The sequence below is a fragment of the Chthoniobacterales bacterium genome (assembly GCA_036569045.1).
Taxonomy (GTDB): Bacteria; Verrucomicrobiota; Verrucomicrobiia; order Chthoniobacterales; family JAATET01; genus JAATET01.
This window is the reverse complement of record DATCRI010000010.1, coordinates 1-46,006: the sequence shown is the minus strand read 5'-3', so window position 1 is coordinate 46,006 and position 46,006 is coordinate 1. Positions and strand designations below refer to the sequence as shown.

Here is a 46,006-nt window from a genome sequence, read left to right as displayed (position 1 = left end):
AGCTGAGCGCGGGAACCGCCGCCAGCACCGCCAGCGTGAAGGCCGGCCCGGGGGCCGACCGCGCCAGCGCCGACTCCACCTTTTCCTGCACCGTGTCCCGCAGCAGCCCCCGCCCGCGGGACAGACGCTGGCGCACGGTCTCCTCGCTGAGGTCCAGCGCCGTCGCCACCTCGCGAATCGACCGATCCTGCCGGTAGTAAAGCACGAGCGGCTCGCGATAAATCTCCGCCAGCTGCTCCAGCGAGGCCCAGACCAGCGCCTCCTCCTCGCGGGCGTCGGCGACTTCATCCGGACCCGGCGCGCCGTCGGCGACATCCACGGCCAAGCCCTCGAACCGCGCCGCCCCGCGATGGAAGCGCGCCGCGAGATGGCGAATCGTCCCGCACAGCCACGCCCGAAAATTTCGCGGCGGCTCGAGCGCCATTTGCTTCCACGCCGCGAGGAAGGCCTCCTGCGCGATTTCCTCCGAGGCCGCGAACGACCCCGTCCGGGCGTAAGCCAGGGCACAGGCCATTTGCTGATGCTCGGCGACAAGGCTCGCAAACGCGTCGCGATCACCGCCCCGTGCCGCGCAAACCAACTGGGATTCTTCGATTGGATTCATCGTGATCCAGTGCCGTCCGCCGCGAAAAGGTGACGGAAAAATTTCTAAGGCTTCCCCGCGGTCGCAAGGATCGTCTGAAAATGCGGCGCCTGTTTTTCGCGCGAGACGGTCGAGATCTCGATGCGCTGGAAGCCGGCGCTCGTGAGCATTTCGTCGAGCTCCACCTCGGAGAAGCCGAGCCACTGGTGCGCGTAGAGCTCGCGGGCCTGCTCGTAGTTATGGCTTGCGAGATCGAGGATGAGGATGCGGCCGCCGGGCTTGAGAATGCGGAATGCCTCGGCCACGGCGCGCGGGGGGCGGGCGGCGTGATGCAGCGCCTGGCTGAACAGCGCGACGTCCACCTCGCCATCGGCAATCGGCGGCGCCTCGATGTCGCCGAGGCGGTATTCGAGATTGGCGAAGCCGTTGTCGCGGGCGAGCGCCGCGCCGAACTCGACCATTTTCTCGGAATTATCGACCGCGATCACGCGTTCGGCGTGCCGGGCGAGGAGTTGCGAGAGCGTGCCTTCGCCGGCGCCGAGGTCGGCGATGACCATGGGCGGCAGGAGCTGGAGCAGGCCGTGCGCGAGCGCCTGCCACGAGCGGCCGGGAATGTAGGTGCGGCCAAATTTGCCGGCGAGGCGGTTGAAGTATTCCGCGGCGCGGTCCTTGCGTTTTCGCAGGGTCAGGGCGAGGGCTGTCAGGTCGCGCTTCGACTCCGCGATCTCGTCGCCAGCGAGCGTCAGCAGCCCGGCAAGCGGCGAATCCGCGGCGAGGTCGGCGCGGTAGAAGATGTTCTTTCCGACCCGGCGATCGATGACGAGTCCCTCGCGCTTCAGGAGCGCAAGGCTGGCCGAGATGCGGCTCTGGCCCATCGCGAGAATTTCCTGCAGCTCGGCGACGGTCAGTTCCTCTTCCCGCAGCAGTCGGAGCAGGCGCAGACGTGTGGGGTCCGACAGAAGCCGAAAGGATTTTAGAATTGACGCCATTTGACTCATCAAAATATTAGCATAACTTCATACGTTTCTTCAACACTCCCATGCCCCGTCGTTATATTTTTTCCTCCGAATCCGTGGGTGAAGGCCATCCTGACAAGGTTGCCGACACCATTTCCGATGCCGTTCTCGACGCCTGCCTGGCGCAGGACCCCGCCAGCCGCGTGGCTTGCGAGACGTTCGTGAAGAGCAACGTCGTCGTGATCGGCGGCGAGATCACCACGAAGGCGAAGCTCGATTACGAAAAGATCATCCGCGACTCGATTCGCGAGATCGGCTACGTGAACGACGACGACGTTTTTCACGCCGACAAGGTGTTCATCACCAACCTCATGACCGCCCAATCGCCGGACATCGCGCAGGGCGTCGATTCCAAGAAGGCGAAGGGCAAGAAGACCGCCGAGCAGGGCGCGGGCGACCAGGGCCTGATGTTTGGCTACGCCTGCAACGAGACGCCCGAGCTGATGCCGGCGCCCGTGATGTTCGCCCATCGCCTCGGTCGGGAGCTCACCCGCATCCGCAAGAGCGGCAAGGTGAAGTGGCTGCGCCCCGACGCGAAGAGCCAGGTCTCCGTCGTCTACGAGGACGGCAAGCCGGTCGCGATCAAGAACGTCGTCATCTCCACGCAGCACGCCGAGGGCGTCGAGCACGCGGAGATCGAGAAATTCTGCATCGAGAAGGTCATCAAGAAGGTGCTCCCGAAGGCGATGCTCAAGGACACCGAGTTCCTCATCAACCCGACCGGCCGCTTCGTGATTGGCGGTCCGCAGGGCGACACCGGCCTCACCGGCCGCAAGATCATCGTCGATAGCTACGGCGGCAGCGGCCGTCATGGCGGCGGCGCGTTCTCGGGCAAGGACCCGTCGAAGGTCGACCGCAGCGCCGCCTACATGGGCCGCTACGTTGCGAAGAATGTCGTGGCTGCCGGGCTCGCCGCGAAGTGCGAGGTGCAGTTCGCCTACGCGATCGGCCACCCGCAGCCGGTGAGCGTTCACATCGACACCTTCGGCACGAACTCCGTGCCCGAGGAGAAGATCGAGGCCGCCGTGCTGAAGACCTTCAGTTTCAAGCCGGCCGACATCGTCAGCCAGCTCGACCTGCTCCGCCCGATCTACTCGAAGAGCACGAACTACGGCCACTTCGGCAAGGAAGACGTCGACCTGCCGTGGGAGAAAACCGACAAGGCCGCCGCGCTCAAGAAGGCCGCCGTCTGAAATTTCCACCACCAAGACACGAAGGCACCAAGGTCAGATATCCTTGGTGTCTTGGTGCCTCCGTGGTTCCAAACCCGCCACCCAAAAATTTGATATGAGCACGATCCTCGAAGCCAACAAAACAAACGACTACGCCGTCCGCGACATCAGCCTCGCTGAGTTCGGACGCAAGGAAATCCAGATCGCCGAGCACGAAATGCCCGGCCTCATGGCGACCCGCCGCAAATACGCCGCGGAGAAGCCGCTCGCCGGCGTCCGCATCATGGGCAGCCTGCACATGACCATCCAGACCGCCGTGCTCATCGAGACGCTCGTCGACCTCGGCGCGAACGTCCGCTGGTGCTCGTGCAACATCTTCTCCACGCAGGACCACGCCGCCGCCGCGATCGCCGCCGCCGGCATCCCTGTCTTTGCCTGTAAGGGCGAGACCCTCGAGGAATACTGGGACTGCACCCTCAAGGCGCTCACCTGGCCGGACGGCAAGGGCCCGCAGCTCATCGTCGATGACGGTGGCGACGCGACGCTCCTCATCCACAAGGGCGCCGAGCTCGAGGAAGGCGACACCTCCTGGGTGAACGGCGCGGCCGGCTCCCACGAAGAAGGCGTCATCAAGGCCCTCCTCAAGAAAGTCAACGCCGAGGATCCCCTCAAATGGACCGGCTACCTCAAGGACTGGAAGGGCGTCTCCGAAGAGACCACGACCGGCGTCCATCGCCTTTACGAAATGCACCAGGCCGGCAAGCTCCGCGTCCCGGCGATCAACGTGAATGACTCCGTCACGAAGTCGAAATTCGACAACCTCTACGGCTGCCGCGAGTCGCTCGTCGATGGCATCAAGCGCGCCACCGACGTGATGATCTCCGGCAAGGTCGGCGTGGTCTGCGGCTACGGCGACGTCGGCAAGGGTTGCGCCCAGGCCCTTCGCGCCCAGGGCGCCCAGGTCGTCGTCACCGAGATCGATCCCATCTGCGCGCTGCAGGCCGCGATGGAAGGCTTCCGCGTCCTCCCCATCGAGGACACCCTCGGCTGGGGCGACATCTACGTCACCACGACCGGCAACAAGGACATCATCCGCCTCGAGCACCTCACGAAGATGAAGGACCAGGCGATCGTTTGTAACATCGGCCACTTCGACAACGAGATCCAGGTCGACGCGCTCAACAACCTCGCCGGCGTGAAGAAAATCGAGATCAAGCCACAGGTCGACCAATACACGTTCGAAGACGGCCATCAGCTCTACATGCTGGCGGAAGGCCGCCTCGTGAACCTCGGCTGCGCCACCGGCCACCCGAGCTTCGTCATGTCGAACAGCTTCACGAACCAGACGCTCGCCCAGCTCGACCTCTGGAAGAACCGCGAGACGAACAAGGCCGGCGTGAAGGTCCTCAGCAAGCAGCTCGACGAGGAAGTCGCCCGCCTGCACCTCGAGAAGATCGGCGCGAAGCTCACCAAGCTCACGCCCGAGCAGGCCGCCTACATCGGCGTGAAGGTCGAAGGCCCCTACAAGCCCGACCACTACCGCTACTAAGCGGCAGCCGCGAAAGCATCCCAAACAAAAGGCCCGCCTCCCGGCGGGCCTTTTTGTTTCCAAGTCGAAGCTACTGCCCGATCCGCAGAGACTCGCGACGCAGCGGAATCACCAGATTCCCGGGATCGGCAATGAAGCTCACGCGCATCGGCGAGCTGAGGTTGGAATACCAGACCTTGCCGTGGTCGATGATCTGCGCCAGCACGAGGTAATCACCCGCGCCGGCGACCTTTTCGGCGGGAAATTTCAGCGAGAAGGAAACCTCCGTTCCGGTCTTCGCCGGGAAATCACCCTGCACGACCGAATCCGCCACCGTCGTCGCGGATGTGGGAACCACCGTCACGTGCGCGATCGCCGAAGGTGGCAGGGCGGTCGTATCCCGAAAGGTGAGCGTGCCGCTGAGAGTCTTCATCGGCGGGCCTTCCTCGGGCAGCCAGGCGCAGCCGGCGAGCAGGAGGGCAACGAGAGGCAGAAGGCGTTTCATGCCGGCAGCATAGCAGCTAATCGGCGGCGCGCACGCTCACCCTGCTGCCGTCGGAAATGGTATCCGGCGGGTGAAGGATCACGCGGTCGCCCGCCTTCAATCCCGCCGTCACCTCGGCGGAGACGCCGTTGTTGTGGGCAATCTCGACCTTCGCCAGCCTCGCGCGGCCGCCCTCCAGGAGGAACGTCATCCAGTCGTTGCCGCGACGAAAAAGCGCGCCGGTCGGTGCTTGCAGGACATCCTTGCCGGCCCAGGTCGTCACACGGGCCTCGACACGAAATCGGTCGCCGAAAACGCCCTCGGGAAGATTGTCGAAATCGACCCGCACGAGCGTGCGCTGCTCATCGACGCCGAGCGCAGAGACCTTCGTGTAACCGCCCGGCTCGACGAGCGTGACGTGGCCCGCCAGCGGCTGGCCGCCGCCCCATTGCTCGATGGAAACCTCGGCACCGGCGCGCACGTTCACGGCATCCGTCGACAGCATCTCGATCTCCGCCTCGAGGTCGCGCGGATCGCCGACCTCCATGATCGACTGTCCGGCGTTCACCATGCGGGCGCTTTCCTCGAAGACGTTCAACACGCGCCCCGTCACCGGCGCCCGGATCTCGACCGGCGCCACTCCAGCCGGCGTCGCCGATTTCATCTGCATGAGCGAAGCCTCGGCCTGCTCGCGCTCGAACTTTGCGACCTTCAACGAGAATTCCGCGGAGTCGAGATTGCGACGCAGCACGTCCACGCGATTCGCCGCGGTGTCCCATTGCGACTGGGCAATCGCGCCGGTGCGCCTGAGCTGTTCGTTGCGCTTGAGCTCCTTGCGCGCGAGATCGAGATCCGCCCGCACGCTCTCGACCTGGGCGGCGCGCTGCTCGATGGCCGCGTCGGCGGATTGCAACGCCGCCTCGGCCTGGGCGCGGGCGCGTGGATCGAGAAAGCTCGCCGGCGCCGGCGCAAGCGTGGCCAGCACGGTCTCGCCCTCGACGATTTCGGCCCCGGCCCGCAACGGCACGCGATTGAGGTAGGCCGGCACGGGCGACGAGATCACATACCGGTGGCGGATCCGCGTCTTGCCCTCCTCGAGCACGGTGACCTTGAGCGGCCCGCGCGTCACCTCGCCCGCATCGACCGGAATCGGCTGCGGCAGCAGGCCCCAGACGATGAAGCCGACCAGCGCAGCGCCGCCAATCCACGGCACGAAGCGACGGAGCGGAGATCTGGAACGGCGGCGCGTGTTCGAAGTTTCCATGAAGATGCTAATCGCGAGCCTTGAGAACGCCGAGGAGATCGAGATGGCGGATGCGCCGGCTCACCACGGCAAAGGAGACCAGCGCGGACGCGAGCACGATGAGAACCGCCGTGGAAAACGTGCGCGGCGTGAGCACGAGCGGCAGGCGCACGCTTTCCGTGCTCGCCGAGGAGACGATCCAGCTCGCAAGAGCCGCGCCGACGGCCAGGCCGATCGGGAGCGCCACGAGAGTGAGCATGGCGAGCTCGCCGATCAGCACCGCGGCGACTTCGCGATTCGAAAAGCCGATCACGCGCAACGTCGCCAGATCGCGACTGCGTTCCGAGAGCGCGATGCGTGCGCTGTTGTAGACCACGCCGAATGCCACAATGACCGAGAACGTAAAATAGAGTCCCTGGATCAGCGAGATGGATTCCGCCGTAGTCTTGCGGAAACTCTCGCGCACGGAGGTCTTGATGCCGAGGCTCGCGACCCGAGGCGCCTCCTTGATCGCCGCCATGAACGCGTCCCGCTGCGAAGCGTCGAGAGCCAGATGCGCGCCGCTCACCGTGCCGCCCTCGCGCATGAGCCCGCGGAGCGCGTCGATATCCATGTAGGCGCTGAGGCCGGAGTAGTCCGTGATGAGGCTCTGCACCGTCACGAGCGCGCGCGGTCGCCGGCCCTCCTGCACCTCGATCCAGATTTGGTCGCCGGGCTTCGCGCCGATCATCTCGGCGAGCTTGGCCGACATGATGAGGCCGTCCGGAGGCAGCGGAATCGGGCGTCCGAAGCGATCCAGCGCGCGGTTGAGTCGCGTATTTGGCGGCACGCCGGTCACCGCGGTGCGGTAGGATCGGTGGCCATTGCGCAGCCGCGCCGGCACCGCACGAAAGGGCTCCGCCGCAAAGACTCCGGGCAGATGATCAAGGGCCGTGAAGGCGGAGGCCGGGCCGGGTTCGATGAGGCTGACGGTTACGTCCTGGCGCTGGGCGAGGTCCCATTGAAAATCGAGCAGGTAGTGAATGCCGTCGCGCATCGCGCCAGGAACGATGGGGATGCCCGTCGCCAGCATGAGCCCGAGCGCGGTGAAGAACGCCTGCCACGGCTTGCGCTCGAGATTGCGCAATGCCATCCGAAACGACGGACTGAGGAAGCGCTGCAAGCCGAGTCGCTCGAAGGCAGATGGTCGAAACTCGGCGGGCGGTTCCGGTCGCATCGCCTCCGCGGGCGGCAATTTCACCGCCTGACGCACGGCGCCGAGCACGCCAACGAATGCGGCGCCCGCACTCACCAGGAACGCCGCGCCGATCGCGGGATAGGCGGGATGAAAGGTGAGCGAGGGGAACTGGAAAAACTTGTGGTAGAGCGTGACGACGTGATCGCCGAGCCAGAAGCCGGCGACGGTGCCGACCGCGAGGCCAACAATCACGATGACGAGCGCGAATTTCAGGTAGTGGCCGCCGACCTGCCACGACGAGTAGCCGAAGGCCTTGAGCTGCGCGATCTGCTCGCGTTGCAGCCGGATCAGTCGCGTGAGCACGGCGCTCGTCATGAACGCCGCGATGCTGAGGAACACGACGGGGAAGGCGAACGACAGGCCGGTGAGCACGGCGATCTCGTCGTCGAGCTGGCGGGCGGAGGGATGGTCGCGGCGGTCGTAGGCGACGAGGCCGCCGTAGGGCGCGAGGAGGCGATCCAGCGCGGCGATGACCGGCGCGGCGTCCTCGCCTGGTGCGACGTCGATGAGGACGTTGTTGAACGCGCCGTCGAGGTTGAACGCATCCGCGAGCTCACGTTCATTCATCCAGAAGACACCGAATCGCTTGTTGTCGGGCAGCGTGTCCCCGGGCCGCGCTTCGAAAACAAACTCGGGCGACAGCGCGATTCCCACGATCGTCAATCGCTCCTCCGCGCCGTAGAGGATCGCATCGATCGTGTCGCCGACGCTGAATCCATGGGCTTTCGCGAACGCTTCGCCCACGACGACCTCCTTCGCACGACCGCGTTCCGGCAGCCGCCCGCTGCGCAGAAAGAGTTGGTTGAGCTGGCTGGGGCGGTCGTCGGGAATCGAAAGAATCGTGCCGTCGGCCGGCTCGGTAAGTCCGGGAAGATTCAGCCGAATGCGGCCGGTTACGCGCGTCTCGACGGCGCCGACGCCGGGAATCTCCGCAAGACGCGTCCGCAGGCTGTTCGGCGCTCGCTTGAGATCGCTGAAGACATCGGCGAAGCGGAAGCGCTCGTAATAGGCGGAGCGCGTGGACTCCAGCGAGAGGATGAGGCTGCGCGCCATGATCATCATCGCGAGGCCGCAGGCCATGATGAGACCGACGGCGAGCATCTGCCCCTTCATCCGGCCGATGTCCCGCAGGAGCTTGAGATCGAGCGGGTGGACGCGCATCTACCAGGCGAGCGTGCTCACCGCATGGCGCTCGGCATTGCGGTCGATTCCCGAGATTTTTCCGTCGGAGAGATGGATCACGCGGTCGGCCATTTCGGAGATCACCGCATTGTGCGTGATGATGACGGTGAGCGTGCCGAGCTCGCGATTCACGCGCTCGACCGCCTCGAGAACATTGATGCCGGTGCGGACGTCGAGGGCGCCGGTGGGCTCGTCGCAGAGGAGGACCTCCGGCTGCTTCGCGATGGCGCGGGCGATGGCGACGCGCTGCTGCTGTCCGCCGGAAAGCTGCGAGGGAAAGTGATCCATGCGATCGGCGAGGCCGACGAGGGCCAGCGCGTCCTCGGGCGCCATGGGATTCGGCGCGATCTCGGTGATCAACGCCACGTTCTCCCGCGCCGTGAGGCTGGGGATGAGATTGTAGAATTGAAAAACAAAACCCACCGCATCGCGACGAAAGCGCGTGAGCTCCGCTTCGTCCGCACCGGCGAGATCGCGGCCGCGGTAGGTGAGGGTGCCGGAAGACGGCACATCGAGGCCGCCGAGGTTGTTGAGCAATGTGGACTTTCCGCTCCCGGATGCGCCGAGCAGGACAACGAGCTCACCCGCGAAGAGATCGAGATCGACGCCATCGAGCGCGCGCACTTCCACGTCGCCGGTGACGTAGATCTTGCGCAGACCCCGGGCGGCGAAAAGCGGCTCGGCCATGGATCAATGCCGCACGCCGGGCAGCGCGAGCAGACCGAGATCCAGCTCGGCGTGCGTGGATTCCAGCTCGCAAAGCACCCGGACGGAGCGAAGCAACTCGAAGGTCGCGCGATTCGATCGGGCGGCGGGATCATCCGAAGCGTCGATGTGATTGAGCACAATGCCCACGCACGGCAGGCCGCAGCGGTGGATGCTCTCGATCGTGAGCAACGTGTGGTTGAGAGCGCCGAGGCGGTTGCGCACGACGAGGATGACGGGCAGCGCGAGCTCGGTGGCAAGGTCGGCGATGAAATAATCGGGCGTGATCGGCACGAGCCAGCCGCCGGCGCCTTCGACGATGACCATCTCGTGCCGGGCCGCGAGGGCGCGATATGCCGACACCATTGTCGCGGGATCGATGGTCGTTTCCTGCGCGAAGGCGGCGGTGAGCGGCGACGCCGGCATGTCGAGATGCACCGGGCAAATGGCCGACCGCGGCTCGATGCCATCGGCCGCCTCGACCAGCGCATCGACATCCTCCCAGTCGCCGCAGGCCACGGGCTTGAACCCGACGGCGTCGATGCCGGCGGCGCGAAGGGCGCGGACGAGACGCACCGAAAAGAAGGTCTTGCCGACTTCGGTATCCGTGCCGGTGATGAAGAAGCTCACGGCCGGCCGGGTTGATCGCCGGCGCTCGTGACCTCGAGAAAGACCTTCTCCAGCGTGCGTTGCGGACGGCGCGTTTCCACGAGCGTGGCGCCGGCCTGCGTGACGAGCGCCTCGATTTGCGCGGCAAGTTCGGGCGTCGAGTTTTCGACGACGTATTGGGTCTGCGAATCTACCGAGACGAGCTCGTCGAGGTTGCCTTCGCGCAACAATCGGCCGCGGGCCATGATGCCAACGCGGTCGCAGACCTCCTGCACCTGCTCGAGCAGATGCGAGGTGAGCAGGACGGTCATGCCGCGCGATTTCAGGCTAAGAATGAGATCGCGAATCTGTCGCGAGCCGATCGGGTCGACGCCGGCGGTGGGCTCGTCGAGCACGACGAGGCGGGGGTCCTGAATGATGGCCTGGGCGAGACCGATGCGCTGGAGCATGCCCTTGGAATACCCGCCAACGCGGCGATTCCGGGCATCCTCGAGGCCAACCATCGCGAGCAATTCCTCGATGCGGTTCTTCAGTTTCGCGCCGCGCAGCCCGCAGAGCTTGCCGTAGAAACGCAGCGTCTCGGCGCCGGTGAGGAATTTGTAGAAATACGGATTCTCGGGCAGGAAGCCGACTTCGTTGCGGGCGGCGAAGGCGCGACTGTCGTTTCCGAAAACCTCCGCGGTGCCGGACGTCGGCGTGACGAGGCCGAGGAGCATCTTGAGCGTGGTGCTCTTGCCGGAGCCATTCGGGCCGAGCAAGCCGTAGACTTCGCCCTCATGAACGTCCAGCGAGAGGTCGCGCACGGCGACGAGCCGCTCGCGCCGCAGCGGCACGGGATAGACGCGGGTGAGATTGCGGAGGCGGACGGCGACGGGGGCGGCAGACATGGGATCAGCTGGTGATCGTGAATCCCCGCACGCCCTGCAGCGGCGGGATGGAGGAAACGTCCTCCTTCTGGATGTGGCCTGCAAGGGCGCTTTCGCGAATCGCGGTGAGGAAATCCTCGACCTCCTCCTTGTCGCCGCCGACCTGCAGCTCGACGCGGTCGTCCGGAAGATTGCGCACCCAGCCGACAACGTCGAAGCCCCTGGCGATCGTCTTCACCGTGAAGCGGAAGCCGACGCCCTGCACCCGGCCTTCGTAAAAAACCTGGCGGGCCGTGCTCATGGGCGGATCTGACCTGCGCCACGAATGAGGTAGCGGTAGGTGGTGAGCTCGGGCAGCGCCATGGGGCCGCGCGCGTGGAGCTTGTCGGTGCTGATACCGATCTCGGCGCCGAAACCGAATTCGCCGCCGTCGGTGAAACGCGTCGACGCGTTCCAATACACGGTCGCGGAGTCGACCTGGTTCAGGAAGCGCTCCGCGACAGCTTCGTCCGCCGTGACGATGGCGTCACTGTGGTGCGAGCCGTAGTGCTCGATGTGATCGATGGCGGCGGCGAGGCCAGGCACGATCTTCACGCTGAGAATGAGCGCCAGATACTCGGTTTTGAAATCCTCGTCGGTCGCCGGCACGAGCTGCGGGTAACCAAGCGCCTCGAGTTCCGAAAAAGCCTCGGCGTCGGCTCGCAGCTCGACGCCGTGGGCCCGCAAGGCCGGCGCGGCGTGAGCGAAAAATGCGGGCGCGATGTCGCGATGGACGAGCAGGCATTCCACGGAATTGCAGACTCCGGGGCGCTGGCATTTCGCATTGATGAGAATGCTTGTGGCCATTTCCACGTCGGCCGCGGGGTCGACGTAGAGGTGGCAGACACCGTCGTAGTGCTTGATGACCGGCATGCGGGCATTCGTGACGACAGCCTCGATGAGGGACTTGCCGCCGCGCGGGACGATGACGTCGAGAAATTCATCCATCTGCGCGAGGAGCTTCACGGCCTCGCGGTCGGTGACGGGAATGAGCTGCACCGCATCGGCGGGCAGCCCGGCGTGCGCGCCGCCGGCCTGGAGCGCCCCGGCGATGGCGAGATTCGAACGAAGGCTCTCGGAGCCACCGCGGAGGATGACCGCATTGCCGGTCTTGATGCAGAGCACGGCGGCGTCCGCGGTGACGTTCGGGCGGGATTCGTAAATGATGCCGACCACGCCGATGGGTTTGCGCACCTTGGAAATGCGAATGCCATTTGGCCGCGTCCATTCCGCGAGCAGCTCGTTCACGGGATCGGGCAGGTCCGCAACGTGGCGGACATCGGCCGCAATTTTCCGCAGGCGCTCGGGCGTGAGCGTAAGGCGATCGATCGCGGCCGGGGCGAGCCCGTGCGATGCGGCGCCGGCGACATCGGCGGCGTTGGCTTCGAGAATCTGCGCCTCGCGGGCAAGCAATTCATCGGCCATTCCGCAGAGGACGGCGTTCTTGGTTTCGGTGGTGAGGGTGGACAGGGAGCGCGACGCCTCGCGGGCGCGACGCCCGATGTCGCGGATCAAATCGGGCAACTGCATCAGACGGAAGCGGAAGAATACGTGAGGCCGAGCGCGTCCGCCACCGGTTTGATCGTGAGGCGGCCGTCCTGAATATTGATGCCATGCACCAGGCCGGGCTGCCGTTTGCAGGCCTCCGCGAGACCGAGGTCGGCGAGGGACTCCACATAGCGGTAGGTGGCGTTCGTGAGCGCCTGCGTGGCGGTGCGGGCGTAGGCGCCAGGCATGTTGGCGACGCAGTAATGCTGCACGCCTTCCTCGGTGAACACGGGGTCGTGGTGCGTGGTCGGCCGCGAGGTTTCCGCGCAGCCGCCCTGGTCGATCGCGATGTCGACGAGCACGCTGCCCGGCTTCATCCGGCGGAGCATTTCACGCGTGATGAGTTTCGGCGCCTTCGCCCCGGGGACGAGCACCGCGCCGATGAGCAGATCGAGGGCGGGAAGCAGATCCATGAGATTCGCCTCGCTGGAAAAAAGGGTGTTCGCGCCGGGCATCGTGATGTCGAGGAAGCGCATGCGCTCGAGATCGACCTCGAGAATCGTCACGTCGGCGCCGAGTCCGGCAGCCATGCGCGCGGCATTCACGCCGGCGGTGCCACCCCCGATCACGACGACCTTGCCGGGCAGCACGCCGGGCACGCCGCCGAGCAGCACGCCTTTGCCGCCCTGGTGCTTCGCGAGGAAATAGCCACCGACGAGAGTCGACATGCGGCCGGCGATCTCGCTCATCGGCTCGAGCAGCGGCAGACGGCGGTCCACCTCGACCGTCTCGTAGGCGACGCAGGTCGCCCCGGTCGCGAGAAGCGCCTCGGTCAGCGTCTTGTTCGCCGCGAGGTGCAGGTAGGTGAAAAGCAGCTGGCCGGGCCTCAGCAGCGGATATTCCGCCGCGAGCGGCTCTTTCACCTTCACGATGAGATCGGCCTGCGCAAAGACGTCCGCGTGCTGCGGCACGAGCCGCGCGCCAGCGGCCGTGTATTCCTCATCCGAAAAGCCGGAGCCGAGCCCGGCGCCGGCCTCGACCAGGATTTCGTGGCCACGTTTGGCGAGTTGATAAGCCGCGGCCGGAGGCAGGGCGACGCGGGCTTCCTGTTCCTTGATCTCCTTCGGAACGCCGATAACCATGTCCCCAGTATCCGCCAACCGCGTGCCGGCGAAAGCCGATTCTTCGAATCTTCGCGGCAGAGGGCGCATGGACAACCGTCGCGACCTATGGCACGTTTTTCCCTCGTTATGCTTTCCCGTCTGCTGGCCGTCCTTTCGTTCGCCACCATTCTCGGCGCGAATCCCGCCCGGGCTCAGGACGACGGTGGAGATTTCGCCGAGGGCGCCGAGGGTCACATGCGCGAGGAGCTCGGCGTGAACGACACCACGACGCCGCAGATTCAGAAGCTCCTGCTCGACCTCGACAGCTTCCAGCCGATCCCGATGAAACTCGTCGAGTCGAACAACCTCGACGCCACGTTTCCGAACCGCTTTCAGACCGCCCTGCACTTCGGCATCGTCGTCGCCGACGGCTTCGTCATCGTCATCAACGAGCGACCGCAGAGCATTCAGAACGTCGGCCGCGCCCTGCTCCGGCAGGCCCGCGCGCTCGGCGTGGGCGACAGCCTCACGAAACGCGCCGCCAGCCTGATCGACCTTGGGCAGAAGGGCGACTGGATGAAACTTCGCGAGGAACTCATCAAGACGCAGGCCGATGTCGAGGGCGCGATGATGAACCTCCACGACGAGGAACTGGCTCATCTCATCAGCTTCGGCGGCTGGCTGCGCGGCTTTCAGCTTGCGACCAACGCCACCGCCGACAACTACACCGCCAAGCGCGCCGAGGGCCTCAAGCGTCTCGACGTGATGGGCTATTTCGTCGACCGGCTCGACACGCTGAACCCCCGCCTGAAGCAGACGCCACTCGTCACGCTGCTGCTCTCGAAGCTCAAGACGCTCTACGCGATCGAGAGCAACTTCGGCGAACGCCCGCCTTCGGAGTCCGAGGTGAAGGAAATGCGCAATCTCGCGAACGACATGATCACCGCCGCGCTTTCCAAGACTGATGACAAAGGCAACCTCCTCGACATCGTCGAGTAAACCCTCCGCCGCCCCGCGCGCGTTTCGCCGCCTCGCGGACGCTTTTCTCGCCGAAAGCCACGTGCGCTTTCCCGAGGACGCCAGCGCTCTCGGCCTCGCGAAATATGATGCCGGCCTGAGCACAAACTCCGCCGCGGACTTCCGCGCGCAGAACGCTCTCGTCGCCCGCACCCTCGCTGCCGTCGAGGCGCTTCCCGAGGCCGAGTTCACGGGCGACGACTACCTCGACCGCCGCGGATTTCTCGCGATGCTCCGCACCAGCGCATTCTACGAGGACCGCCTCGAGCGCTGGCGCACCAACCCCCAGCGTCCCGTCGACGGCGCCACCCACGCCATCTTCGACCTCGTCATTCGCCACGCCCACTCGCCAGCGGCGCTGCGCCGGGCGCTTCCGGCCATCGAATCGCGTCTCGAAAAAATTCCCGCCTATCTCGCGACCGGCGCCCGCAACCTCCGCCGTCCCGTTCCGCTTTGGACGAAGCTCGCGCTGGCTTCCGCCGAGGGCGGCATCGAGTTTCTCACCGGCCTCGAGGCAGAGCTTGGCGCGCTTTCCGCAAATCCCGACCGCAATGCCCGGCTCATCACCGCCGCGAAGCAGGCCTTCGCCGACTATGCCGCGGCGATCCGCAAAAAGCCGCCCGGTCCGAAGGATGGCTACGCCGTCGGCCGGGAGGGCTTCGAGTTTCTCATGCGCGAACGCCTCGGCTTCGACCAATCGCTGCCGGAGATTCGCGCGAATGGCCTCGCACTCATCGAGCGATTCAAAGGCGAGTTGCGTGCCGAGGCCGCCCGCCTGGGGTTGAAGGATCCCGCCGCCGCCCTGGCCGCGGCCTCCGCGGCATGGACCCCCGACCGCCCGCTCATCGACCTCTACCGCGACACCACCGCGCAGATTCGCGCGCGCCTCGGCGAGCTCGATCTCGTGACGCTGCCCACCGGCGAATCGCTCGACGTGCTGCCCGTGCCGGCCTTTCTGCGGCACCAGTTTCCCACCGCCGCCTACAACCAGCCGCCCGCCTACTCGCGCCGGCAGGTCGGCATTTTCTGGGTGAACGACCTCAGCCTCACGCAGACGGATCCCGCAAGGAAGCTCGCCGAGATTCGCCAGCACCACGGCATTGAACTCACCGCCGCGCACGAGGCCTATCCCGGCCATCACCTGCAGTTCGCCATTCAGAACCAGCATCCGAGCAAGCTGCGCCGCCTGTTCGCGCACTCGATCTACTACGAGGGCTGGACGCTCTGGTGCGAAAAGATGTGCGTCGATCGCGGCATCGTCGACCTCGCCGCCCATCCCCTCACCCGCCTGCAGGAGCTTCAGGACGCCCTCTGGCGCGCCTATCGCATCATCATCGATTGCGGCCTGCATGACGGCAGCCTCAGCTACGACGGCGCGTGCAAGGTCCTCATGGACGGCGTCGGCTTCACGAAGGCCCGCGCGCAGGGCGACGTGAACTGGTATACAAGCTCGCCAACCGTCCCGATGAGCTACCTGCTCGGCCGCCTCGAGGTGGAGCGCCTGCACGCGCATTTCGTGGAGGGCGAAGGCTGGTCGCTCAAGCAGTTCAACGACTGGATGCTCAGCCACGGCGCCATCCCGTGGCGCTGGATCCTCGAGGCCCGAATGCGGCCCTCCGGCTAGGTCGCCGCAGCGACTCGCTCGACGAGATCCGCAACTTTCTCCGCCGCAAAAATCGGCAGGAAGTGACCCGCGCCGGCAATCTGCGTGAACCGGATCGCCGCATTCAGCGCGAGCGCCCCTGCCTCGTCGTAGCGCGGTCGCGCTGCCCCGACGTAGAGCATCGGCGCCTGCACTCGCGGCAGAAACGCGGAGGGATCGATCGTGTGAATCTGCTCCGGCAGAAATCGGAGAACTTCGCGCGGCGCGCGGCACATGCCGTCGATGATTTCGTTGCATCGCGGTCCGCGCTCCGTCGGGAGAAAAAATCCTTCCGCGAGCGCGACCCGCAGCCGCTCGAGATAATCGGGTTCATCGAGCCATGAGGCCACCGTCGCCTGCGCAGCCAGCGTGCTCTCCCGCGCAGGCAGGCTGCCGTCGAGATTGATCACCGCACGCACGTCGACCTGGGCAGCCGCCATCAGCGAAAGCACGCCGCCCATGCTGTGTCCGACGACCATCGGACGCGCCGGGGCGAGCGATTTCAAGAAATCAGCGAGGACGGCCGTGTAGCCGGGAAAGGTTGGCTCGAAGTTTCCGAGCGGCGTCTGGCCATGCCCCGGCAGATCCGGCCGATACACCCGGAATCGCGACCCAAGCCGTTCCGCCACCTCGGCGAAATGCCCGCCGTGACAGGCCCAGCCATGCACACACACGACCGGAATGTCACCGGTGCCGGAAACCTCGACGTGCGGATTCACTCCCGATGACTACTGCCGAAAGGCGGCAACGCTCGCGAGAAAATCGTCCGGCACGCCGAAATCGTAGCGCTGCGCACTGGTCATCTCGAGCGCGAGATAGCCGTGGCGCTGGCGCTGGATTTCCTGGGCGCGGGTGAGCTGGAATTCGCCGCCGTCGCGCATGTCGCCGCGAATCATTTCCTCGAGAACGTCGTAGATGCTGGGCGCGAGCAGGTGCATGCCGAACCAGCCGAGAAACGTGTCCTCCGGGAGTCCGTCGACATGGAGCGACTCGCGCGCGACCTCGACGGCCGGCTTTTCGATGATGAGCGAAACGTCGATGAGGCGCGGTTCTTCGGCGCTCCGCTTTCCCGCAATGGTGCCGTAGCCCTTGAGTTCTCCCGGCGAGATGCGGTTGACCGCGGAGACGCTGCGAACGCCGTCCCAATGCGCCATGAGCTCCTGCGCGGGGGAAGTCGTCACGCCACGGAAAAGATGATCGCCGAGGCAGAGCACGACCGGCTCACCGGCAGCGAAATCGCGGGATTGGAAGACGGCGTGGCCGTAGCCTTCCTGTTCGTGCTGCGTGGCGAAGCGCAGGCGGCCCGCCAGCTCGCGCATATGCAGGGCCTCGGCGTGGAGGCGCGGGTATTTCTCGAGCCGGCGCAGGTAGGCATCGTCGGCCCCTTCGAAGTAGGCGCGGATGGGCGCGTCGTCGCCGGGCTGGACGATCACGCAAACCTCCTCGATGCCCGCATTCACAAGCTCGAGCAGGTGGTAATGAATCATCGCGCGAGCGATGCCGTCGGGGCCGACCACGGGGAACAGCTCCTTCTTCACCGCGTGCGAGGCGGGAAACAGGCGGGTGCCAAGACCCGCGGCGGGCACGACGGCTTTGCGAACAGTGGCGCTCATTGTGATCAGGAAATCAGACCGGCTCGCCGCCCCAGCCGTTCGCGTCGAAGTGATAGCGGCGGGCGCCGAACTCGAGCGCGCCAGGCGACGTGCCCTCGAAGATGTCGGGAAGCTGGCCGATCAGACGGGAATACTCCTCGGCGATCTCGGGCACCTGCTTCTTCAGCGCGTCGAGCTGCCCGTAAATCGCCACCGTGCCGCCCGTGCCGCCACCGGTGATCTTCGCGCCATACAGGCCGCTCTTCGGTCCGCGCTTGCGCACGGCCTCGACGAGGAAATCCACTTCCGGCACCGAGAGATGGCAGTTCGTGCGGTAGCTCTCGTGCGCGGAATACATGAGCTCCCCGGCAGTCACCAATGCGGCCGTATCGCCCTCCCCGGCCGACTTGAGAGCCTCCATGAAAGCCAGCACGCGCTCGTTCTCCTCGACCGGGTGACGGGACGGCCCCGCAACGCGATAGGTCGCGTCGGGCTGGATCGTGGTGACGGGATCGTCGTGCGTGCGGTAGGCGGTGACGAATTCCGAGCCGAGAATCTTTTCCGGAAGAATGCCGGCGTATTGCTCGTTGAACTCCGCGACCGAGAGCTCGGTGATGTATTCGAGCCGGCCGGCGCCGGTCTTCGCGCGCTGGTCGTTGATGATGCGACGGCCCATGAACGCGCCGATGCGTGTGTCGCTGTAGGGATTTGCGCCAACGGAATGACGCACCATCGAACTGATGCCCATGAAACCGGTGCCACGCGGAATGGCCAGATCGCCGAGAACCTTCCCGGGACGGCAGAGAATGTGGGTGAGCCGGCCTTCGCGGCCGCTGGTAATGGCGGTCTGGTCCATGATGCCGCACGGCGCGCCGACGACATGGTTCTCTGCCATCTGCGCAAGCCTCGCGATCCGGCTCGCATCCAGTCCGAGGCCCAGGTAGGCGTTCAGCGCGGAGATCGTGCCGATCTCGACCGCGGCGGAGCTGCCGATGCCGACATTCATGGGCACGGCGCTGAGCAGCAGGAGGCTGAAGCCGTAGGGCAGCCGGATGGACTCCTCCTTGAGCAGGGTGAAGATCGTTCCGCCGATGTAAGAGACCCAGCTCGAGAGGGGATTCGCCGAGCAGAGCTCGTGAATCTCGGGGTAGCTGGCCAGCCCGTCGCCGGAGGCGAAATAGTCGAGCGGAATGCGGGTTTCCACCGGAAGCGAGCGCCGGCCTTCCTGAATCGTGCGAATGCGCAGCGTCCGATCAGTCCGGGGCTGGAGCGCCATCAACATTCCGCGGCCGAGCACGGCTTCGCAAACATTCGCGCCGGAGTAATCGGCGATGCCTCCCATCACGTCGAGCCGGGCCGGGACGCGCCCCACGTAAATTTGCCCGCTGTTGAAAAACCCCGCGAGGCCGGTGGGATCACTGTTAGGCCGGGCCAGCAGACGTTCGAATTCCTGGATTTCGAATGGCAGGTTTTTTTGTTGCACGGGGCCGGATCATTCCGAAGTTGAGTGTTCTTGGAAAGTATAAAAATCGACAGTTAGGGTTTGCTCGCGATTTTTCTCTAAGCCGCCCATGTTGTCGGCCATTCATGACTCCCGAGCGTCTTCGACCCACTGCCGCCCGAGCCGAGGCCCTGGCCGAGGTCGCCGCGCGATTTCCGATCTTGGGCGAAATCCGAACGGCCGACTTGGTCCAGCTCGTCGCGCTCGAGTTGGGGCATGCGGAGATTCTCGACGGTTTCCGCCCCTACGGTGGGCGCCTCGCGCGGGCGATCGCTCCAGAAAGCATCCTTCACATCGTGAGCGGGAACACCCCGCACGCCGCGCTGCAAAGCCTGCTCCGCGGCCTGCTTCTCGGTGCGCACAATCGCGTGAAGGTCCCCGCCGTCGGCCTTCCCGAAGTGGACGCCTTTCGGGCGAATCTTCCGCCAGATCTCGCCGCGCGCGTCGAGCTGAGTTCCTCGCTTCCCGATGCCTGGCTGCGCGAGGCCGGGGCCATGGCGATCTTCGGTAGCGACGAGACGATCGCCCACTTTCGCGCGAAAGTTTCGCCCGGGGTGCCCTTCCAGGCCCACGGGCATCGGGTGAGTCTCGCGATCGTGTTCGACGATCCCGCGTGCGAATCCGCCGCGAGCGCCGCGCGCGACGTCTCGCTCTACGACCAGCAGGGCTGCCTCTCTCCGCACGACATCTACGTCGACGAATCTCGCGGCCTCTCCGCGCGGACCTACGCCGCGAGGCTTGCGGAAGCCATGGACGCCTTCAATCGAGCCACGCCTCGGCGTGCGCTCAGCGTTGGCGGCAATGCGGCCATCGCCGACCTCCGCGCCAGCTATGCCTTTCGCTCGGCGAGCGATCCGCGAGTGCAGTTGTGGACCAGCGCCACCGGCACGGATTGGACCGTGATTTACGAAGAAGATCCCTGGTTTGCGACATCCCCGCTGGACCGCGTCGTCTTCGTGAAGCCTCTCCCCGCCGCCGGCCTCGCCAGCGCGCTCGCACCCGTCGCCAGCTGGCTCGGCGCGATCGGCATCTGGCCCGCGACCGAGGTGAACGCCGCCAGGATCGCGACGCTCGGCGCCTCCCGCATCTGCCCGCTTGGCCGCATGCAATTTCCCCCCGTGACATGGCATGCGGAGGGGTTGCCAAACCTCGCCTCGCTGGTGAGATGGGTTGATTTCGAGGCGGTGGACGGCTTATAACCCGCCGCAGCTATGTCAAAGGAAGAGGCTCTTTCCGCCCAAGGCATCGTCACCGAGGTTCTTCCTGGCACGATGTTTCGCGTAAAGCTCGGCAATGGCCACATCGTGCTCGCCCACATCTCCGGCAAGATGCGCAAACATTTCATCCGCATCGTGCCCGGCGATGCCGTCACGGTGGAGCTTTCACCCTATGATCTGACGAAAGCCCGCATCACGTTCCGCGAATCCGGCGGGCCGCCCCGGCCGTCCGCTTGAACGCGAATTCATGACCACTCGCATTCTCCCCAAAAATATCGCGGAGCTCTTCCGCGACGCCGCGACCGCCTTCGGCGATGCCCCCGGTTACGCCACGCGACAGAAGGGCGGCACGTTCACGTTCACGAGCTATCGCGAGGTCTATGAACGCGCCCTGAATCTCGCGACCGGCCTCATCGATCTCGGCGTCGAGGCCCGCGAACACGTGGGGCTGCTTGCCGACAACCGCCTCGAGTGGATCCTCTGCGACGCCGCGGTGCAGCTCTGCGGCGCCGCGGATGTCCCGCGCGGCACCGACGTCACTCCCGCCGAAATTCGTTACATTCTCGAGCACGCCGACGTGCGCGTCTGCTTCGTCGAGCATGCCGCGATGCTCGCCAAATTTCGCGAAGCGGCCGTGGCCGGCATCCGTCACGTGATCGTGATGGATCCCGCGTTTACCGGCGACGCCGAGGCATTGCGCCTCGCCGATCTGGAGGCCCGCGGCCGGGAATTGCGCGCCGCTGGCGATCGACGCGCCGAGGAACGCACCGCGCAGATCCAGCCCGGCGACCTCTTCACGCTGATCTACACTTCGGGCACGACCGGAACGCCCAAGGGCGTGCAACTCACGCACGCGAACATGGTCTCGCAGGTGCGCAATCTTCCGTTCGCGCTGCCCGCTGGTGGCCGCGCACTCTCGATCCTGCCCATCTGGCACAGCTACGAGCGCGTCTTCGCCATGCTCGCCCTCAGCTGGAATGTCTGCACCTACTACACGACCGTGCGGCACATCGCAGAAGATCTCCGCACGGTGAAACCCACCGTCATGTGCTCCGCGCCGCGGCTGTGGGAGAACCTCTACCACAGGATTTTCGCCAACGTCGAAAAGGCGGCCGGCCCTCAGCGCGCGCTTTTCAACGTCGCCTACCGCAGCGCCGTGCGCGTGAAGCGCGCGCAGCGCTTCTTCCGCGGGCAGCAGCTCGACCTGACCGGCCGGAGCCTCCCGGAATCCCTTCTCCTCGCCGCCGGCCACGTCGGCAACCTCATCGTTTACACGCTGCCCTTTCTCGTGCTCGACGGGATCGTCCTGAAGAAATTGCGATCCGTCGTCGGGGGCGAGTTTCGCGGCACGATCAGCGGTGGCGGCGCGCTCCAGCCCCACGTCGACGAGTTCTTCAACTTCATCGGGATCCCCGTGCTCGAAGGCTACGGCCTCACCGAGACGGCGCCCGTGCTCGCGGTCCGCTCGTGGGACAATCTCGTGATCGGCACCGTCGGCCCGCTCTATCTCGAGACCGAGGTGCGCATTGTCGATCTCAATACCGGCGAGACGCTGTATCCGAATCCCAAGTATCGCGGCGACGGCCGGGGCATGCGCGGCGAGATTCACGCCAGGGGCCCGCAGATCATGGCTGGCTATTACAAGGATCCCGCCGGCACCGCCCGCATCCTCAGGGACGGCTGGCTGAACACCGGCGACATCGGCCTCGTCACATTCAACGATTGCCTGAAAATCGTCGGCCGCTCGAAGGATACGATCGTCCTTCTCAGCGGCGAAAACGTAGAGCCACTTCCGATCGAGAACAAGCTCACGCAGTCGCCCTACATCGACCAATGCATGGTCGTCGGACAGGACCAGAAATTTCTCGGCGCGATTCTCGTGCCGCATCTCGACGCCTTCAAATCCGCCGGCATCGCCGCGGATTCCATTGCAGCGCTCGAGCAGAATCCTGCGGCGCGAGAACTGGTCGACGCGGAGATTCGCCGGCTCGTCTGCGCCGAGACGGGATTCAAGCCCTTCGAGCGCATCGGCGCCTGGCGCTTTATTCCGAAAGGATTCGAGGTTGGCGACGAACTCACCGCCACGCTCAAGATTCGCCGGCACGTCGTGACCGACAAATACGCGCCGCTGATCGCAGGGATGGCGTCGTAGGCAGGCGCGCTTCAATCCACGCCGTCGCGTCGGCAAGCACCTGCTCGGCGTCGAGATCGAAAAGCAGCTGGTGAAACGCTTCGGGGTAATGGAAGTGCATCTTGTCCGGCGCCGCAATGTCCGCAAAAAACGCGCATTGCTGGGCCTCGGTAATGAAAACGTCATGGCCCGCAGAAAACAGCGCCGTCGGAGTCCGGATCTTCGAAGCCGCGGGCGGCGCCGTCTCGATAAGGTCGCCCATGTTCGCGAGGAAGGAAAACGTGAGCGGGCCGAGGCGATGCGGCGCGGTTGCCAGCTCGTGCTGACGCTCCGGAATACGCGTGAGAATGGGCATCTCGCCGCTGCCCTGCACGAACCAGCTCGGCTTCAGCCGCAGACCCGGGAGGATCGCGGAAAGAAATCGCAGCGTCGGCTTCACCCACCGCGGATTCTCCCGGGCAAGCGCGACCACCGGCACGAACAGCATCAGCCCCGCCAGCCGCGACCGCCATTCCGGCCGCGCCGCAGCCTGAATCGCGAGAAGGGCGCCCATGCTGTCCCCGGCAAGGAAGAGCGGCAGCTCCGTGGGCTCACCGGCAAACGCCGCGAGATCGGCGAGCATGCCGTCGATCTCCAGCCAGGCGCCGCGGCGCGTCGGATCGGGATCCAGGCCCTGCCCGCGCAAATCCCAGGCCTCGACGAGAATCCCGCGCTCGCTGAAGCGCTCCGCCAGCGGGGCAAAATCTTCGGAGCGGCAGCTCAGCCCGTGGAGGGCAATGACCCTCGCCCGCGGCGCACTTTCCGCCCTCCAACGCACCCGGCGAAAACGCGTGCCATCGGGCGCGCTCCAGAAGTCCGTCTCGGGGGATGGCGTCACGGCTTTTCTGTTGCATGGTTCGGACCCATCTGGGAAGCGTTTGTGCATGCGTCCCACCATTCTTTTCGCCGCTGCCGCCTCACTCCTTCTTGCGCCACTCGCCGCTCACGCCGGGCGTCTCGATATCGCCGTCATGCAATTCGCGGACAAGCGTGAACCGGCGGACATCGTTGCGGGTCTCGGCAAGGTCGATCTCGTGAAGATCACGGACTCCGACCGCACCGAAACGAATGTGACCGGACTGCGCGGCGGCTGGGTGGTCTTTGCGCAAAGCTTGGGCATCACTCCCGGCGGCAGTTTCGCGAGTTCGACCCGCCTGACGAACCAGCGCGCAGATGTCGCTGGCTCGCTGAACGGATCGAATCTCTCCGTCAAAATTTCGATCCTCGAGGGCGTGAAGGTCGGTCTCCGCAAGTTTACCGAGAACAGCTACGAGGGATCCGGATCCGTCGCCGGCGGGGTGCCGCAGCTCATCAGCATTCGGCAGACGAAAAACAAGACGCAGACCTCGATCAAGGGCCGCACGACGATCACTCACATGAACTTCACGACGATCATCGCGGCCCGCTACACCCCCTGAACCGGGGCGATTTTTGCAAGCGTCGGAGTCGTGAGCAGTTTGTGAATAAGTGGTGAATGGTTGCGGGCGCTTGTGGTCTTTTCCAGATTTTCCGCGAGTTGTCGGGAACCGATCGCAACGGCGGCAAAGTCATTCACAAGGTCCAATCGGCGTGGAACAGGCTTAAATCCACAGAGGAACACGATTCCGGGGAGTTATTCGCAGCATTAAGAATAAGAAGTTATGGGTCACCCAAAGACACATCTTATTCAGGATGTGAACAAGTGAATGCCGGGTGCTCATTTCGACGCAATTCCTGATTCTTCAGTAACGAAGCACTCTTTCCAGAAAGCGCCGGACTTCCGGACGTTCCGGCGCATCGAAGAGATGCGTGGGAGGACCCACCTCGAGAAGGGTCCCGCCCGAGACGAAAGCGACCAGGTCTGCCGTATGGCGGGCAAACCCCATGGCGTGGGTCACCAGGACGAGAGGGGAACCCTCGGATCGGAGCTCGGCGAGCAGGTCGAGAACCTCGGCGGTCATTTCGGGATCCAAGGCCGAGGTCGGCTCGTCGAAAAGGAGGAGCTTCGGGCGAATGGCCACTGCCCTGGCAATGGCGACGCGCTGGCGCTGACCACCGGAAAGCTCCGCCGGGCGCTTGTGGATGTGGTCCGCGAGCTGGAAGCGTGCAAGGACCTCCCTGGCGCGCGCATGGGCCTCTTGGGCGGGAAGTCGATGGACCTGAACGAGCGGGAGGCAGATGTTTTCCAGGGCGGAAAGGTGCGGAAAGAGATTGTAGGCCTGAAAGACGATGCCGAGTTCCGCGCGATAAGTGCGAAGGGCCGCGTTGCGACGGGGAATCTGCTTTCCGTCGACGAAAATCTCGCCTTCGTCGGGAACGATCAATCCAGCCAGCAGGCGGAGAAGCGTGGATTTTCCTCCGCCCGAGGGACCGATAAGGACGAGCGAATGCGGGAACTCGAGCGTCCGCGAAATGTCGCGAAGGACAACCTGACCGCCGAACCGTTTCGAGACGTTGCGCAGCTCAACTTTCATAGTGGAAGCGGCGTTCCAGGAGCCGGGAGAAGGCGGAGATCGGAAGGGTGAGCAGGAGATACCCGATCGCGAGGGGAAAGTAGCTCTCGAGGGTGCTGTAGGTCGCGGAGTTCACCTGCTGGGAGGCGAAGGTGAATTCCTGGAGGCCGATGATCGAAAGCAGCGAGGAATCCTTGATGAGCGAGGCGAACTGGCCGGCAAGAGCGGGGAGAATCTGGCGAATGGCCTGCGGAAAGATGATGAACCGGTAGGTCTGCAGAGTCGAGAGACCGATGGCCCTGGCGGACTCGAGCTGGGAGGCGCCGACGCTCTCGATGCCGGAGCGAATGATCTCGGCAAGGTAGGCGGAGCTGAAAAGGGAGAGGATGAGGATGCCGGCCCAGAGACGATTCTCGAAGTGGAGCTGGCTGGCGGCGATGAACCAGAGGGCGAGGATCTGGACGAGGAGCGGGGTTCCCCGGACGATCTCGATGACGAGCTGGGCAACGGCCCGAAGGGGGATGAAGGGAGAGCGCCGGGAAAGGGCGAGGATGAGGCCGGCCGACGTGCTGAAAATGAGGGCGGCGAGGGAAATGCGAATCGTGAGAAGCCAGCCCTGCCAGAAGACTTCGCGATAATCCCAGACCGCGCGCCAGTTCGAGGTGGAGGCGGCGAGTGCCGCCGAGCAAATGGCTGCAAAGATCAGAGCAACGATCGAGAAAATCGTCACTCGCGCCCACAGGGGCGAAGGCGCGTGCGGGCGATCGAGAAAAAGCGTCGCGAGCGTCGCGGTGGCGGGGAGTTTCACAGGGTCCAACCTTCTGCGAAATCCCCGGCCATGCGCGGCTGCCTACGAGTGGATCGCGTGTCCTTCGGCGGCGAGGGCCGCCTCGTGGACGGACTCGCTGAGCGTCGGATGCGCGTGAATCGTCGCGTGGATCTCGTCGAGGGTGAGTTCGCTGTTCATCGCGAGGCCCAGCTCGGCAAGCATCTCGGTGGCGTCGGCTCCGATGAGGTGAGCGCCAAGAATTTCGCCGTGCTTCTCACCGGTGATAAGCTTCACGAAGCCGTCGGTCTCGCCGATGGCGCGGGCCTTGCCGCTGGCCATGAAGGCGAACTTGCCGACCTTGTATTTGAGGCCCTTTTCCTTCGCGGCGCGTTCGGTGAGGCCCATGCTGGCGACCTGCGGGTGGCAGTAGGTGCAACCCGGGAAGAGCGTGACCTTCTTCGGCTTGTGACCGGCAACGAACATGCCTTCGACAGCCTGCACGGCTTCGAAGCTGGCAACGTGCGCGAGCCAGGGCGGCCCAATGATGTCGCCGGCGGCGAAGATGCCGGGAACGGAGGTCTCGTATTTGTCGTTCACCTGGATGTAGCCGCGATCGGTGAGGCCGATCTTGAGATTACCGCCGGGAACAACCGGGGCGACGCCGATGGCGACAAGCGCGAGGTCAGCCTCGAGGACTTTTTCGACCCCCTTCGCATCGGCGACGGTGATCTTCACGCCCTTGTCGGTGGCTTCGGTTTTCGTCGTCTTGTGATTGGTGAGAAGCGTGAGGCCCTGCTTGGTGAGGCTCTTCTCGAGGGCAACGGAGACCTCGGTGTCCTCGACGGGGAGGATGTTCGGCATCATTTCGACGACCGTGACCTTCGTGCCAAAGGCATTCCAGAAATAGGCGAACTCGATGCCAATGGCACCCGCGCCGATCACGACGACGGACTTCGGCTGCTCGGCAAGCTGGAGAGCTTCCTTCGAGCCGATGACGGTCTTGCCATTGAAGGGGAAGCCGGGCATCGGGCGGGAGACACAGCCGGTGGCGATGAGGATCTTCGAGGCGGTGTGGGTTTCCACCTTGCCGTCGGCCGCAGCGACGCGGACTTCACCGGCCTTATCGAACGTGGCCGTGCCCTTGAGGAAATCGATCTTGTTCTTCTTGAAGAGAAAATCGAGACCAGCGGAACCCTTCTGCGAGACGTCGCGGGAGCGCTTGATGATGGCGGCCCAATCGTATTCGAGCCCGCTGACCTTGAAGCCGAACTCGGCCGCGCGGTGCTTGATTTCGTGATAGAGTTCGGCGTTTTTCAGGAGTGCCTTGGTCGGGATGCAACCGTAGTTGTTGCAGGTGCCGCCGCCGCGTTCGAAATCGACAACGGCGACTTTTTTACCGAGTTGAGCCGCGCGAATCGCGCCGACGTAGCCGGCGGGTCCTGCGCCGATGACAATGAGATCGTAGTTGGCCATGAGAGTAAGTGAGTGGAGGGGCGAATCCGCACGGATGGCTAGAACAGCATCAGTGCGGGATTTTCGATGAGCTTGCGGAGCGCGCCGAGGTATTCGGCACCGACGGCGCCGTCGACCACGCGATGGTCGCCGCTGAGGGAGACATTCATGCGCTGGCCAACCACGATCTCGTCCTTTGCATTGACGACCGGCTTCTTGACGATGCCGCCGACGGCGAGAATCGCGGACTGCGGCGGATTCACGATCGCGTAGAACTGATCGATGCCGTAGCTGCCGAGGTTCGAGACGGTGATGGTGCCACCGACGTATTCCTCGGGCTTGAGCTTCTTGTTGCGGGCGCGAGTGGCGACGTCCTTGACCGCGAGGCTGATCTCGCGGAGCGAGAGATTCTGGGCGTTGCGGATGACGGGAGTGACGAGGCCATCATCGACGGCGACGGCGACGGAAATGTTCACGCTGCCGTATTCCATGACGTGGTCGCCGCCCCAGGCGGCGTTGACCTTCGGGCATTGCTGCGCGGCGCGAGCGACGGCGAGCAGGACAAAGTCATTGACGGTGATCTTCGGCAGGCCGGCCGCCTCGTTGGCGGCGTTCACCTCGGCCCGGAGGCGCATGAGTGGTGCGGCGTCGACTTCGACGGAAAGATAAAAATGCGGGATCTGCGTCTTGCTCGCGAGCAGGCGCTCGGCAATGACGCGGCGCATGCCGGAAAGCTCGACGCGCTTTTCTTCGCCGCCGGTCTTCTCGAGTTTGATCGGAGCAGGGGCTGCAGCGGGAGCGCCTCCGGCCTTCGGCGCGGAGCCGGCGGCGGGGACGTCCTTTTCGACGATGCGACCTCCGGGGCCGGAGCCGACAATGCCCTCGAGGCTGACACCGCGTTCGGCGGCGACCTTCTTCGCGAGCGGCGAGGCCTTTACTCGGCTGTTGCTGGGGGCTGGTGCGGGAGCGGCAGGCTGCGGGGTCGGCGGGGCGGATTCCGGCTTGGCGGCGGGAGCGGGAGCGGGAGCGTCGGCTTTCGTGGCGGGAGCTGCGGCTGGCGCGTCGGCGGATTCCCCGTCACCGAGGATGAGCGCGATCTTCTGGCCGACGGCAATCTTGCCACCTTCCTTGACGTAGACCTCCTTGAGGACGCCTTCGTCGAAGGCTTCCATTTCCATCGTCGCCTTGTCGGTTTCGACCTCGGCGAGGATGTCTCCCATTTCGATCTGATCGCCTTCTTTCTTGAGCCAGCGAACGAGGGTGCCCTCGGTCATGGTGTCGCTCAATTTGGGCATGTTGATTACAGGCATGGGACGGGAAGTTCTAAGTCTTGAGTTTGAGAAGGCGAGTGGCCGTCGGGGACGGTCCGCTCAGAGAATGGTGAGAGCTTTTTCGAGGATGCGTTCGACGGTGGGAAGCTGGAGCTTCTCGACCTCGGGGCTGTAGATCGCGGGGGCGTCGATCGTGCAGACGCGGCGAATGGGCGCGTCGAGTTCGTCGAAGATTTTTTCCTGGATCATCGTCGCGACCTGCGCGGAGACGCCGCAGAACGGCTTGTTCTCGTCGACGAGAACGACGCGGTGCGTCTTGCTGACGGAACGGAGGATCGCGTCTTCATCGATGGGACGAATCGAGCGGAGATCAAGGACCTCGGCCTGAATGCCCTTTTCGTGAGCGAGCTGTTCGGCGGCTTTCACCGAGGTAAGCGCCGCGCGACCGTGCGCGATGAAAGTGATGTCGCTGCCCTCGCGTTTGATGTCCGCGAGACCAAGAGGGATCGTGTATTCCTCATCGGGCACTTCGCCCTTTTCGCCGTAGAGCAGCGTGTTCTCCATGAACATCACGGGATCGTTGTCACGGATCGCCGTCTTCATGAGACCCTTCGCGTCGTAGGCGGTGGCGGCGCTCACGACCTTGAGGCCGGGAATATTCGCAAGCCAGTTTTCGGGAGTGTGCGAGTGGGTGGCGCCGACGCCGGTGCCGCCATTGGCGGGACCGCGAATGACGATCGGGCAATTGATGAGGCCGCCGCTCATGTAGCGCACGCAGCCGGCGTTATTGATGATCTGGTCGTAGGCGACCGTGCAGAAGCTCCAGAACATCAGCTCGATGACGGGACGCAGGCCGAGCATCGAAGCGCCCACGGCCATGCCGATGAATCCGGCCTCGCTGATCGGGGCGTCGACGAGGCGCTTGTCGCCGTATTTTTTCCAGAGACCGCGGGTGACCTTATACGCGCCGTCGTATTCAGCGACTTCCTCGCCGATGAGGAACACGTTGGGGTCGCGCTCGATTTCTTCGGCAAAGGCCTGGTTCAGGGCGTCGCGGTATTCGATAAGGGCCATTCTTTTGGGATTCGGAATTGGAGATGCGGTGCGAGCGGGGGCCTAGTCGTTGAAGAAGTGGCGGCCAGTGCGGCCGGCTTCGGTCTGGCGGTCTACCTCGAAATAGACGTCCTGATTGATGGCTTCGACGGTCGGAATCGGGCTTTCCTCGGCGAATTTCACCGCGGCGTTGGCCTCGGCCTGCGTTTCCTTGTTGATCGCGTCGGCTTCCTCGGCGGTGACCATGCCTTCGTCGATCATGCGCTGACGCCAGAGGAGCACGGGGTCGTGACGATTCTTGAACTGCTCGATTTCGTCGGCGGTGCGATAGCCGCCCTTGTGCTTCGCATCGGCGACGGAGTGGCCGTAGTGACGATAGGTGTCGATCTCGAGAACGGTGGGCCGGGACTCGTTGTGGGCGCGCTCGATGGCCGTCCACGTCTTGGCGCGGACTTCGTAAACGTCTTCCCCGTTTGCGATGTCCCAAACGATGCCGAAGCCGTCAGCGCGTTCCGCGAGGCAATTCTTCAAAGCCGAGGAGCGGTCGAGGCTGGTGCCCATCGAGTAGCGGTTGTTCTCGATCACGTAAATCATGGGTAGGTCCCAGAGCGACGCGAGATTCAGGCACTCGTAATAGACGCCCTGGTTCACGGCGCCATCGCCAAGGAACGCAAGGGCAGAACCCTTGAGGCCCTTGTATTTGACCGCGTAGGCGAGGCCGAGGCCGAGTGGGGTCTGGCCGGCAACGATGCCGTGGCCGCCCCAGTAGTTCTTGTCGGGCGCAAAAAAGTGCATCGACCCACCCTTGCCTTTGGAGCAACCGGTCGCCTTGCCGAAGAGCTCCGCCATGCATTCCTTCATGCCCATGCCGACGGCGAGAGCGTGGCCGTGATCGCGATAAGCGGTGATGACGTGGTCGTTTTCGCCAAGGAGAGAGCAGGTGCCGACCGCGACGGATTCCTGCCCGATGTAAAGATGGAGGAAACCCGCCATCTTGCCTTCATTGTAATGCTTGAGGGCGACGCGTTCGAAATTGCGAATCGAATACAACTGCCGGAGAAACCGAATCTTATCTTCCTTCGTGAGCGACGCGTTGATCGGCGCTGTCGCGTAATCGACCGGACTGACTTCGGCTTCGGCGGTGGTTTCGGTCATATATTTCGATAATGGGCTGAGTTTCTACACGGGAACCAGGTTAGCACGTAGAGTTCCAAACCAGCGTCGGAATATTTCCCGACCGCACGTTCCTTGGCAACAGGGAAAAATCGCGAGCAAAACCAGGGAGGAACTGGGATTGGAACTTGCCCGAAACTCATGAGGCAAATAAACCCGCTTCGTGTGGGCTAAAATAACTGTTTTGGGGTTGTTTTTGATGATGACGGCTTTTCTCGAAAGCCGGGCGGAGCTGCCGATGGCGAAGAATCCGCCACGGGTGGAGATTGGGGCGAGTCGGACGCGGTTCACCAAGGTGGCCGGCGGGGATTGGGATGATCGCCTTCAAAAGGTGCAGATCGAGGTGATCGCAAAAAATCTGGACTTCAACCATCCCGCGAACGGCTTGAAGCTCCATTACTGGGTCCTTGCGGAATCCCTCGTGGATCGAAAGACCCTCAAGGTGATCGACAATGGCGTCGTGGACGTCAATCTCACGAGTGATGCTTCCGGTCGCGAGATGCGGCAAAAGGGGGAAATGGTCACGCTCCAGTGGGACGACACGGGTGCGATCTTTGGAGAGCGCTATAAGGGCTGGGTTATCGTTCTCGTGAACGACAAGCAGGAAGTCGTCGCCGTGAAGGCCAACGTGCCTTCGTGGCAACAGAATTTTCAACGGGCCTTTGAACTGCGGACCGGCGCCTGGTGTGGACTTGACCTGAAACCTGCCAAGGGTGCTCGGTTCTGACGGAAGTCCTTAAAAAAGTTCCAACTGCGGTCCGGCGGGACGCCGAAAGGCTGCCGTGGACAGATCGAAACGCTGGCGATTCAGCCCGACACGGCGCGCCGAGACGGCGAAAAGATTCGAGATCTCGTCAGCATACTGGCCGTCGCCGCGCATGCGTTTGCCGAAGTCCGAGACGTTGAGTTTGCCACCGCGCAAGGTTCGCACGCGATTCAGGACCCGGTCGACCCGGTCGGGAAAATGCGTTTCCAGCCAATCCCGAAAGATGTCCTTCACCGCGTAGGGCAGTCGGAGCACCGTGTAGCCTGCGGTCTGTGCTCCCGCCTCGGCCGCGGCGGCCAGCACTGCGGGAATTTCGTGCTCGTTCAATCCGGGAATGATCGGCGCAACGAGCACCCCGACGGGGATGCCGGCCTCGGCCAGTTCACGGATCGCCGCGAGGCGGTGGGCTGGTCGGGAGGCTCGCGGTTCCAGCCGTGAGCCAAGGTCGGGATCGAGCGTCGTGATCGAAAGAAACACCCGCGCGGCGCGGTGTTCAGCGAGCGTCGCCAGGTGGTCGCGATCACGGGTGACGAGATGGTTTTTCGTGATGATGCCGACGGGATTCCGAAAATCCGCGAGCACTTCGAGGCAGCCGCGGGTGATCCCGAGTTTGCGTTCGACCGGCTGATAGCAATCCGTGACGCCCGACATGACCAGCGGCTCCGGTTTCCATTTCGGACTGTTCAGCTCGGCGCGCAACAGCGCGGGAGCGTCGGTCTTCACAAGGATGCGCGACTCGAAATCGAGGCCGCTCGAAAAGCCGAGGTATTCGTGATAGGGCCGCGCGTAGCAATAGGCGCAGCCGTGCTCGCAGCCGCGGTAAACATTGATGCTTGCGCCGAAGGAGATGTCGGGACTGTCGTTGCGGCTGATGATCGAGCGGGCTGCGTCGCGCAGGAACTGGGTGCGCGGCCGGGACGCTTCCGCCGCGAACTCGTCATCGAGGACAACGCTCAGCCGCTCGAAGCGATTCGGCGGTTGGTTGACCCCGCTCCCCCGGCCACGCGGCGGCGGGGGATGGGACGGCGGAGACATGCCGCCAAGATACCGCCCGCTTACGGCTTGTCCTGCGCTTTGCGAAATTTTTCGAGCTTCGGCTCGATCACCGCGGCGCTGTAGGGATAGCGCGGATTATTGGCGTAAAAATCCTGATGATATTTCTCGGCCGGATAGAAAACCTCCAGCGGCTTGATCTCGGTGACGATGGGGTCCTTGAAATCCTTCTGCGCGACGGCCTTCGATTTCTCAGCGATCGCGCGCTCCTCGTCGTTCTGCGTGAGGATGATCGAGCGATACTGGGTGCCGGCGTCGGCGCCCTGGCGGTTCAGGGTCGTGGGATCATGCGCCTTCCAGAATAGATCGATCACCTTTTCGTAAGAGATCTGCGACGGATCATACGTGATCTGCACGACCTCCGCATGGCCGGTGCGTCCGGTGCAAACTTCCTCGTAGGTCGGGTTTGGGGTTGTGCCGCCGGCGTATCCGGAGACGACGGATACGATGCCGGGGACGCCTTCGTAGAGGGCCTCGACGCACCAGAAGCAGCCTCCGCCGACAACGGCCGTTTTGGATGAAGCATTCATGTCTTTCGCCTGGGTCAATGAAGTGGTTGAAGTGATCGCCGCAACTACCGCAACCAGAGATCGGATATTCATGAAGGAGAGAGGCGGCGCGAGGCGCCTTATTCCCGCCTCACCAATTTTCGATCAACATCGCCAGGTCTCCGACGAGCGCATCGATTTTTTTGAAATCCTTGCGGCGGCCTTTTTCGGGCTTGATGGAGAATTTGCGCAGCAACGTAAGCATGTCGCGGAGGTCGCGAAGCTTCGCGGCCGAGACCTTTTTGCCGGCTCCTTCTGCAGCGACGGTTTTCCGCACCAGGCCAATCTCTTCCTCGATGCGGCCGGCGTAGGCAAGCAGGGCAGAGCGAAATTCGCTGCGCAGGACGTCGAGTTCCTCGACCACCGATTTTGCGGGAGAGGCTTCCGGAGAAGGGGATTCCATCACCTCCATAAGTAGTCAGGCCTTTTCAGACTGGCAAGGGCCGCGTTGGGATTGCCAGAGGCGGTCCGAAGTCAGAGATGTATGAGACATGAAATGTCCAATGCGATTCCTCGCTTGTTGTCGAAGAGGGGTTCGGCGAATGTTGGACGCTGTGGATATGGAAAGGTGGGTAGCGGAAGCGACAGCGGCTCGATCGAAAGCCTACGCGCCCTATTCCCAATTTGCCGTTGGCGCGGCTCTGGTGGCAACAGACGGGAGGGTTTTTCAAGGATGTAACGTCGAGAACCTTAGTTTCGGTCTCACGATGTGTGCAGAACGGGTGGCGATCGGGCAGGCCGTTGCCGCGGGATGCCGGGATTTTCGAACCATTGTGATCGTTGCAGACACCGTGGAGCCGATCAGCCCGTGTGGCGCTTGCCGGCAAGTGCTGGCGGAGTTCAACCCTCAGCTCGAGATGGTGCTTTGCACGATCTCTGGCAATCGGGTCGTTTATTCGCTTGGAGACCTTCTCCCGCGGGCGGCCACCGGGATCCTCGACCGGCGTTGACCACTATTGTTCCACGTGGAACTTCAACGCTGAGGGATTTCCTTTCTCGAGGCGGGCTGTGTGGTAGCTTTGCCAGCTGCATACGCCATGTTTGTCTATCCGAAATCTTACGATGTCATCGTCATTGGCGCGGGTCATGCCGGTATCGAGGCGGCGCTCGCTGCAGCCCGTTTGGGGTGTGAGACGCTGCTTTTGACCCAGAACGCGGACACCGTTGGACAAATGTCCTGCAATCCGGCGATCGGCGGACTGGCCAAGGGGCACATGGTGCGGGAGATCGACGCGCTCGGTGGGGTCATGGGCCTCAACGCAGACGCCACCGGCATCCAGTTTCGCATGCTGAATGCTGCCAAGGGGCCCAGCGTTCGTGCGCCGCGGGCCCAGTGCGACAAGAAAGCCTATCAGTTCCGCTTGAAGGCCCAGTTGGAGGCGACGCCTCGGCTCGATCTCAAGCAGGCGAACGTGGTTCGGCTGACGACGGAGAGAGATCGCGTCACCGGGGTGGAAACCAGCTTCGGAGTCACTTTTGGGGGCCGCGCCATCGTTGTCACGACGGGAACCTTCATGCGGGGGCTTCTTCATGTGGGCCTTCGCAATCAGTCGGGAGGGCGAATGGGTGACACCATGTCGACCTTCAGCGATTGCCTTCGAGATCTCGGATTTGAAGTCGGCCGCTTCAAGACGGGCACACCCTGTCGTTTGTTGGCCGCATCGATCGATTTCTCCGTTTGCGAGCGCCAGGAGGGGGATTTCCCGCCACCGCGTTTTAGTTTCCTTAAGGGAAGTCTCCAAGGAGTGGAGCAGGAACTTTTCACGCTGAATCAAGAAACAAACGACGGGATGTTCCACGTGGAACAGATTCCGTGCTGGGTGACTCATACCAACGCAACGACGCACGACATCATCAGGGACAATCTCCATCAATCTCCGCTCTATGCCGGGCGGATCGAGGGTGTCGGCCCTCGATACTGTCCGTCGATCGAAGACAAGGTCGTCAAATTCTCGGAGAAGGAGAGTCATCAGCTCTTTTTGGAGCCGGAAGGCCGCCACACCGGAGAGATCTACGTAAACGGGATTTCGACCAGCCTTCCCTTCGATGTGCAGTATCATTTCATTCGCAGTGTTCGAGGTCTCGAGCGCGCGGAAATGCTGCGGCCGGGTTATGCCGTCGAATACGACTACTGTCCTCCCACGCAACTGAATCGCACTCTGGAAACGAAGCGAGTGGAAGGGCTTTATTTCGCGGGGCAGATCAATGGAACTTCTGGATACGAGGAGGCGGCGGCGCAGGGTCTCATGGCAGGGGCCAATGCGGCTTTGAAAGTTCGGGGTCTCCCGGAGTTCGTCCTTTCCCGGGCGGAGGCCTACATTGGAGTTTTGATCGACGATCTGGTGACGCTGGGAACGCCAGAACCCTATCGGATGTTCACGAGCCGCGCGGAGTATCGGCTTCTTCTGCGCCAGGATAATGCGGATTTCCGGCTAACAGGGCGGGCGATCGAGAACGGCCTGGTCGGCGGTGAACGAAAGGCCCAGTTTGAACGAAAAAAACAGGCATACGGCGATCTTCACGCCAGAGTTCAAAGCTTGAAGCAGGATGGGGTGGGGCTTTCGCTTTGGTTCAAGCGCCCCGAAAACCGTTATCAGCTTCTTCCTCCGGAAATCCGCGGGGATTTTCCAGATTCTCTCTGGGAGGTGGTCGAAACCGACCTCAAATACGAGGGATACATCAAGCGACAGGAGGAACAGCTGGCCAAATCGAGTCGGCAGGAGAGTCGTCACATTCCCGGATCGGTTGACTACACCGCCATTCATGGCCTCCGACGGGAGGCGGCGGAGAAGCTGACTCGGGTGCGTCCAGCAACTCTTGGGCAGGCCTCCCGCATCAGTGGCGTGACGCCAGCCGACCTCTCCCTGCTCGGGGTTTGGCTGGAACGGCATTCGCCGGCTTCGTCACTGCCGGATCGATTCGACTAGCAATGGCAGGCACCCCGCTTGCGAGTTCGGATTGGGAACGATCGCAATCACCAGAGAGGGGGCGTCGCCTCCGAGGGGGATGCGTTTGGCGTCCAAAGCCCCCCGATCCGCGCTACCGCACAGGCAGGTGCCGAGTCCCAGGGAAACCCGCCAGAACCGTTGTTGAAGCGAGTCAGCGACGGTCACGAGTGTGACGGAAGCCAGGGCTTCGATCGATGGCATCAGGAAGCGCTCCGGCGCGGACAGGTTCCCAGGAACCGGACGGAAGACGGTCTCTCCAATCAGATCTGCCGGAAGAAAATCGTCTCGATCGGCCAGTCGATGTTTCGGCGGAACCGCCAACTGCGGAATTGCCGTCTGCAGCGGGATTGCGTGAGGAGGAAGTTCGGAAGGAAGGTAATCCGAGATGAGGGCATCGGCATCGCCATGATCTTCCGACTCTTGCGGAACGAGGGAAATCCGGAGGCCGCGGTGTGAGCGAAAGAATTTGCGGAGCCCTTTTGTGATCGATTCCGAAAGGGCGCCACTCTTGAAGGCCAGTTTGAGGCTGCCTTCGCGCCCGGCGGCTTCGTCCTGAATTTTTAATACAGCTCGATCCGCTCTTTCGACGATATCCCGGGCTTCCGTTAACAGCGTGTGCCCAGCGGGGGTGAGCAGCACCTGTCGATTGGCGCGAGTGAAAAGTGGCGTCCCGAGTTCCTGCTCCAGCTTTTGGATCTGAACACTGAGGGGCGGCTGGGCGATGCGCAGAAATTTCGCAGCCTGCCGGAAGCTCAGACGATCCGCCACCGCAATGAAATATCGAAGATGTCGCAATTCCATAGAAAAGATATTCAAGAGATATCAATAAGGAAGCAAGCGAAACCAATCGGAGAGTGGGAGGCTTCGCTGCACTGGACAACTGGATAGAAAAACGCATCTTTCCGGCATGTCCCCCTTCCGTTTCGTCAGTGCAGGTGTCTGCGCGACATTTCTTCTCACGTCCGCGGCCACGGCTCAATTGCAGGACGAAGCTCCTCCCGACGCCGAGGCGTTGCGCGGTCAGATCGAGGCGCTGGCGCAGGCGCGGAAACAGCGCAAGTTTGCGTATTTCCAGAAGGCCATGGGAGAAGTCAGTGCGGTGATTCGAAATCCGGGAATGGCTGGCAACTACATCATCGATTGCATGAGGAACGTGCAATACGAGGGGAAGAACGGAGGAAATGCGGATTTTGCGGACTGGAAAAAGAAGAACCGAAATCTGTTGTCAGATCACGATTTCGAAGAGGCCGCAAAACTTCACCTTCGTTATCTGGCGATCACTCTTAAGCGGGCCATGTCCGATTCTGCGGAGTCCGTTCAGCAGGATCTCTGGGATTATCTGGGTGCGCTCGGCCAGGAGAAATCACTTCTGGCGGATGTCGTGAAGGATCGACAAAAGCTCAAGTTCAGCATCTTCGACCCAAAGGAACAGAAAATCACCGGCGAGATGATTGGTGATATGCAGAACATGCAGCTGGCGAGCGCCACCAATGTGCGAGGCTATGTGCAGGACCTGTTGAACGGAGGGGTCAATTCCGGCCTGGCGGCGCAATCGTTGAAATTGAACGGCCATTTGGAAGGAATCCCGAACTGGGAATGGTCGGCGGGAAACGTGTCAGGAATTCTTGACCAGGATATTCGGACGTTCCTCCGCGAGAAAAAGGATCAGCGGCTGATTTCGACCTGGGACTACGAGATCTCCTTCCGCGGGGAAGTGGTGGCATTGAAGAAAGATGAGGAGGAAAAGGAGAAATACTGGCGGATGGACGTTCCCCGGTTACTTCGGAAAAAGGCTGACGATGTGGAGTTGCTGGGATTTCCTAATCGGGCGTTGAGCATGCGCCTGGACCTGGTCAAGAAGTATCCTGAGCATCCCGATTTCGAAACGTGGGCGGGGAAGGTCGAAGAGCAGGTCAAAGCCATGGAGAAGTCCGCCCCCGAGGCGTCTCCCGCGCCCGCTTCCAGCGACAAGCCTGGCGCGGTGGAATTTACTCCGGCGTCGTAGATTCGAGCTGCTCGAGGAGCGTCTCGCAAACATCCAGCAGACGTTCGCGGATCGGAATCGCGCGCTGATGAAAACTTCTTTGAAAACCCTCGTATTCGGTGCGGCCTGGAGTCGTCTCGATGGGAATGGGAGCAAAGCCGAGGTTTGAAAAGTCGTAGGGACTGGCGCGCATATCGATCTCGCGAATGTCCCGAGCGAGCAAAAAGGCGTCGGCGACCAGTTCGGACGACGTGAAGGGGGCGAGTTTGTAGGACCATTTGTAGAGGTCCATGTTCGCGTGAAGGCAGCCCGGTTGGTCGAACTGATCGGCCAATTGACGGGTGGGGCGGAGGCGATTCAGAGGCTCGGCTGCGGGCGTGAAGAATCGAAACGCGTCGTAGTGACTGCAACAAATCGGAAGGGATTCCACGATCCGGGCAATCGTATCGGCACAAAACCGCAGGGGCCATGCTGGGTGTCTGACATTCCGTGTCTGATAAACCATGGCCCATTCGTGAAGACCCGAGCAACCGAAGAAAGGCGGGCGGGTTTGCACGTTCCGGAGGAACTGTCGCAACCAGCGCAGAAACGGAAGCCGTTCGATTTTGAAGGTCTGAGGACAGACGCTGACGCCTGCGGGATTTTCTCGCTCTCGATAATGAGGGAAAGCGAGGCAGGCGAGGGCCTCCGGACCCGTGAGGACGATGCCAACGCCGGGATGCCAGCGGAGGAGAAGGGAGGGGCGGAGAGAGTAGTATTCGAAAAGGAAGTCGTAGATCGGATGGCACTCGCCTGCGGACGAGCGGGCGAGGTGCGCTTCGACAAAGGGCGCCACCCGGTTTTCATGTCGAGTCTTTCGGAGATTCCAGTCTTCGAAGGCAAGCGTGGTCGGATGCAGCGAGGTCACAGCGGGCGAGGCGACCAATGATGCCACGGCAGGAATCGCGCTCGCAATCCCCCAATCCGAACCGACCTTTGACGAGAATCGGGGAAGATTCAGGCTGCCGAGGCCGTTTCATCGAGCCACTCGCAATAGGTCTTGCTGAGGGTCGCGGCGATCTCGATGAGACGCAGCTGGGTGCGGTCGAGATACTGATGAAGGCCGACTTCGAAGACGCTCTCGATGGTGGCGTAATCGACGCTGGCGCGCAGAAGTCCCGAAAGACGCTCGGCCTCGCAGGGAAATCCAGACGCGCTGCTTCCTGCGATGCGACGAATCGCCCGGTCCATATGATCAACGCTGAATCGGATCGAGCGAGGAAAGGTGGGGTGAAGAATGAGGAACTCGGCGACGTCCCAGGCCGTGACGTGGCCGATGCGGATCTTGAGGTAGGCCTCGAGAGCACTGCAGGATTTCAGAACGGCCATCCATTGCGTCAGGTCGACATTGCCGCCGACACTCTCGCCGCGCGGCAGCAGGATGTGATATTTGACGTCCAGGACGCGGGACGTGGAATCCGCGCGTTCGAGATATTTGCCGGCCTGGAGGAAATCCCAGCCTTCGCCATGAGTCATCGTCGCGTCGGTGATCCCCTGAAAGAGGTGCGAGCCGTCGATGATGCTCCGGTAGAAGTCGTGAGGCGTCTGGCGGTAGTCGGAGCGGGCGTGCTCGGTGCGGAGGTAGAGATAGAGTTTGTTGAGATGCTCCCACATCTCGCTCGAGATCTGCTCGCGCACCGTGCGGGCGTTCTCACGCGCGGCGGAGATGCTCGAGATGATCGAGTTCGGATTCTTCTTCTCGAAGGTCATGAATTCCATGACCGATTCCGCGTCGATGTGATCGTAAAGCGTGCTGAAAAGCTCCTGATCCTCGAGCGAGGCGAGGACGGGCTGCCAATGCTGGCGCACCGAGTCCTTATCCGCATCCTCGAGATCGAGCATGAGGTTCATGTTCACATTGAGGAGGCGGGCATTGGTCTCCGCCCGTTCAATGTAACGGCTCAACCAGTAACAGGAATCAGCAACGCGACTTAGCATCTATCAAGCGAGGGTTGAGGAGGAGGATTGGGTCTGGGATTGACTGGGTTCAGCGACGGATGGCTCATCTTCCTCGTCGAGGACCCAGGTGTCTTTGCTGCCGCCGCCCTGGGAGGAGTTCACGACGAGAGAGCCCTTTTTCATGGCCACCCGGGTGAGTCCGCCGGGGACGATGGATATCTTTTCGCCGCAGAGGACGTAGGGACGGAGATCGATGTGCCGGCCTTCGATGTTGCCCTCGCAGAAGGACGGCGACCGCGAGAGACTAATGACCGGCTGCGCCACGTAACCGCGCGGATCTGCGATGACGGCCTGTCGGAATTTCTCCACCTGTTCCTTGGTGGCGTGCGGCCCGATGAGCATGCCGTAGCCGCCGCTTTCGTTGGCGGATTTCACGACCAGATTCTCCATGTTCTCGAGAATGTATTTCCGGTCGGATTCGACGGCAGAAAGGAATGTCTGCACGTTTGGGAGAATTGGTTCCTCGCCGAGGTAGAATTTGATCATCGCCGGCACGTAGTAATACGTCGCCTTGTCGTCGGCAACGCCGGTGCCGATCGAGTTCGCGAGGGCGACATTGCCAGCCCGGTAGGCTTCCACGAGGCCGGGGACACCGAGGACGGAGTCCTTGCGAAAGACGAGCGGATCGAGGAAGTCGTCGTCGATGCGGCGATAGATGACGTCGACCTGCTTGAGGCCCTTCGTCGTCTTCATATAGACGCGCTGGTTTTGCACGACCAGATCGGCGCCGGTGACGATCTCGATGCCCATCTCGCGGGCGAGGAACGAATGCTCGAAATACGCGGAATTGTAGATGCCGGGAGTCAGCACCGCGACGGTCGGATCGGGGTTGTCGTTGGGAGCGATGTGCCGGAGCACGGCGAGTAGCTCCTGAGGATAGCGATCCACCGGGCGCACGCCGTGCTTGGCGAAGAGGCCCGGGAAAACCCGTTTCATGGCCTGGCGATTCTCGAGGAGATACGAGACGCCGGACGGGCAGCGACCGTTGTCTTCGAGCACGAGGTAATTGCCCTTGTCGTCGCGAATGAGATCCGTGCCGCAAACGTGGATATAAATATCCTTCGGCACGTCGAATCCCATGAACTCCGGTCGGAAATGCTTCGCGCCATTGACGATGTAGTCGGGAACGATGCCCTCCTTCACGATGCGCTGGTCATGATAGACATCGTGGAGGAACATGTTCAGCGCCGTGAGTCGCTGCACGAGACCGCGTTCGACGTGTTCCCATTCCTTGGCCGCAACGATGCGCGGAATCAGGTCGAACGGGAAAATCCGCTCGGTGCCTTCGTCTCCGCTATAGACGGTGAAGGTGATCCCCTGGCTCAGATACGAACTCGCCGCGAGGGCGTTCTTTCGTTCGAGTTCCGCCGGCTCCATGTCGGAGAAGCGTTCGAGCAATTTTGCATAATGGGGGCGCACCTTGCCGGCCGAGTCGAACATCTCGTCGAAAAACCCCCCGACCTCGTAATCGGTAAACATCCCCTGCATGTAAGCTGGAAAGGTGCCAACCGCCCTTCCCAATGCAAGATCGAATTGCCAATTTCGGAGAAAGGCCGGAACTTCGCCGGCAGACATGGCAAGATATCAGCAATCCATCGCCGGGGTTTTGCCGGCGGGCCGCGCGGCGATGATCGGCGTGGTTCATCTGAAGCCTCTTCCGGGGTCGCCGCAGTGGGGTGGAGATTTCGCCCCGGTCGTGAAGTCCGCGGTCGCGGATGCCCTCGCTTACGAGCGAGGTGGGGCGGACGTCCTCGTGGTGGAAAACTTCGGAGATATTCCGTTCACGCGGGGAGCGGTTCCGCCGGAAACGATCGCTGCAATGGCCGTGGCGGGGGCGGCGGTGAAGGCAACGGTCCGGCTGCCAGTCGGATTCAACGTCCTGCGCAACGACGCGGCCGCGGCGCTGGCGCTGTGCGCGGCCTGCGGGGGCGCGTTTATTCGCGTGAATGTCCACACCGGAGCCATGGTGACCGATCAGGGACTCATTGAGGGCAACGCGTTCGAGACGATCCGGCTCAGGCAACGGCTGGCTCCCGCGGCGGAGATCTACGCCGACGTGCTCGTGAAACACGCGTGTCCGCTGGGGGACTTGCCGATTGAAATCGCGGCTCGAGATACCGTCGAACGCGGCCTAGCCGATGCCTTGATCGTCTCGGGCACGGGCACGGGCGTCGCGACCGACGCCGCGGACGTGCGCCGGGTGCGCGCGGCCTGCCCGACAACGCCGATCCTCCTGGGTAGCGGCGTCACCGCGGGAAATGTCGGCGATTATCTGGAGTTCGCGGACGGATTCATTGTCGGGACGTCGGTGAAGCGCGGCGGCGACGTGAGCAAGCCGGTCGACGAGAAACGGGTGGCCGCGCTGCGTCGCGCGATGGATTGATCGAAGATCGGAACCGAAAGTTTCGCGACACCGAGAGCTTGTTTTGACGAGCGCCGGAAAGCTGGCTACACCCGATTTCGGCGGGACGAATCCAGCGCCCGCGTGCTTAAAAAGGGAATCAAGGAATGAAAAGCAAGTTACGGAAAAACTCGATGTCTTCGGACGCGGAAACCGAGGAATTCAACGGCCTGCATCGGCTCGATGCGCACATCCATCGTCGCAGTCCGAAGGAGGATTCCTCCGTCATGACGGGAGTTGTTGCGAGTGTGGTGATCGCCGCGGTGATCTTCTTTGTCTGGCGCGCCCTCGCCGGTTGAAATCAGCCCGGTGCGATTTTTTGAAAAAGCAGGATTTTTTTATTTACATCCGGCGCGGAATCCGCCATCTTCTAAATCGTTCTCCCCGAACTCAAGCGACGCGGCACCGAAAGGGCCGCGTCGTTGCTTTTCAGGGGCCGTTGATTTCCAAGCTGGGCCGAGGGCCGGCGCTTCAGTCCAGCGAGGAGATTCCGGTTCGAATGGCGTAACGGGTGAGTTTGACGGCGTCGTGCAGCCCGAGCTTGGCCATGATGCGTTCACGAAATTTCTCGATCGTTTTCACGCTCAACTCGAGGGCGCTCGCGATTTCCTTGGTCGAGAACCCTTCCGCGACGAGTCGGAGCACGGATTGCTCCCGAGCGGTGAGGGGCGAGGATTGTTTGTCCGGCGAGTGAAGCATGGACTCGGTGATCCCGTCGAAATAGCACCCGCCCTCGCAAAGGACGGTGATGGCTGTGATCAGGGTTGGCAGCGGACTGTAGGCGGCGACGATGCCGTGAACCTGGGCCGCCATCATCTGGTCGACCATGTCGCGATGGAGAATTCCCGCGTAGAGAAGAATTCGGACGTCGGGGCTCTGTTTGCGAATGGCTTTTGCAAGGTTCACACCCGAGTAATCGCGATAAATCGGGGAGGTAATCAGGATGCGGGGCGGCTTCTTGCGGCACTGGCGAATCGCATCTTCCCCGATACTGGTTTGCCAGAGGACGTTCATCCGGTGGTTGCTCGCGAGATAGTGCCGAATCAGGCTGCCGATCGATTCATATCGCGTGGCGAGGGCAATCGTCTTTTCGCGGAGCGGCATGCAAATCGGGGGCAAATCTTCGTTGCGAAAGGACTTTCGCTGCGAAAGGTAGGAAATAGTAATACATTTCGTCCTTCGTTATTGGAAAGCATTTTTCTCTGAAAAATACGGGTAATTACTGACAGTAGAACGGGAGTTATCCCGTAACCGTGTCCGGGGGAATGGCTACTCCGTTCGTCCGAAAATTCCCCATCTATACAGAAAACGAGGATTTCGGAATTGTCAGGAAAAAGGACAACACCATGAAAACTCCCACTCCTCCCAACATCGAGTCCCCCCGTTTCTGCCCGGCCCTCATCGGCTTCCTTCTGGGACGACGGAAAGGGACGACGTCTCTCGTGGCCGTCTTCGCCTCATTGCTTCTGGCGTGCCATGCGCAAGCACTGCTCCTGACAAACCAGACGTTGAACGTCACCCTGCTCCCGAACAGCAGCTACGAGGTGAGTCTCGATCTCTCGACTTCGGCGGTGAGCTCGCTGTTGACCACGCTGGATGGACTCACATCGGATGTCCTGCAGGTCGTCGATGCGAATGGCACTGTTCTCGGCTCCATTCCTGCAGCGGATCTCATCGAGGCGATCAATGACGCGACCGGCGGAGTGGTTGGAGGCGTCCTCGGCGGTGACCTCACGCAGCCGATCACCTTCATTCTGAATACCGTGGACGAAGTGGTGGATCCGGTTCTCCAAACCCTGGAGACGCCGCTGCTGTCCGTCTCGAACGTGTCGGTGACTCCGGTGACGACCTCCGCCGGGAAGAAAGTCGATAACGCCCCGACGGTCCGCATCAAGAAGCGCCAGAGCGTGAATGCTCGTTTGAAGATCAGCGGCACCGCAGCCGATGACCAGCAGGTCACGAGTGTGACGGTGAAGACCAATGGTCGCGTTCGCAAAGCGAAGGGCACCGCGAATTGGAAATCCACCGGCAAACTTCGCAAAGGCGTCAACCGCATCGTGGTTCGCGCCTACGACAATACCCAGCACATCAGCGCGCCCCAGCGTGTGAAGGTGATTGTCCAGTAACGGCAGTCCGCAGTCACTCCCATCGCGCGCCGATTCCCTCGGCGCGCGATTGTCGTTTCCTCCAGCGAACAGTTGCGACGATTCGCCCGTTGTTCCCGGTCGGCAAGGCGCGGAACGTGCTCGGGATGTATCTCCCCATGCGCTTTCTTCTCGCTCTCGGTTGCTGGCTCCTTCTCGCCGCAAATCTTCCCGCCGCTCCGTTAACGGTCGTGACGTGGAATACGAAGTGGCTGCCCGGCGGTCGGCCGAATGCCACGGAGCGGGCCAAGGCCGCCCAGATGAAAAAGGCGCAGGCCATCGTGAAGGCCTTGAACCCGGACGTCCTGCTTCTCCAGGAAGTCGCCGATTGGAAAGCCGCCGAGGAGCTTTGCTCCGTGGTGCCGGGGTTGAAGGTCCATACCGTCAGTGCGTTCACGACCCGGCCGCAGAATCTCGTGGTTGCCTCGAAGCTGCCGGCGGACTCCGCGTGGTATTCCGAGTGGAAGCCGACGCTCGGACCGGATCTTCCGCCGCGGGGCTATGCCTTTGCCGCGTTGCAGTTGCCGGGTGGTCGCCTCTTGCTGGCCTACTCCGTTCATTTCAAGAGCAACCTCGGAGGCATCGATGCGAACGTCGCGCCGCGCGAGGAGGCGGCGAGGCAACTCATCGCCCACATCAGGGAGATGACCGCGCTCTATGGGCCACGCGGAGGAACGGGCGTGGTCGTAGGTGGCGACTTCAATTCCGATCCTGACGACAGCCGTTACGCGAAGGACCACACGATCCCGATGCTGCGCGCGTCTGCCCTCGAGTGGGCCTTCAAGAATCTCCCGCATGGGAAACGCATCACCATTCCCGCGGCGCACGAGTTTCCGGATGGAACCTTCGACCACATTCTTTATAGCGGGTTGAAGCTTTTGAAGGTCTCCGTCGCGGACGGCACGGCTTCGAGCGACCACAACCCGGTCGCGGCACAGTTCCAGCCCTGAAAATCTTTCGGACCCTTCGTTCTCGCGGCGCACCGGCGGGCTTGGTAAACCGGCGCCATGCGTGTCCGGACCCAGCTTGCCCTTGCCCTCTCCGTGCTGGCGGGGTTTACCGCTGCGGTCATCGTGGCGGTTTCCTTTCTCGGCTCGCGAGAGATCCTTTTCCGACAGATCCAGAGCCAGGCGCTCTCCATCGCGGCCACCGCGGCTGGCGCCATCGACGTCGAGGCGCACGAACGCATTCGCACCTCCGCCGACGAAGCCGGGGCTGACTACGGACTCGTCCAGAAGCAATTGCGGGCAATCCGCGACGCCAACCGCCGCGGCGATGTCCACGTGCGGTTCGTCTATACGATGAGGCCGCAGGACCACGGGCCGTGGATCTACGTCGTGGACGCCGAGCCAGCGGGTGAGGATCATTCGCCCTTCGGCACGCCGGTGGAATTCGAGAACGGCGAGGCGCTGCATCTCGATCGACCCTACGTGGAGAAGGCCTTCAGCAAAGATGAGTTCGGAACGTGGCTGAGCGCCAATGCGCCGATCGTCAACGCCGCGGGTCAGCCCGTCGGGCTGCTCGGTGTCGACATTGCTGCGAGCGAGGTCCTCAACCGGCTGAACCATCTGCTGGTCGCCGGTCTCGTGGCGGGTGGCGTTGCCCTCGCGGCCGGCATCC

The 46,006-nt window shown here is 63.0% G+C and carries 46 protein-coding genes; 18 read left to right on the top strand and 28 right to left on the bottom strand.

Annotation, left to right across the window (positions count from 1 at the left end; all coding sequences use genetic code 11):
- A partial coding sequence (locus VIM61_02860) for a sigma-70 family RNA polymerase sigma factor (protein ID HEY8899325.1) occupies positions 1 to 604 on the bottom strand: 604 nt, incomplete at its 3' end.
- Between the two features lie 44 nt (positions 605 to 648).
- Positions 649 to 1,572 (bottom strand): metalloregulator ArsR/SmtB family transcription factor, encoded by a 924-nt coding sequence (locus VIM61_02855; GenBank protein ID HEY8899324.1) that lies wholly within the window; start codon positions 1,570 to 1,572, stop codon positions 649 to 651.
- 50 nt (positions 1,573 to 1,622) lie between these two features.
- On the opposite strand from VIM61_02855, the gene metK reads away from it, so the two are divergent.
- Both metK and ahcY read left to right on the top strand, forming a co-directional pair.
- The gene (gene metK, locus VIM61_02850) at positions 1,623 to 2,792 is read left to right on the top strand and encodes a methionine adenosyltransferase (GenBank protein ID HEY8899323.1); all 1,170 of its coding nucleotides are present in this window, start codon (positions 1,623 to 1,625) and stop codon (positions 2,790 to 2,792) included.
- A 94-nt stretch (positions 2,793 to 2,886) separates the two neighbouring features.
- Positions 2,887 to 4,320, top strand: a complete 1,434-nt coding sequence (gene ahcY / locus VIM61_02845; protein HEY8899322.1) for an adenosylhomocysteinase — start codon at positions 2,887 to 2,889, stop codon at positions 4,318 to 4,320.
- Positions 4,321 to 4,390: 70 nt separating this feature from the next.
- On the opposite strand, the gene VIM61_02840 is transcribed toward ahcY, so the two are convergent.
- From VIM61_02840 to ald, 9 genes are read right to left on the bottom strand one after another with little or no spacing between them, the layout of a single operon-like run.
- Positions 4,391 to 4,804 (bottom strand): YbaY family lipoprotein, encoded by a 414-nt coding sequence (locus tag VIM61_02840; protein ID HEY8899321.1) that lies wholly within the window; start codon positions 4,802 to 4,804, stop codon positions 4,391 to 4,393.
- A gap of 16 nt (positions 4,805 to 4,820) precedes the next feature.
- Positions 4,821 to 6,047 (bottom strand): HlyD family efflux transporter periplasmic adaptor subunit, encoded by a 1,227-nt coding sequence (locus tag VIM61_02835; GenBank protein ID HEY8899320.1) that lies wholly within the window; start codon positions 6,045 to 6,047, stop codon positions 4,821 to 4,823.
- Positions 6,048 to 6,054: 7 nt separating this feature from the next.
- Positions 6,055 to 8,424, bottom strand: coding sequence for an FtsX-like permease family protein (locus VIM61_02830; GenBank protein ID HEY8899319.1), 2,370 nt, complete (start codon positions 8,422 to 8,424; stop codon positions 6,055 to 6,057).
- The gene (locus VIM61_02825; GenBank protein HEY8899318.1) at positions 8,425 to 9,132 is read right to left on the bottom strand and encodes an ABC transporter ATP-binding protein; all 708 of its coding nucleotides are present in this window, start codon (positions 9,130 to 9,132) and stop codon (positions 8,425 to 8,427) included.
- Between the two features lie 3 nt (positions 9,133 to 9,135).
- Positions 9,136 to 9,780, bottom strand: coding sequence for a dethiobiotin synthase (gene bioD / locus VIM61_02820; GenBank protein ID HEY8899317.1), 645 nt, complete (start codon positions 9,778 to 9,780; stop codon positions 9,136 to 9,138).
- A complete protein-coding gene (locus VIM61_02815; GenBank protein ID HEY8899316.1) occupies positions 9,777 to 10,646 on the bottom strand; it encodes an ABC transporter ATP-binding protein in 870 nt (289 codons plus the stop codon). The genes bioD and VIM61_02815 overlap by 4 nt, the downstream gene beginning before the upstream one ends.
- A 4-nt stretch (positions 10,647 to 10,650) precedes the next feature.
- The gene (locus tag VIM61_02810; GenBank protein ID HEY8899315.1) at positions 10,651 to 10,926 is read right to left on the bottom strand and encodes an acylphosphatase; all 276 of its coding nucleotides are present in this window, start codon (positions 10,924 to 10,926) and stop codon (positions 10,651 to 10,653) included.
- Entirely contained in the window at positions 10,923 to 12,194 is a 1,272-nt protein-coding gene (locus tag VIM61_02805) for a glutamate-5-semialdehyde dehydrogenase (GenBank protein ID HEY8899314.1), read from the bottom strand. Before VIM61_02805 ends, VIM61_02810 begins: the two co-directional genes overlap by 4 nt.
- Positions 12,194 to 13,294 carry an alanine dehydrogenase gene (gene ald, locus VIM61_02800; GenBank protein ID HEY8899313.1) on the bottom strand — a complete coding sequence of 367 codons (1,101 nt, stop codon included), beginning with the start codon at positions 13,292 to 13,294 and terminating at the stop codon, positions 12,194 to 12,196. Before ald ends, VIM61_02805 begins: the two co-directional genes overlap by 1 nt.
- A 108-nt stretch (positions 13,295 to 13,402) precedes the next feature.
- On the opposite strand from ald, the gene VIM61_02795 reads away from it, so the two are divergent.
- Together VIM61_02795 and VIM61_02790 are read left to right on the top strand one after the other, a co-directional pair.
- Positions 13,403 to 14,254 carry a hypothetical protein gene (locus tag VIM61_02795; protein HEY8899312.1) on the top strand — a complete coding sequence of 284 codons (852 nt, stop codon included), beginning with the start codon at positions 13,403 to 13,405 and terminating at the stop codon, positions 14,252 to 14,254.
- The gene (locus VIM61_02790) at positions 14,220 to 15,896 is read left to right on the top strand and encodes a DUF885 domain-containing protein (GenBank protein ID HEY8899311.1); all 1,677 of its coding nucleotides are present in this window, start codon (positions 14,220 to 14,222) and stop codon (positions 15,894 to 15,896) included. Before VIM61_02795 ends, VIM61_02790 begins: the two co-directional genes overlap by 35 nt.
- Here the strand turns inward: VIM61_02790 and VIM61_02785 are convergent.
- The 3 genes from VIM61_02785 to VIM61_02775 are packed head-to-tail and all read right to left on the bottom strand — an operon-like array spanning position 15,893 to position 18,989.
- Positions 15,893 to 16,633: an alpha/beta hydrolase gene (locus VIM61_02785; protein ID HEY8899310.1), complete on the bottom strand. Its 741-nt coding sequence runs from the start codon at positions 16,631 to 16,633 to the stop codon at positions 15,893 to 15,895. The genes VIM61_02790 and VIM61_02785 overlap by 4 nt on opposite strands.
- Positions 16,634 to 16,642: 9 nt before the next feature.
- Entirely contained in the window at positions 16,643 to 17,527 is an 885-nt protein-coding gene (locus VIM61_02780; GenBank protein HEY8899309.1) for a sugar phosphate nucleotidyltransferase, read from the bottom strand.
- Positions 17,528 to 17,540: 13 nt separating this feature from the next.
- Complete coding sequence (locus tag VIM61_02775) at positions 17,541 to 18,989, bottom strand: hypothetical protein (GenBank protein ID HEY8899308.1); 1,449 nt, start codon at positions 18,987 to 18,989, stop codon at positions 17,541 to 17,543.
- Between the two features lie 203 nt (positions 18,990 to 19,192).
- On the opposite strand from VIM61_02775, the gene VIM61_02770 reads away from it, so the two are divergent.
- Genes VIM61_02770 through VIM61_02760 form a run of 3 tightly spaced genes read left to right on the top strand, consistent with a single transcriptional unit; the run spans position 19,193 to position 22,376 of the window.
- Positions 19,193 to 20,206 (top strand): acyl-CoA reductase, encoded by a 1,014-nt coding sequence (locus VIM61_02770; protein HEY8899307.1) that lies wholly within the window; start codon positions 19,193 to 19,195, stop codon positions 20,204 to 20,206.
- Between the two features lie 12 nt (positions 20,207 to 20,218).
- Positions 20,219 to 20,461, top strand: coding sequence for a translation initiation factor IF-1 (infA, locus tag VIM61_02765; GenBank protein HEY8899306.1), 243 nt, complete (start codon positions 20,219 to 20,221; stop codon positions 20,459 to 20,461).
- Between the two features lie 10 nt (positions 20,462 to 20,471).
- On the top strand, positions 20,472 to 22,376 hold the full coding sequence (locus tag VIM61_02760) for a long-chain fatty acid--CoA ligase (GenBank protein ID HEY8899305.1): 1,905 nt from the start codon (positions 20,472 to 20,474) through the stop codon (positions 22,374 to 22,376).
- Here the strand turns inward: VIM61_02760 and VIM61_02755 are convergent.
- Positions 22,312 to 23,232 carry an alpha/beta fold hydrolase gene (locus tag VIM61_02755; protein HEY8899304.1) on the bottom strand — a complete coding sequence of 307 codons (921 nt, stop codon included), beginning with the start codon at positions 23,230 to 23,232 and terminating at the stop codon, positions 22,312 to 22,314. The genes VIM61_02760 and VIM61_02755 overlap by 65 nt on opposite strands.
- Positions 23,233 to 23,278: 46 nt before the next feature.
- Here VIM61_02755 and VIM61_02750 point away from each other — a divergent pair, with 46 nt between their 5' ends.
- Entirely contained in the window at positions 23,279 to 23,812 is a 534-nt protein-coding gene (locus VIM61_02750) for a hypothetical protein (GenBank protein ID HEY8899303.1), read from the top strand.
- A 303-nt stretch (positions 23,813 to 24,115) separates the two neighbouring features.
- Here the strand turns inward: VIM61_02750 and VIM61_02745 are convergent, their stop codons facing one another.
- The 6 genes from VIM61_02745 to VIM61_02720 form a co-directional block, all read right to left on the bottom strand.
- Positions 24,116 to 24,847, bottom strand: a complete 732-nt coding sequence (locus tag VIM61_02745) for an amino acid ABC transporter ATP-binding protein (GenBank protein ID HEY8899302.1) — start codon at positions 24,845 to 24,847, stop codon at positions 24,116 to 24,118.
- Positions 24,837 to 25,634, bottom strand: a complete 798-nt coding sequence (locus tag VIM61_02740) for an amino acid ABC transporter permease (protein ID HEY8899301.1) — start codon at positions 25,632 to 25,634, stop codon at positions 24,837 to 24,839. The genes VIM61_02745 and VIM61_02740 overlap by 11 nt, the downstream gene beginning before the upstream one ends.
- Positions 25,635 to 25,676: 42 nt before the next feature.
- Positions 25,677 to 27,068, bottom strand: coding sequence for a dihydrolipoyl dehydrogenase (gene lpdA, locus VIM61_02735; GenBank protein ID HEY8899300.1), 1,392 nt, complete (start codon positions 27,066 to 27,068; stop codon positions 25,677 to 25,679).
- A 38-nt stretch (positions 27,069 to 27,106) separates the two neighbouring features.
- Positions 27,107 to 28,342, bottom strand: a complete 1,236-nt coding sequence (locus tag VIM61_02730; protein ID HEY8899299.1) for a pyruvate dehydrogenase complex dihydrolipoamide acetyltransferase — start codon at positions 28,340 to 28,342, stop codon at positions 27,107 to 27,109.
- A 75-nt stretch (positions 28,343 to 28,417) separates the two neighbouring features.
- On the bottom strand, positions 28,418 to 29,392 hold the full coding sequence (locus VIM61_02725; GenBank protein HEY8899298.1) for an alpha-ketoacid dehydrogenase subunit beta: 975 nt from the start codon (positions 29,390 to 29,392) through the stop codon (positions 28,418 to 28,420).
- Positions 29,393 to 29,434: 42 nt separating this feature from the next.
- Positions 29,435 to 30,526 carry a thiamine pyrophosphate-dependent enzyme gene (locus tag VIM61_02720; protein ID HEY8899297.1) on the bottom strand — a complete coding sequence of 364 codons (1,092 nt, stop codon included), beginning with the start codon at positions 30,524 to 30,526 and terminating at the stop codon, positions 29,435 to 29,437.
- Between the two features lie 217 nt (positions 30,527 to 30,743).
- Here VIM61_02720 and VIM61_02715 point away from each other — a divergent pair, with 217 nt between their 5' ends.
- Positions 30,744 to 31,271, top strand: coding sequence for a hypothetical protein (locus tag VIM61_02715; protein HEY8899296.1), 528 nt, complete (start codon positions 30,744 to 30,746; stop codon positions 31,269 to 31,271).
- A 9-nt stretch (positions 31,272 to 31,280) separates the two neighbouring features.
- On the opposite strand, the gene VIM61_02710 is transcribed toward VIM61_02715, so the two are convergent.
- Together VIM61_02710 and msrA are read right to left on the bottom strand one after the other, a co-directional pair.
- Positions 31,281 to 32,345: a PA0069 family radical SAM protein gene (locus VIM61_02710; GenBank protein ID HEY8899295.1), complete on the bottom strand. Its 1,065-nt coding sequence runs from the start codon at positions 32,343 to 32,345 to the stop codon at positions 31,281 to 31,283.
- Between the two features lie 20 nt (positions 32,346 to 32,365).
- Positions 32,366 to 32,893 carry a peptide-methionine (S)-S-oxide reductase MsrA gene (msrA, locus tag VIM61_02705; protein HEY8899294.1) on the bottom strand — a complete coding sequence of 176 codons (528 nt, stop codon included), beginning with the start codon at positions 32,891 to 32,893 and terminating at the stop codon, positions 32,366 to 32,368.
- Between msrA and VIM61_02700 the strand changes: the two genes are divergently transcribed.
- The 3 genes from VIM61_02700 (at position 32,892) to mnmG (ending at position 35,838) form a co-directional block, all read left to right on the top strand.
- On the top strand, positions 32,892 to 33,329 hold the full coding sequence (locus VIM61_02700) for a hypothetical protein (GenBank protein HEY8899293.1): 438 nt from the start codon (positions 32,892 to 32,894) through the stop codon (positions 33,327 to 33,329). The two genes, msrA and VIM61_02700, sit on opposite strands and share 2 nt — an antisense overlap.
- A 73-nt stretch (positions 33,330 to 33,402) precedes the next feature.
- Positions 33,403 to 33,861 (top strand): cytidine deaminase, encoded by a 459-nt coding sequence (locus VIM61_02695; GenBank protein ID HEY8899292.1) that lies wholly within the window; start codon positions 33,403 to 33,405, stop codon positions 33,859 to 33,861.
- A gap of 87 nt (positions 33,862 to 33,948) precedes the next feature.
- Positions 33,949 to 35,838: a tRNA uridine-5-carboxymethylaminomethyl(34) synthesis enzyme MnmG gene (gene mnmG, locus VIM61_02690; protein ID HEY8899291.1), complete on the top strand. Its 1,890-nt coding sequence runs from the start codon at positions 33,949 to 33,951 to the stop codon at positions 35,836 to 35,838.
- Here mnmG and VIM61_02685 read toward each other — a convergent pair.
- Complete coding sequence (locus VIM61_02685) at positions 35,815 to 36,660, bottom strand: LysR family transcriptional regulator (GenBank protein HEY8899290.1); 846 nt, start codon at positions 36,658 to 36,660, stop codon at positions 35,815 to 35,817. The two genes, mnmG and VIM61_02685, sit on opposite strands and share 24 nt — an antisense overlap.
- Before the next feature lie 106 nt (positions 36,661 to 36,766).
- Between VIM61_02685 and VIM61_02680 the strand changes: the two genes are divergently transcribed.
- The gene (locus VIM61_02680) at positions 36,767 to 37,864 is read left to right on the top strand and encodes a hypothetical protein (protein HEY8899289.1); all 1,098 of its coding nucleotides are present in this window, start codon (positions 36,767 to 36,769) and stop codon (positions 37,862 to 37,864) included.
- Here VIM61_02680 and VIM61_02675 read toward each other — a convergent pair.
- The 3 genes from VIM61_02675 to VIM61_02665 all read right to left on the bottom strand — a co-directional run bounded on the left by VIM61_02675 (position 37,848) and on the right by VIM61_02665 (position 41,416).
- The gene (locus VIM61_02675; protein HEY8899288.1) at positions 37,848 to 38,777 is read right to left on the bottom strand and encodes a hypothetical protein; all 930 of its coding nucleotides are present in this window, start codon (positions 38,775 to 38,777) and stop codon (positions 37,848 to 37,850) included. The two genes, VIM61_02680 and VIM61_02675, sit on opposite strands and share 17 nt — an antisense overlap.
- Positions 38,778 to 38,839: 62 nt before the next feature.
- Entirely contained in the window at positions 38,840 to 39,820 is a 981-nt protein-coding gene (locus tag VIM61_02670) for an alpha-E domain-containing protein (GenBank protein ID HEY8899287.1), read from the bottom strand.
- Positions 39,821 to 39,823: 3 nt separating this feature from the next.
- The gene (locus tag VIM61_02665) at positions 39,824 to 41,416 is read right to left on the bottom strand and encodes a circularly permuted type 2 ATP-grasp protein (GenBank protein HEY8899286.1); all 1,593 of its coding nucleotides are present in this window, start codon (positions 41,414 to 41,416) and stop codon (positions 39,824 to 39,826) included.
- On the opposite strand from VIM61_02665, the gene VIM61_02660 reads away from it, so the two are divergent.
- Both VIM61_02660 and VIM61_02655 read left to right on the top strand, forming a co-directional pair.
- On the top strand, positions 41,415 to 42,224 hold the full coding sequence (locus VIM61_02660) for a BtpA/SgcQ family protein (GenBank protein ID HEY8899285.1): 810 nt from the start codon (positions 41,415 to 41,417) through the stop codon (positions 42,222 to 42,224). The genes VIM61_02665 and VIM61_02660 overlap by 2 nt on opposite strands.
- Positions 42,225 to 42,349: 125 nt before the next feature.
- Positions 42,350 to 42,541, top strand: coding sequence for a hypothetical protein (locus VIM61_02655; GenBank protein HEY8899284.1), 192 nt, complete (start codon positions 42,350 to 42,352; stop codon positions 42,539 to 42,541).
- A 172-nt stretch (positions 42,542 to 42,713) separates the two neighbouring features.
- Here the strand turns inward: VIM61_02655 and VIM61_02650 are convergent, their stop codons facing one another.
- Positions 42,714 to 43,346 (bottom strand): response regulator transcription factor, encoded by a 633-nt coding sequence (locus VIM61_02650; GenBank protein HEY8899283.1) that lies wholly within the window; start codon positions 43,344 to 43,346, stop codon positions 42,714 to 42,716.
- A 242-nt stretch (positions 43,347 to 43,588) separates the two neighbouring features.
- Between VIM61_02650 and VIM61_02645 the strand changes: the two genes are divergently transcribed.
- The 3 genes from VIM61_02645 to VIM61_02635 all read left to right on the top strand — a co-directional run.
- Positions 43,589 to 44,368, top strand: coding sequence for a hypothetical protein (locus VIM61_02645; GenBank protein HEY8899282.1), 780 nt, complete (start codon positions 43,589 to 43,591; stop codon positions 44,366 to 44,368).
- Between the two features lie 89 nt (positions 44,369 to 44,457).
- Entirely contained in the window at positions 44,458 to 45,336 is an 879-nt protein-coding gene (locus VIM61_02640) for an endonuclease/exonuclease/phosphatase family protein (GenBank protein ID HEY8899281.1), read from the top strand.
- A gap of 57 nt (positions 45,337 to 45,393) precedes the next feature.
- Positions 45,394 to 46,006 (top strand): hypothetical protein (locus VIM61_02635; GenBank protein HEY8899280.1); only part of this gene is annotated, 613 nt, incomplete at its 3' end.

What these genes read in the sequence shown, in the direction of transcription:
- VIM61_02660 (HEY8899285.1), top strand. Translation starts at nt 41,415, where the DNA reads ATGGCAAGATATCAGCAATCCATCGCCGGGGTTTTGCCGGCGGGCCGC.
- VIM61_02780 (HEY8899309.1), bottom strand. Translation starts at nt 17,527, where the DNA reads ATGAGCGCCACTGTTCGCAAAGCCGTCGTGCCCGCCGCGGGTCTTGGC.
- VIM61_02725 (HEY8899298.1), bottom strand. Translation starts at nt 29,392, where the DNA reads ATGGCCCTTATCGAATACCGCGACGCCCTGAACCAGGCCTTTGCCGAA.
- VIM61_02750 (HEY8899303.1), top strand. Translation starts at nt 23,279, where the DNA reads ATGCGTCCCACCATTCTTTTCGCCGCTGCCGCCTCACTCCTTCTTGCG.
- lpdA (HEY8899300.1), bottom strand. Translation starts at nt 27,068, where the DNA reads ATGGCCAACTACGATCTCATTGTCATCGGCGCAGGACCCGCCGGCTAC.
- VIM61_02670 (HEY8899287.1), bottom strand. Translation starts at nt 39,820, where the DNA reads ATGCTAAGTCGCGTTGCTGATTCCTGTTACTGGTTGAGCCGTTACATT.
- VIM61_02715 (HEY8899296.1), top strand. Translation starts at nt 30,744, where the DNA reads ATGATGACGGCTTTTCTCGAAAGCCGGGCGGAGCTGCCGATGGCGAAG.
- VIM61_02665 (HEY8899286.1), bottom strand. Translation starts at nt 41,416, where the DNA reads ATGTCTGCCGGCGAAGTTCCGGCCTTTCTCCGAAATTGGCAATTCGAT.
- metK (HEY8899323.1), top strand. Translation starts at nt 1,623, where the DNA reads ATGCCCCGTCGTTATATTTTTTCCTCCGAATCCGTGGGTGAAGGCCAT.
- VIM61_02825 (HEY8899318.1), bottom strand. Translation starts at nt 9,132, where the DNA reads ATGGCCGAGCCGCTTTTCGCCGCCCGGGGTCTGCGCAAGATCTACGTC.
- VIM61_02855 (HEY8899324.1), bottom strand. Translation starts at nt 1,572, where the DNA reads ATGGCGTCAATTCTAAAATCCTTTCGGCTTCTGTCGGACCCCACACGT.
- VIM61_02795 (HEY8899312.1), top strand. Translation starts at nt 13,403, where the DNA reads ATGCTTTCCCGTCTGCTGGCCGTCCTTTCGTTCGCCACCATTCTCGGC.
- VIM61_02730 (HEY8899299.1), bottom strand. Translation starts at nt 28,342, where the DNA reads ATGCCCAAATTGAGCGACACCATGACCGAGGGCACCCTCGTTCGCTGG.
- mnmG (HEY8899291.1), top strand. Translation starts at nt 33,949, where the DNA reads ATGTTTGTCTATCCGAAATCTTACGATGTCATCGTCATTGGCGCGGGT.
- VIM61_02700 (HEY8899293.1), top strand. Translation starts at nt 32,892, where the DNA reads ATGTCTTTCGCCTGGGTCAATGAAGTGGTTGAAGTGATCGCCGCAACT.
- infA (HEY8899306.1), top strand. Translation starts at nt 20,219, where the DNA reads ATGTCAAAGGAAGAGGCTCTTTCCGCCCAAGGCATCGTCACCGAGGTT.
- VIM61_02830 (HEY8899319.1), bottom strand. Translation starts at nt 8,424, where the DNA reads ATGCGCGTCCACCCGCTCGATCTCAAGCTCCTGCGGGACATCGGCCGG.
- VIM61_02835 (HEY8899320.1), bottom strand. Translation starts at nt 6,047, where the DNA reads ATGGAAACTTCGAACACGCGCCGCCGTTCCAGATCTCCGCTCCGTCGC.
- VIM61_02810 (HEY8899315.1), bottom strand. Translation starts at nt 10,926, where the DNA reads ATGAGCACGGCCCGCCAGGTTTTTTACGAAGGCCGGGTGCAGGGCGTC.
- ald (HEY8899313.1), bottom strand. Translation starts at nt 13,294, where the DNA reads ATGGTTATCGGCGTTCCGAAGGAGATCAAGGAACAGGAAGCCCGCGTC.
- VIM61_02685 (HEY8899290.1), bottom strand. Translation starts at nt 36,660, where the DNA reads ATGGAATTGCGACATCTTCGATATTTCATTGCGGTGGCGGATCGTCTG.
- ahcY (HEY8899322.1), top strand. Translation starts at nt 2,887, where the DNA reads ATGAGCACGATCCTCGAAGCCAACAAAACAAACGACTACGCCGTCCGC.
- VIM61_02645 (HEY8899282.1), top strand. Translation starts at nt 43,589, where the DNA reads ATGAAAACTCCCACTCCTCCCAACATCGAGTCCCCCCGTTTCTGCCCG.
- VIM61_02650 (HEY8899283.1), bottom strand. Translation starts at nt 43,346, where the DNA reads ATGCCGCTCCGCGAAAAGACGATTGCCCTCGCCACGCGATATGAATCG.
- VIM61_02815 (HEY8899316.1), bottom strand. Translation starts at nt 10,646, where the DNA reads ATGTCTGCCGCCCCCGTCGCCGTCCGCCTCCGCAATCTCACCCGCGTC.
- VIM61_02695 (HEY8899292.1), top strand. Translation starts at nt 33,403, where the DNA reads ATGAAATGTCCAATGCGATTCCTCGCTTGTTGTCGAAGAGGGGTTCGG.
- VIM61_02655 (HEY8899284.1), top strand. Translation starts at nt 42,350, where the DNA reads ATGAAAAGCAAGTTACGGAAAAACTCGATGTCTTCGGACGCGGAAACC.
- VIM61_02680 (HEY8899289.1), top strand. Translation starts at nt 36,767, where the DNA reads ATGTCCCCCTTCCGTTTCGTCAGTGCAGGTGTCTGCGCGACATTTCTT.
- VIM61_02790 (HEY8899311.1), top strand. Translation starts at nt 14,220, where the DNA reads ATGACAAAGGCAACCTCCTCGACATCGTCGAGTAAACCCTCCGCCGCC.
- VIM61_02720 (HEY8899297.1), bottom strand. Translation starts at nt 30,526, where the DNA reads ATGACCGAAACCACCGCCGAAGCCGAAGTCAGTCCGGTCGATTACGCG.
- VIM61_02710 (HEY8899295.1), bottom strand. Translation starts at nt 32,345, where the DNA reads ATGTCTCCGCCGTCCCATCCCCCGCCGCCGCGTGGCCGGGGGAGCGGG.
- VIM61_02760 (HEY8899305.1), top strand. Translation starts at nt 20,472, where the DNA reads ATGACCACTCGCATTCTCCCCAAAAATATCGCGGAGCTCTTCCGCGAC.
- VIM61_02805 (HEY8899314.1), bottom strand. Translation starts at nt 12,194, where the DNA reads ATGCAGTTGCCCGATTTGATCCGCGACATCGGGCGTCGCGCCCGCGAG.
- msrA (HEY8899294.1), bottom strand. Translation starts at nt 32,893, where the DNA reads ATGAATGCTTCATCCAAAACGGCCGTTGTCGGCGGAGGCTGCTTCTGG.
- VIM61_02745 (HEY8899302.1), bottom strand. Translation starts at nt 24,847, where the DNA reads ATGAAAGTTGAGCTGCGCAACGTCTCGAAACGGTTCGGCGGTCAGGTT.
- VIM61_02840 (HEY8899321.1), bottom strand. Translation starts at nt 4,804, where the DNA reads ATGAAACGCCTTCTGCCTCTCGTTGCCCTCCTGCTCGCCGGCTGCGCC.